54 protein-coding genes are annotated in these 54,626 nt (G+C 64.0%); 23 read left to right on the top strand and 31 right to left on the bottom strand.

The genetic code is table 11. The features are described from left to right. Positions 1–170 precede the first annotated feature (170 nt). The 3 genes from C451_RS06210 to C451_RS06200 all read left to right on the top strand — a co-directional run bounded on the left by C451_RS06210 (position 171) and on the right by C451_RS06200 (position 4,004). Positions 171–713, top strand: a complete 543-nt coding sequence (locus C451_RS06210; protein ID WP_007738884.1) for an HdeD family acid-resistance protein — start codon at positions 171–173, stop codon at positions 711–713. 130 nt (positions 714–843) lie between these two features. Next, on the top strand, positions 844–2,946 hold the full coding sequence (locus tag C451_RS06205; protein ID WP_007738883.1) for an acetate--CoA ligase family protein: 2,103 nt from the start codon (positions 844–846) through the stop codon (positions 2,944–2,946). Further along, complete coding sequence (locus C451_RS06200; RefSeq protein ID WP_007738881.1) at positions 2,943–4,004, top strand: phosphotransacetylase family protein; 1,062 nt, start codon at positions 2,943–2,945, stop codon at positions 4,002–4,004. The genes C451_RS06205 and C451_RS06200 overlap by 4 nt, the downstream gene beginning before the upstream one ends. Before the next feature lie 11 nt (positions 4,005–4,015). Here the strand turns inward: C451_RS06200 and C451_RS06195 are convergent, their stop codons facing one another. The 4 genes from C451_RS06195 to C451_RS06180 all read right to left on the bottom strand — a co-directional run bounded on the left by C451_RS06195 (position 4,016) and on the right by C451_RS06180 (position 8,104). After that, a complete protein-coding gene (locus C451_RS06195) occupies positions 4,016–5,269 on the bottom strand; it encodes a M20 family metallopeptidase (RefSeq protein ID WP_007738880.1) in 1,254 nt (417 codons plus the stop codon). After that, on the bottom strand, positions 5,262–6,680 hold the full coding sequence (locus C451_RS06190; RefSeq protein WP_007738878.1) for an APC family permease: 1,419 nt from the start codon (positions 6,678–6,680) through the stop codon (positions 5,262–5,264). Before C451_RS06190 ends, C451_RS06195 begins: the two co-directional genes overlap by 8 nt. An 86-nt stretch (positions 6,681–6,766) precedes the next feature. Further along, a complete protein-coding gene (locus tag C451_RS06185) occupies positions 6,767–7,465 on the bottom strand; it encodes a helix-turn-helix domain-containing protein (protein WP_049913009.1) in 699 nt (232 codons plus the stop codon). A 105-nt stretch (positions 7,466–7,570) separates the two neighbouring features. After that, entirely contained in the window at positions 7,571–8,104 is a 534-nt protein-coding gene (locus tag C451_RS06180; RefSeq protein WP_007738874.1) for an inorganic diphosphatase, read from the bottom strand. Positions 8,105–8,285: 181 nt separating this feature from the next. Here C451_RS06180 and C451_RS06175 point away from each other — a divergent pair, with 181 nt between their 5' ends. Further along, positions 8,286–8,636, top strand: coding sequence for a PadR family transcriptional regulator (locus C451_RS06175; protein WP_007738873.1), 351 nt, complete (start codon positions 8,286–8,288; stop codon positions 8,634–8,636). Between the two features lie 16 nt (positions 8,637–8,652). Here the strand turns inward: C451_RS06175 and C451_RS06170 are convergent, their stop codons facing one another. Then, positions 8,653–9,201, bottom strand: a complete 549-nt coding sequence (locus C451_RS06170) for a DUF7108 family protein (RefSeq protein ID WP_007738872.1) — start codon at positions 9,199–9,201, stop codon at positions 8,653–8,655. After that, positions 9,194–9,784 carry a ribonuclease HI gene (gene rnhA / locus C451_RS06165; RefSeq protein WP_007738871.1) on the bottom strand — a complete coding sequence of 197 codons (591 nt, stop codon included), beginning with the start codon at positions 9,782–9,784 and terminating at the stop codon, positions 9,194–9,196. Before rnhA ends, C451_RS06170 begins: the two co-directional genes overlap by 8 nt. A gap of 151 nt (positions 9,785–9,935) precedes the next feature. Here rnhA and C451_RS06160 point away from each other — a divergent pair, with 151 nt between their 5' ends. The 3 genes from C451_RS06160 (at position 9,936) to C451_RS06150 (ending at position 13,262) form a co-directional block, all read left to right on the top strand. After that, on the top strand, positions 9,936–10,901 hold the full coding sequence (locus tag C451_RS06160; protein WP_049913008.1) for a transcription initiation factor IIB: 966 nt from the start codon (positions 9,936–9,938) through the stop codon (positions 10,899–10,901). A 296-nt stretch (positions 10,902–11,197) separates the two neighbouring features. After that, positions 11,198–12,466, top strand: a complete 1,269-nt coding sequence (gene nreA / locus C451_RS06155) for a DNA repair protein NreA (RefSeq protein ID WP_007738869.1) — start codon at positions 11,198–11,200, stop codon at positions 12,464–12,466. A gap of 40 nt (positions 12,467–12,506) precedes the next feature. Then, positions 12,507–13,262: a CPBP family intramembrane glutamic endopeptidase gene (locus tag C451_RS06150; RefSeq protein ID WP_007738868.1), complete on the top strand. Its 756-nt coding sequence runs from the start codon at positions 12,507–12,509 to the stop codon at positions 13,260–13,262. 10 nt (positions 13,263–13,272) lie between these two features. Here C451_RS06150 and C451_RS06145 read toward each other — a convergent pair whose 3' ends face one another. Further along, positions 13,273–13,869, bottom strand: a complete 597-nt coding sequence (locus C451_RS06145) for a CPBP family glutamic-type intramembrane protease (RefSeq protein WP_394295065.1) — start codon at positions 13,867–13,869, stop codon at positions 13,273–13,275. A gap of 73 nt (positions 13,870–13,942) precedes the next feature. After that, entirely contained in the window at positions 13,943–14,236 is a 294-nt protein-coding gene (locus tag C451_RS06140; protein WP_007738865.1) for a DUF5789 family protein, read from the bottom strand. Between the two features lie 235 nt (positions 14,237–14,471). On the opposite strand from C451_RS06140, the gene C451_RS06135 reads away from it, so the two are divergent. Continuing rightward, on the top strand, positions 14,472–15,137 hold the full coding sequence (locus tag C451_RS06135; protein WP_007738863.1) for a type I 3-dehydroquinate dehydratase: 666 nt from the start codon (positions 14,472–14,474) through the stop codon (positions 15,135–15,137). Here the strand turns inward: C451_RS06135 and C451_RS06130 are convergent. Further along, the gene (locus tag C451_RS06130; RefSeq protein WP_007738861.1) at positions 15,134–16,276 is read right to left on the bottom strand and encodes a DUF373 family protein; all 1,143 of its coding nucleotides are present in this window, start codon (positions 16,274–16,276) and stop codon (positions 15,134–15,136) included. The two genes, C451_RS06135 and C451_RS06130, sit on opposite strands and share 4 nt — an antisense overlap. A gap of 87 nt (positions 16,277–16,363) precedes the next feature. Between C451_RS06130 and C451_RS06125 the strand changes: the two genes are divergently transcribed. The 4 genes from C451_RS06125 to C451_RS24010 all read left to right on the top strand — a co-directional run bounded on the left by C451_RS06125 (position 16,364) and on the right by C451_RS24010 (position 18,200). After that, positions 16,364–16,606 (top strand): nucleoside deaminase, encoded by a 243-nt coding sequence (locus C451_RS06125; RefSeq protein ID WP_004053777.1) that lies wholly within the window; start codon positions 16,364–16,366, stop codon positions 16,604–16,606. Between the two features lie 107 nt (positions 16,607–16,713). After that, positions 16,714–16,842: a hypothetical protein gene (locus C451_RS24015; RefSeq protein ID WP_256686301.1), complete on the top strand. Its 129-nt coding sequence runs from the start codon at positions 16,714–16,716 to the stop codon at positions 16,840–16,842. A 3-nt stretch (positions 16,843–16,845) separates the two neighbouring features. Continuing rightward, positions 16,846–18,072, top strand: coding sequence for an RNA-guided endonuclease InsQ/TnpB family protein (locus C451_RS06120; RefSeq protein WP_007738858.1), 1,227 nt, complete (start codon positions 16,846–16,848; stop codon positions 18,070–18,072). Beyond that, on the top strand, positions 18,069–18,200 hold the full coding sequence (locus C451_RS24010; protein WP_275039322.1) for a hypothetical protein: 132 nt from the start codon (positions 18,069–18,071) through the stop codon (positions 18,198–18,200). Before C451_RS06120 ends, C451_RS24010 begins: the two co-directional genes overlap by 4 nt. Before the next feature lie 4 nt (positions 18,201–18,204). On the opposite strand, the gene sppA is transcribed toward C451_RS24010, so the two are convergent. The 3 genes from sppA to C451_RS06105 form a co-directional block, all read right to left on the bottom strand. Next, positions 18,205–19,113 (bottom strand): signal peptide peptidase SppA, encoded by a 909-nt coding sequence (gene sppA, locus C451_RS06115; RefSeq protein WP_007738857.1) that lies wholly within the window; start codon positions 19,111–19,113, stop codon positions 18,205–18,207. Positions 19,114–19,188: 75 nt separating this feature from the next. Beyond that, entirely contained in the window at positions 19,189–20,079 is an 891-nt protein-coding gene (locus tag C451_RS06110) for a coiled-coil protein (RefSeq protein ID WP_007738856.1), read from the bottom strand. A 207-nt stretch (positions 20,080–20,286) separates the two neighbouring features. After that, positions 20,287–21,945 (bottom strand): glycosyl hydrolase 2 galactose-binding domain-containing protein, encoded by a 1,659-nt coding sequence (locus C451_RS06105; RefSeq protein WP_007738855.1) that lies wholly within the window; start codon positions 21,943–21,945, stop codon positions 20,287–20,289. A 93-nt stretch (positions 21,946–22,038) separates the two neighbouring features. On the opposite strand from C451_RS06105, the gene C451_RS06100 reads away from it, so the two are divergent. Continuing rightward, positions 22,039–22,452 carry a DUF371 domain-containing protein gene (locus C451_RS06100; protein ID WP_007738854.1) on the top strand — a complete coding sequence of 138 codons (414 nt, stop codon included), beginning with the start codon at positions 22,039–22,041 and terminating at the stop codon, positions 22,450–22,452. 30 nt (positions 22,453–22,482) lie between these two features. Then, positions 22,483–23,286, top strand: coding sequence for an endonuclease III domain-containing protein (locus C451_RS06095; protein ID WP_007738848.1), 804 nt, complete (start codon positions 22,483–22,485; stop codon positions 23,284–23,286). Between the two features lie 44 nt (positions 23,287–23,330). Here the strand turns inward: C451_RS06095 and C451_RS06090 are convergent, their stop codons facing one another. The 4 genes from C451_RS06090 to C451_RS06075 form a co-directional block, all read right to left on the bottom strand. After that, positions 23,331–24,401, bottom strand: coding sequence for a BMP family protein (locus C451_RS06090; protein WP_049913012.1), 1,071 nt, complete (start codon positions 24,399–24,401; stop codon positions 23,331–23,333). A gap of 51 nt (positions 24,402–24,452) precedes the next feature. Next, the gene (locus C451_RS06085; RefSeq protein WP_241431208.1) at positions 24,453–25,355 is read right to left on the bottom strand and encodes a DMT family transporter; all 903 of its coding nucleotides are present in this window, start codon (positions 25,353–25,355) and stop codon (positions 24,453–24,455) included. 176 nt (positions 25,356–25,531) lie between these two features. Beyond that, positions 25,532–25,816, bottom strand: coding sequence for a hypothetical protein (locus tag C451_RS06080; protein WP_049913011.1), 285 nt, complete (start codon positions 25,814–25,816; stop codon positions 25,532–25,534). 141 nt (positions 25,817–25,957) lie between these two features. After that, on the bottom strand, positions 25,958–27,868 hold the full coding sequence (locus C451_RS06075; RefSeq protein WP_007738840.1) for a beta-CASP ribonuclease aCPSF1: 1,911 nt from the start codon (positions 27,866–27,868) through the stop codon (positions 25,958–25,960). Positions 27,869–28,131: 263 nt separating this feature from the next. Here C451_RS06075 and C451_RS06070 point away from each other — a divergent pair, with 263 nt between their 5' ends. Then, positions 28,132–28,608: a hypothetical protein gene (locus C451_RS06070; protein WP_007738837.1), complete on the top strand. Its 477-nt coding sequence runs from the start codon at positions 28,132–28,134 to the stop codon at positions 28,606–28,608. On the opposite strand, the gene C451_RS06065 is transcribed toward C451_RS06070, so the two are convergent. The 4 genes from C451_RS06065 to C451_RS06050 all read right to left on the bottom strand — a co-directional run bounded on the left by C451_RS06065 (position 28,605) and on the right by C451_RS06050 (position 33,769). After that, positions 28,605–31,343, bottom strand: coding sequence for a TRAP transporter permease (locus C451_RS06065; RefSeq protein ID WP_007738835.1), 2,739 nt, complete (start codon positions 31,341–31,343; stop codon positions 28,605–28,607). The genes C451_RS06070 and C451_RS06065 overlap by 4 nt on opposite strands. Next, complete coding sequence (locus C451_RS06060; protein ID WP_007738833.1) at positions 31,340–31,846, bottom strand: DUF1850 domain-containing protein; 507 nt, start codon at positions 31,844–31,846, stop codon at positions 31,340–31,342. The genes C451_RS06065 and C451_RS06060 overlap by 4 nt, the downstream gene beginning before the upstream one ends. 63 nt (positions 31,847–31,909) lie before the next feature. Beyond that, a complete protein-coding gene (locus tag C451_RS06055) occupies positions 31,910–33,097 on the bottom strand; it encodes a TAXI family TRAP transporter solute-binding subunit (RefSeq protein WP_007738832.1) in 1,188 nt (395 codons plus the stop codon). A gap of 159 nt (positions 33,098–33,256) precedes the next feature. Next, the gene (locus C451_RS06050) at positions 33,257–33,769 is read right to left on the bottom strand and encodes a macro domain-containing protein (protein WP_007738830.1); all 513 of its coding nucleotides are present in this window, start codon (positions 33,767–33,769) and stop codon (positions 33,257–33,259) included. Between the two features lie 180 nt (positions 33,770–33,949). Between C451_RS06050 and C451_RS06045 the strand changes: the two genes are divergently transcribed. After that, positions 33,950–35,419 (top strand): MDR family MFS transporter, encoded by a 1,470-nt coding sequence (locus C451_RS06045; RefSeq protein ID WP_007738829.1) that lies wholly within the window; start codon positions 33,950–33,952, stop codon positions 35,417–35,419. A gap of 96 nt (positions 35,420–35,515) precedes the next feature. Here C451_RS06045 and C451_RS06040 read toward each other — a convergent pair whose 3' ends face one another. The 4 genes from C451_RS06040 to C451_RS06025 all read right to left on the bottom strand — a co-directional run bounded on the left by C451_RS06040 (position 35,516) and on the right by C451_RS06025 (position 39,364). Further along, on the bottom strand, positions 35,516–36,448 hold the full coding sequence (locus tag C451_RS06040; RefSeq protein WP_241431207.1) for a pre-peptidase: 933 nt from the start codon (positions 36,446–36,448) through the stop codon (positions 35,516–35,518). A 204-nt stretch (positions 36,449–36,652) separates the two neighbouring features. After that, the gene (locus tag C451_RS06035) at positions 36,653–37,267 is read right to left on the bottom strand and encodes a zinc ribbon domain-containing protein (RefSeq protein WP_007738825.1); all 615 of its coding nucleotides are present in this window, start codon (positions 37,265–37,267) and stop codon (positions 36,653–36,655) included. Between the two features lie 189 nt (positions 37,268–37,456). Continuing rightward, entirely contained in the window at positions 37,457–38,134 is a 678-nt protein-coding gene (locus C451_RS22755; RefSeq protein WP_007738824.1) for a hypothetical protein, read from the bottom strand. Positions 38,135–38,182: 48 nt separating this feature from the next. Further along, entirely contained in the window at positions 38,183–39,364 is a 1,182-nt protein-coding gene (locus C451_RS06025) for a helix-turn-helix transcriptional regulator (RefSeq protein ID WP_007738821.1), read from the bottom strand. A gap of 255 nt (positions 39,365–39,619) precedes the next feature. Here C451_RS06025 and C451_RS21970 point away from each other — a divergent pair, with 255 nt between their 5' ends. Both C451_RS21970 and C451_RS06015 read left to right on the top strand, forming a co-directional pair. After that, positions 39,620–40,150 (top strand): hypothetical protein, encoded by a 531-nt coding sequence (locus C451_RS21970; protein ID WP_152420435.1) that lies wholly within the window; start codon positions 39,620–39,622, stop codon positions 40,148–40,150. 227 nt (positions 40,151–40,377) lie between these two features. Next, positions 40,378–41,334: a hypothetical protein gene (locus C451_RS06015; RefSeq protein ID WP_007738817.1), complete on the top strand. Its 957-nt coding sequence runs from the start codon at positions 40,378–40,380 to the stop codon at positions 41,332–41,334. 122 nt (positions 41,335–41,456) lie between these two features. On the opposite strand, the gene C451_RS06010 is transcribed toward C451_RS06015, so the two are convergent. Genes C451_RS06010 through C451_RS06000 form a run of 3 tightly spaced genes read right to left on the bottom strand, consistent with a single transcriptional unit; the run spans position 41,457 to position 44,958 of the window. Continuing rightward, complete coding sequence (locus C451_RS06010; protein WP_049913006.1) at positions 41,457–43,001, bottom strand: alkaline phosphatase family protein; 1,545 nt, start codon at positions 42,999–43,001, stop codon at positions 41,457–41,459. A gap of 39 nt (positions 43,002–43,040) precedes the next feature. Further along, positions 43,041–44,078, bottom strand: coding sequence for a lysylphosphatidylglycerol synthase transmembrane domain-containing protein (locus C451_RS06005; protein WP_007738813.1), 1,038 nt, complete (start codon positions 44,076–44,078; stop codon positions 43,041–43,043). A gap of 1 nt (position 44,079) precedes the next feature. Continuing rightward, the gene (locus C451_RS06000) at positions 44,080–44,958 is read right to left on the bottom strand and encodes a polysaccharide deacetylase family protein (protein WP_007738812.1); all 879 of its coding nucleotides are present in this window, start codon (positions 44,956–44,958) and stop codon (positions 44,080–44,082) included. 152 nt (positions 44,959–45,110) lie between these two features. On the opposite strand from C451_RS06000, the gene C451_RS05995 reads away from it, so the two are divergent. Together C451_RS05995 and C451_RS05990 are read left to right on the top strand one after the other, a co-directional pair. Then, on the top strand, positions 45,111–46,208 hold the full coding sequence (locus tag C451_RS05995) for a DUF2304 family protein (protein WP_007738809.1): 1,098 nt from the start codon (positions 45,111–45,113) through the stop codon (positions 46,206–46,208). 108 nt (positions 46,209–46,316) lie between these two features. After that, entirely contained in the window at positions 46,317–47,177 is an 861-nt protein-coding gene (locus tag C451_RS05990) for a glycosyltransferase family 2 protein (RefSeq protein WP_007738807.1), read from the top strand. Between the two features lie 27 nt (positions 47,178–47,204). On the opposite strand, the gene C451_RS05985 is transcribed toward C451_RS05990, so the two are convergent. Both C451_RS05985 and C451_RS05980 read right to left on the bottom strand, forming a co-directional pair. Further along, a complete protein-coding gene (locus C451_RS05985) occupies positions 47,205–48,008 on the bottom strand; it encodes a class I SAM-dependent methyltransferase (RefSeq protein WP_007738805.1) in 804 nt (267 codons plus the stop codon). Between the two features lie 92 nt (positions 48,009–48,100). Then, positions 48,101–48,862 carry a class I SAM-dependent methyltransferase gene (locus C451_RS05980; RefSeq protein WP_007738802.1) on the bottom strand — a complete coding sequence of 254 codons (762 nt, stop codon included), beginning with the start codon at positions 48,860–48,862 and terminating at the stop codon, positions 48,101–48,103. Positions 48,863–48,973: 111 nt separating this feature from the next. Between C451_RS05980 and C451_RS05975 the strand changes: the two genes are divergently transcribed. Then, the gene (locus C451_RS05975; protein ID WP_049913005.1) at positions 48,974–49,438 is read left to right on the top strand and encodes a dTDP-4-dehydrorhamnose 3,5-epimerase family protein; all 465 of its coding nucleotides are present in this window, start codon (positions 48,974–48,976) and stop codon (positions 49,436–49,438) included. A 109-nt stretch (positions 49,439–49,547) separates the two neighbouring features. Here the strand turns inward: C451_RS05975 and rfbB are convergent, their stop codons facing one another. Continuing rightward, positions 49,548–50,477: a dTDP-glucose 4,6-dehydratase gene (rfbB, locus tag C451_RS05970; RefSeq protein ID WP_007738798.1), complete on the bottom strand. Its 930-nt coding sequence runs from the start codon at positions 50,475–50,477 to the stop codon at positions 49,548–49,550. A gap of 52 nt (positions 50,478–50,529) precedes the next feature. Here rfbB and C451_RS05965 point away from each other — a divergent pair, with 52 nt between their 5' ends. Further along, on the top strand, positions 50,530–51,435 hold the full coding sequence (locus C451_RS05965) for an SDR family oxidoreductase (RefSeq protein WP_007738796.1): 906 nt from the start codon (positions 50,530–50,532) through the stop codon (positions 51,433–51,435). A gap of 63 nt (positions 51,436–51,498) precedes the next feature. On the opposite strand, the gene C451_RS05960 is transcribed toward C451_RS05965, so the two are convergent. Then, entirely contained in the window at positions 51,499–52,575 is a 1,077-nt protein-coding gene (locus C451_RS05960) for a glucose-1-phosphate thymidylyltransferase (protein ID WP_007738794.1), read from the bottom strand. A 174-nt stretch (positions 52,576–52,749) separates the two neighbouring features. On the opposite strand from C451_RS05960, the gene C451_RS05955 reads away from it, so the two are divergent. Beyond that, positions 52,750–54,626, top strand: a 1,877-nt coding sequence (locus C451_RS05955) for an ArnT family glycosyltransferase (RefSeq protein WP_007738792.1), incomplete at its 3' end; no start/stop codon positions are given.

Raw genomic sequence — 54,626 nt, 5'->3', positions numbered from 1 at the left:
GGTTGCACAGTACCGAGACACAGCTTACGCGATTCACGCCCGCCCCTCGGCCTGCGGCCTCGGGACGGGATTCTCTCGCTGTTGAAAGATAGTTTATATTTCCACTCGTGATATTACGGTTTAGATATATCATGAGCACTCGAACAGGAACGAGCTCCGGGACGACACCGTTGGCAACGACGTGGCGGTATCTCGCGGCCGCCGGACTCCTCATCTCGCTGTTGGGCGTGGTCGCGATCGTCGTCCCGTTGGTGACGGGTCTCGCGCTGTCCGCACTCCTGGGAGCGTTGCTCGTCGTGAGTGGTCTCAGTCATGGGGTCCACGTGTTCTCCGCACGCGGCTGGACAGGTGCACTCAGTCAGGGGCTGCTGGCGCTGCTGTACGTCGTCGGCGGGATCGTCACGCTGGTCAATCCCGTGCTCGGACTGACGACGCTCACGCTTGTCCTGGCCGTCGTGTTCGTGTTCAACGGCGTGCTCGAAATTCTCATGGGAATCAGACTGCGTTCGCGGCCGAACTGGTGGTGGCCGATCGCGAGCGGGATCCTCGCGCTGGCCGTTGGCGTGTTGCTGTGGATTGGCTGGCCGAGTACCGCCGAATGGGCGATCGGCCTGCTCTTCGGCGTGAACCTCCTCAGCTCCGGCCTTTCGATGGTGTTCCTCGCGCTGAACGGGCGACGTGCAGCACGCGATGGCTCCGCCATCGGCACCTGAACCGGATCTCTGCACCGCCATCGGTCCTCGGATCACGACGGTGTTCGGACGACTGTCGTTGGCGGCGCGTGCAGGGGGGGGGAGAGAAATGTACTAGTATCTTTACGCTGCGCCCCGATGGTCGCTAGTGATGAGTGAACTCCCGGGCCTGTTCGCCCCCGAGCGCGTCGCCGTCGTCGGTGCAACCGAGCGCGACGGGTCGGTCGGGCGAGCGGTCACGGCCAACCTCCTCGAATTCGACGGTGACGTGGTTCCCGTCAACCCGGGCACGGAGACGGTGTTCGACCGCGCGTGCTATCCCGATCTCGGTTCGGTGCCCGATCCCGTCGATCTCGCCGTCGTGGTCGTGCCGGCCGAGATCGCCGTCGACGTCGTCCGCGACGCCGGGGAGGCCGGCATCGAAAACGTCGTCGTGCTCACCGCCGGTTTCGGTGAGACCGGCAGCAAAGGAGCCACACGCGAGCGCGAACTCCAGGAGACGGCCAGCGAATACGGGCTGAATCTCGTCGGGCCGAACAGCGTCGGCGTGATGAGCACCGCGGTGAACATGAACGCGACGTTCGGTCCCGAGAGCGCTCGAGACGGCTCGATATCGTTCATGAGCCAGTCGGGTGCGTTCATCACCGCCGTGCTCGACTGGGCCAACGACCGCGATATCGGCTTTCGCGACGTGGTATCGCTCGGCAACAAAGCCGTCCTCGACGAGCGCGATTTCGTCGCGGCGTGGGGCGAGAGCGACGACACGAGCGCCGTCATCGGCTATCTGGAGGACATCGCCGACGGGAGCGGGTTCATCGAGACCGCCCGGGAGGTCACACAGGAGACGCCGATCGTGGTGGTGAAATCCGGTCGCACGGAGGCGGGCGCGCAGGCAGCCTCCTCGCACACGGGGGCGATCGCCGGCAGCGAGCGCGCGTACGAGGCGGGTCTCGAACAGGCGGGCGTCATCCGTGCGGAGACGGTCGAGGAGCTGTTCGACGCCGCGACCATGCTCGACGGCCAGCCGCTCCCCGAGAGCGATGGGGTTGCCGTGATCACGAACGCCGGCGGACCGGGCGTGCTGGCGACCGATGCGATCGGCGACTCACAGCTGGAACTTACCTCGTTCACCGACGATACGCTCGACTCGTTCGCGGAGGTCCTCCCCGACGAAGCGGACATCTACAACCCGGTCGACGTCATCGGCGATGCAGCGGCCGAGCGGTTCAGCGACGCGCTCGACGTCGCGCTTGCCGATCCGAACGTCGGTGCGGCGCTCGTGCTCGCCTGCCCGACGGCCGTGCTCTCCTTCGAGGAGCTCGCCGAGATCACGACCGCAACACAGGCCGAGCACGGCCTCCCGGTGGCCGCCTGTCTGATGGGCGGCGAATCGACACAGGCGGCCCAGTCGATCCTCGACGACGCGGGCATACCGACGTATTTCGACCCGGCACGAGCGGTCACGGGTCTCGACTCGCTCGCCCGCTATCGAGAGATCTCGACCCGCGAGTACGCAGCCCCGACGTCGTTCGACGTCGACGAGGCGGCTGCCCGGGAAATCATCGAGCGGGCGGCCGACCGTCCCTCGAACGCGCTCGGGATCGAGGCGATGGAGCTGCTCGATGCCTACGGTATTCCGACGCCCGAAGGGGCCGTCGTCGACACGCCGAGCGACGCCGAACGCCGTGCGGCCGAGATCGACGGCGACGTCGTCATGAAAGTCGCCAGCCCGGACATTCAGCACAAATCCGATATCGGCGGCGTCCGTGTCGGCGTTCCCGACGACGCGGTGGCGGACACCTACGAGGATCTCGTCGCTCGCGCGAAGAACTACCAGCCGAACGCGACCGTGCTCGGCGTCCAGCTCCAAGAACAGGTCGACCTCGATGCCGGTACCGAGACCATCGTCGGCGTGAACCGCGATCCGCAGTTCGGCCCTCTACTCCTGTTCGGTCTCGGCGGCATCTTCGTCGAAACGCTCGAAGACGTCGCCGTCAGGGTCGCCCCCGTGAGCGAACCGATGGCCGCGGCCATGATCGACGAGATCGATGCTGCACCGTTGCTTCGCGGCGCTCGGGGCCGTACTCCCGTCGACGAGGAAGCGCTCGTCGAGACCATCCAGCGCATCTCGCAGCTGGTGACCGATTTTCCGTCCCTTCTCGAACTCGATATCAACCCACTCGTCGCCACGCCGGACGGCGTCGTGGCGGTGGATCTCGCGGCGACGATCGACCCGGAGGAACTCGACCGATGAACCCGATACTATTCACCACGACCGACGAGAGCACCGGCAAGACGGCCATCGCACTCGCGATCGCACGAATCGCCGCCGAGCGCGACGTGGACGCCGGCTACATGAAACCGAAGGGGACGCGCCTCCAGAGCAACGTCGGCAAGACGCTCGACAAGGATCCGCTACTCGCGGGCGAACTGCTCGATCTCGATGCCGAGGTGCACGACCTGGAGCCGGTGGTCTACTCACAGACGCTCGTCGAGACGGCACTGCGTGGCCAGGCCGATCCGGCTGAACTGCGCGAGCGCGTCACCGAGAGCTACCGCGAACTCGCCACCGGCCGTGAGCTGATCGTAATCGAGGGCGGCACCCGACTCTCGACGGGCGGGATCATCGATCTCACCGACCGGGACGTCGCGGAGCTGCTCGACACTCGGGTGGTTCTCATCGCCCACTACGACGAGCCCGGCGACATCGACGACGTACTCGCGGCGACCCGACAGCTCGACGAGGTAGACGGCGTGCTGTTCAACGGCGTGTCCGACGACAACTACGACGAGCTGACGACCGACGCCATCCCGTTCCTCGAAGACCGTGGGATACCGGTTCTCGGGGTGGTGCCCCACCAGCGCGAGCTCGCGGGCATCACCGTGGCGGATCTCGCCGACGAGCTCGGCGCACGAGTGCTCACCGACGAAACCCCGCTCGACGGTCTCGTCGAACGGGTTTCCGTCGGCGCCATGGGATCCGAAGCCGCACTCGGGCAGTTCCGACGCACGCGCTCGGCCGCGATGATCACCGGTGGTGATCGATCCGAGATTCAGACCGCGGCGCTGCAGGCGTCGGGCATCGCCTGTCTGCTTCTCACCGGCGGTCACAGCCCCCCACAGGCGGTTCTGGGTCGTGCTGAGAAGGCCGACGTACCGGTGCTCCGCGTCCCCTCCGACACCATCACGGCCGTCGACCGCGCCGAGGACGCCATCGCTGCTGGCCCTGCACGGAGCGCCGACACCATCGAGCGGATGCAGTCGCTACTCGTCGATCGACTCGATATCGACAGGCTCCTCGATCAGGATTGACACAGTAGCATTCAGCCAAGCAGGGAGACACAGCCAGCGGCGACGATACGAGCCACGTCGACCACGTCGTCGGTGTGAACGAATTCGCCGGCGCCATGGATGTTCTCGCCGTCGGGACCGACGATAACGGTCGGCAGACCGGCACGGTGGCCGAAGTAATTGAAGTCACCGACGCTCGAAAAGTAGCCGATGGCTGGTTCGTCGTCGGTGATCGTTTCGACACCACTCGACAGTGCGTCCACGAGCGAGTCGTCGACGTCGGTGACGTAGGGACCGTAGTGAACGTCCGGAGCGGGTGCTTCCCGAAAGTCGATCTGTACGTCGGAGTCGAGGTCGAGATCCGCGACGACGCGTTCTGCGTCCGCTCGGACGACGTCTTCCGTCTCGCCGACGACGACGTGGCGATCGACAAGCAGACGGCACGATTCCGGTACAGAAAGTGTCTCACCGCCACCCTCGATTTCGATCGGACAGACGGAGCCGTCGCCGAGTTTTTCGTGTGTGCCGACGTCCATTGCCGCGAACGCATCGGCCAACCGTCCCGCATCGACCACGGCGTTCGTACCCTTCTGTGGCTGTGAGCCGTGTGCAGCCTCGCCAGTCACGGTGATGTCGTAGAGAAATCGCCCGCGAGCGCCGAGCAGCAGGGCGGGGTTCTCGATCGTCGTCTGGGCGAGAATCGGGCCGGGTTCGGTGACGATCGCGGCGTCACACTCGTCGGTGATTCCGTCACGAATGAGTTGATTTGCACCCAGTCCGTAGGGACCCTCCTCGTCGACGACCGCGCTGAAGAGAAGATCACCCGCGAGATCCACGTCTGCCGCAGCGAGCCCGTCGAACGCGACCATGATGCCCGCGAGACCGCCCTTCATGTCACAGGCCCCCTGACCGTAGAGTTTGCCGTCCTCGATCCGTCCCGAGAGCGGATCCTCGTCCCACGCCTCGACGATCTCGACGGTGTCCATGTGGGCGTTCAACAGCAGCGTTGGAGCCTCCGGGTCGGAGCCTTCCAGTCGGGCGAGGACGTTGTTGCCCTCGAACTCCGTGATATCGGGTTCGCTCACTGGATGGTACTCTGGATCGTGCCCTCGTGAATCGAGCCAATCGTAGACGAACTCGGCGATCGCTTCCTCCTCGAAGTACGGACTGCGGATACGGACGAGCTCCTGGAGGAGGTCGATGGTTTCGTCGTGATCGATTCGCTCTGCGAGCCTGCCTGGGTCGACCGTTGCAGTGTCGAGCATATCGGCGGGATCGTCAGTCATCGGCGGTGGTCTCCTGAATATCGGGATCATATTCGGCAGAGGGGACACCCGGCAGCGTGTCGAGGATCGATTCGACGTCGGTGCCGGACTGCTGGCCACGATACCAGTAGATGCCGAACACGATGAAACCGATAATTACCCACGGAACGTAGACCGTGAGGGTGCCCTGGTAGGCCTGGGTGAGCAACACGAACGCGCCGATCGCGCCGACGAGGCCCGAAACGAGGAGACCGGCGCGGGAGTTGAAGTCGGCCTGTGCGACGATATCGGGCCTAGCGTACTGGGCGTAGAGCAACGACACCGAGACCGCGAAGTACGCGATGAGGTAGCTGAAAGTGGCGATCACGATCACCTGATTCAATCCCGTGGCGTAGAACGTCAGTGCCGAGGAGACCACGTACAGCGTGAGCAACGACCAGTGGGGTGAGCCGAACCGCTCGCTCACCACCGAGAATCGCTGTGGGAAGATCTCGTCCCACGACCACGAATAGGGCATCTTGATGGCCGCCGCCATCACCGCGTTCACGCTCGATGCAGTGGCGAGTAGGCCGCCAAATGCAACGATGGCGGTCGCGTCCGTCCCGAGGAACGTCTCGGCGGCGGTGGCGAGCGGGCGCGCCGAGTTGGCGAGGACGGTGTAGTCGCCGACCACGCCGTAGATCACCGCTGCGGTCCACATGTACAGCAGGGTGAGGATGATCGTCCCGCCGATCATCGCCAGCGGGAGGTTCCGACCGGGGTTTTTCACCTCAGCACCCATCTGGCCCGCGACGGCAATACCGATGTAGGCATAGAACAGCGGCGCGGCAGCGGCGAGGAAACCGCTCGATCCCCCAGTGAAAAACGGCCGATAGTTCGCGGTGTCGATGGAGAGTGATCCGGGGAGAACGAGCACGAGGATCGCAAGGACGAGCACCCCGAGAATGGCGCTTTGAGCGATGCTATACCCGCGCGTTCCGACGAGATTGATCAAAAAGAGGACGGTGAGAACCCCGAAACCGGCGAGGGCGATCCCAGTCCGACCCGCGACGAGGTCGGGAAAGAACACCTGAAGGTAGCTCCCGAAGCCGATGGCGAGACTCGCGTCGGCGGCCATATAGCCGAGCCATTTCGACCATGTGACGATAAATCCGGGTAGACGGCTGTTGAACGTGCGCGAGACGTACGAGTACGACCCCGCTGCGGCGGGAAAGATCGTCGACATCCAGCTGTAGTTGATGGCGACAGCTGTTGCAACCGCGCCCGCGAGCAACACCACGAGGATCACGCTTGGGCCGGTCGTAGAACTCGCGGTTCCGAGCGTGACGAACAGCCCCGCCCCGAGCGTTCCGCCGATGACGGTGCTCATTGCTCCATACGGGCCGATATCGCGTGCGAGACTACGGTCGTCTTTCTCGCTCGATTGTGTCATATGCTATCATGCTATAGCGAACCAATAAGCCACCTCCCTAGCATGAACGGGGTTACCCGCCAGCGAGCCCATCACTCCGATCGGGCTCACTCGTGGCCGAGGAGTTTGGCCTCGGCTTTCCGGAGGTGTTCGAGGAGAGTAGCCTTCGCAACGTCGAGTTCTTCGGCCAGCTCGGTAGCACTCACTTCTCGGGGCCACGCGTAGTAGTTCCGGCGACGAGCGAGATCGAAGACCTCTCGCTGGCGTCCTGAGAGGTCTGCTGTCGGGAGAACGCCGGATCCACCGTGTGGGATCGCGATGTCTTCGATACGGATTTCGGCATCTTTCTCCGCGCGGACAGCATCGAGGCGCTCGCCAAGTGTCTCACGGTCTGTCTCAGCGATGACAGTCCAATACTCCCGTCCCCCACACATTCTGACCGGTTCGTCCGGAATGAAGCCGCGTGAGACGAGCGCATCGTTGATCGAGTTCTCGATCGCATAGCGGACGACGATCGCACGGGACGCGCTTCCGGGAACCGTCTCACCCGTGGTGTGGAGAGGGTCGGTTTCCCAAACCGAGTCGGTGAGCGGCGAGTCCTGGATGGCGGCGATGAGCCGTTCGACCGCATCGGTCGTCTCGCCGTAAACCGTAAACCGACCGGTGGCAGCCCCGTCGATAGAATAGACGCCATGACCGAGCAGGCCGCCATCCCTGTCTTCGGTCACCGCGAGTGTCCAGCAGTCGGGGTGCCAGATATCGAGAGTCACACGCAAGCCCACTGCGGACTGCGATGGCGGGACCATCAGGAATAGTGGGGCCAGTGGAGTCAAAAACCGTTCGCTCGGACAATCATGTCATTGATATCCTACTATGTGCCGAGACGAGCGCAGCTAGTTGGCCGAAACGACTCAGGCGAACTGCTCGTCGTAGAGATCCTGAGCGTGTTCGATGGCGTCGTAGGCGGTCTGTCGGTCCTCCCAACCCTGCGTCTCGACTTCCTTGCCGGCTTCGAGGTTCTTGTAGGTCTCGAAGAACTCGTCGATCTCGTCGAGTTCCTGCTGGGGGATGTCGTCGAGGTCTTCGATATGGTCGAATCGAGGGTCCTCGGCCGGGACGGCGATCACCTTGTCGTCCTGTTCGCCGTCGTCGTCCATGCGCATTAGCGCGACGGGACGGGCCTCGATGATGCAGCCGGGGAAGGTCGCGTCCTCGACGAGCACCATCACGTCGAAGGGGTCCTCGTCGTCGTAGTACGACTGCGGGATGAAGCCGTAGTCGTTGGGATAGTGGACGTTCGAGTGGAGCACACGATCGAGAACGACACCGGGGACGTCCTTGTCGTACTCGTACTTGTTGCGCTCGCCCTTGAGACACTCGACGACGGCGTGGATCGTTTCGGGCGCGTTCGGGCCGGTTTCGAGGTCTTCCCAGAGATTCGTCATCACCCCCTCGTCCGACGAGGCGACGAAAAAGCGTTTTCTATCGCATCGCCCGCGCCGACCGACGGTTAGACGGTAGTATTAATGAATGGTACCACCCATTTATTCCAGTCATGTCCCTTATTTCGGACAACGTCCGTTATGGTTGCGAAGGATTAAATATGTGGATGACATCTTCCTGCTGATGCCAGAGGCACAAGCGGTCCAGGACAGTGGTATCGCCCGCGATCTCACGGCGTTCCAACAGAACATCCTCGCCATCCTGTCGGACGAGCCGATGTACGGGCTCGCGATCAAACGCCAGCTCGAATCGTACTACGACTCGGAGGTCAACCACGGCCGACTCTACCCGAACCTCGACGATCTCGTGGAGATGGATCTGGTCGAGAAATCCGAGCGGGACAAGCGCACGAACGACTACGCCCTCACCGACGATGGCTACGAGGCGGTCATCGATCAGCTCGACTGGACACTCGACAAGTTCGTCACCGACGAGGAACGCGCCGAGACCGTCCGCGACCTCATCGACAACTAACACCGCTCGCGCGGTTTTATTCGTTCATACTGTCGATAGCGTCGGCTTCAGCGAAGACGAGCGATAGCGATTCCTCGATGGCTGCGCGTTGCTCGTCGGTCGGCCACGCGTTACGGACGAAATAGTCGGTCCGGAACTCCCGACGCTCGGCTTCGGTCGCCGATTCGACCGGGCGCGCGTAGTGGTTGCTCATGAAATCGGCGAAGGCCCGTGCGTTCGCGCCGTGGACCGTCCCGTGTGCGGCGACCGCCTCGACGACCGCATCGTTGTGCGCCGCAACCTGCTCCCAGTCGTCGGGGTCGCCGGCTCCCGACAGCGAGCGCTCGACGGCCCGATCGGTGTCGTCGATGCGCTCCGGGCGAACCTCGCCGTCGACGAGCCACTCGTCGGGGTGACAGACGAGCGTGTCGTCGGTCTCGCGGACGCGCACCCGAAAGTCGTGCTCGGCGAGCAGCTCGTGGCGACGCTCGCGGTAGGCCTCGCGCTCGTCCTCGTCGGTGACGGTACGTGCCAGCCGTGTGAGTCGTTCGGCCTCGTCGACGACTCCTTCCGGAAGCTCACTCATCGAAGGCCTCGTTCGCGCGGGCGTCGGCCCGTTCGTTCGCCTCGCGCGGGACGTGCTCGATCGACCAGTCGTCGAACCGTTCGAGCAACTCGCGCACCCGCACCCGGCGCTCGCGCAGTTCGGGGTCGTTGGTCTGCCACGCGCCCCGGACCTGCTCGACGACGAGCTGTGAGTCGCCACGGAGTTCGACAGTGTCGAACCCGTAGTCGGCGGCGCGTTCGAGCACCCGAGTGAGCGCGTCGTACTCGGCACGGTTGTTGGTCGTCTCGCCGACGCGCTCGCCGCCCTCGGCGACGATGCCACTGCTGTCGACGATCACCCAGCCGATGGCCGCCGGACCGGGGTTGCCACGCGATGCGCCGTCGAAATAGCAGTGTGCGCGCCCGCCTTCCTCTCGGAGTAGTCCTTCGAGACGGGCCGGTGTTGCGCCCTGAATCACGACCTTACCGTCGTAGGCGACGGCAGTCGCCTCCGCATCGACCGCTCGCCAGCGCTCGTGATCGGTGTTGCCCGGTTCGATCGTGACCCCGGCTGATTCGAGGCGCTCGCGGGCCTGATCGACGTCACACTCGATGACCGGCATTGCCGACACTCGCCGTAGCGGTCGCATAGCGGTTGCGATACGATACTGTCGAGAACGCACACTCGACGAGCGGCGGCAACCCGATGGGTCGAATATCGGCCATTCGCCCCCAAGAGTTTATACGCTCTGAGGATACTACTATAAAAGTGCAATGACACGGTCCACTCGTCAGCGGGAGCGTCAGGCCGAACCGGAGCAGGTGGACGACGAAAACGAGGGGTTACGTCGCTGTCCGGAGTGTGATTCGGACAATCTCGCCAAGAGCACCGACCGTGGCGAGCTGGTCTGTGAGGACTGCGGGCTGGTCGTCGAGGAGGAGAACATCGATCCCGGCCCGGAGTGGCGGGCGTTCAACCACGCCGAACGCCAGCAGAAATCCCGTGTGGGTGCGCCGACCACCCAGACGATGCACGACAAGGGGCTCACGACCACGATCGACTGGAAGGACAAGGACGCCTACGGGCGGTCGATCTCCTCGAAGAAGCGCTCGCAGATGCATCGCCTGCGCAAGTGGCAAGAGCGCATCCGAACGAAGGACGCCGGCGAGCGCAACCTTCAGTTCGCGCTCTCGGAGATCGACCGGATGGCGAGCGCGCTCGGCGTTCCGCGATCGGTACGGGAGGTCGCCTCGGTCATCTATCGACGCTCGCTCGCCGACGATCTCATCCGCGGGCGCTCGATCGAGGGCGTCGCCACATCGGCGCTGTATGCGGCCTGTCGGAAGGAAGGCATCCCCCGAAGCCTGGAGGAGATCTCGGAGGTATCGCGCGTCGAACGCAAGGAGATCGGTCGGACGTATCGGTACGTGTCCCAGGAACTTGCCCTCGAAATGCGCCCGGTCGACCCCAAAAAATACGTCCCCCGCTTCTGTTCGGAGCTCACCCTCTCGGAGGAGGTTCAGGCGAAGGCCAACGACATCATCGAGACGACCGCCGACGAGGGTCTTCTCTCGGGCAAATCGCCGACCGGCTACGCCGCCGCGGCGATCTACGCCGCCTCCCTCCTCTGCAACGAGAAGAAAACCCAGCGCGAGGTCGCCGACGTCGCCCAGGTCACCGAAGTAACGATCCGCAATCGGTATCAAGAGCAGATCGAGGCAATGGGCATTCATAGCTAGGACCGAACCAGATACTCACACGGGCCCGCATCGTGAACGCATGGACGAAGCGACGCTACGAGCACTGCTGACGGGCTTCGGTGGCGGTTTAGTCGGCGCGCTTATCGGTGGACTCGTCCTTTTTGGCTCGTGTTCTACGACAACCAACCCATCTGGGTGACCGTCATCACGCTCGTCGGTGCTGCGGTCGGGAACGCTATCGGATTCGGGCTGAACGAGGACTCGAAGACGGCGTGAGGAACGATCGTCTTCGCCCATCCGAGGGTTGAAGCGTCCGAGAGCCCTCGATTTACGTAATGCGGCTCGACGAATATTTCGAGGAGATCGAACGCGACGAGCGCGCCGAGCGCCGGCAGTTGGCGGCCGAGAAGTCCTACGCCATCACCGACTACCTCGACGACGTCGAGACGAACTTCGAGCAGCGGGTCTCCGACGACGCGCTGCTCGGCAGCACCTCACCCACGATCTTCGTCGGTCGCTCCTCGTACCCGAACGTCTCGACGGGCGTACTCTCGCCCGTGGGCCACGAGGAACGCGCCGCCGACTTCGAGACGGGTGGTCACTGGTACGATCGCGACTTCTCGATCGAGGACGTCTTCCAACACCGCACGGGACTGGTGAACACCGCGAAGACGACCAGCGTGACGAACGTCGCCGACGCCTGGACCGGCTTTCTGGGAACGCAGCGCGAGGTCGCCATCGCCGATAGACCCGTCGACGTGGAGATCGGGCTCGACAGTTCGCTCGATGTCGATTTCTCCGTGTCGGCCGAGGACGTCACCTCGCCGACCGGGCCGCGCGCACGGGCCGAGAGCGCGACGCTGACCGAGAATCCACACGTCCCGCGGCCGGTGAAGAAGACCCTCGAAGACGACGACTGGCGCGCCGAGGGGGCGATGAACTACCTCTACAACCGCGGCTTCGACGTCTACGACATCAACACGATCCTCTCGGCCGGCGCGCTCGGCGAGGGCGACAACCGCCGGCTCGTCCCCACGCGCTGGTCGATCACCGCCGTCGACGACACTGTGGGGCAGTTCCTCCGCGGGCAGCTCCGCAACGCGACTGCGGTGGACAAACCCGAACTGTTCTACAACGAATATCTCGGCAATCGCTTCTGGATCCTGCTCGCACCCGGCCAGTGGGAGTTCGAACTCGTCGAGTGCAAGGCTCCCGGCAGTGTCTGGAACCCCGCCCCCGAGCGAGGGATGGTGCTCGCCGCCGATCGCGAGGGCCACGAGGGTCGGACGTCCTACGTCGACGAGACCGCCGGCGCGTACTACGCTGCCCGACTGGGCGTGCTCGAACAGCTCGTCGAGCGCGGCCGGCAGGCATCGGTGCTCGTCGTGCGCCACGTGACGCCCGACTACTGGGGACCCACAGGCGTCTGGCAGGTCCGCGAATCGGTACGAAACGCCTTCGACGGCGAGTCGGGCACGGCCGAATCGTTCGGGGACGCCCTCCGCCAGCTCGAACCCAAGCTGCCGATCTCGCTTGCGCGCCTCCGCCGGAAGTCATCGCTCGCGGCGGGCGTCCAGTCCAGTCTGTCGGCGTTCGGGAACTGAAAGGCGGAATCCTTTCGCCCCCGGCCACTCGACACGAGGTATGAGCGTCACAGGCGGGCAGACCAGTCGCGTGCGCGCCCTCGTCGTCGCGCTCGCCGTCGGGGGTCTCGGTATCGGGGTCGCGTCCGTTCTCGGCAGGGTGGTCGTGCGCTCGCTCGCGTTCCTCGATATCGAACTCAGTGCACTGGGGTTGCTGGTCATCTCCTTGATAACGGGGCAGGGGGTCGCCTTCGGCAGTGCCGCCCTGCTGTATCTCCGATTCAGAGGTCTCGGACGGACGTATCTCGGCATCGATGTTCCCTCGCTTCGGGACGTCGTTACGGCGCTGAGCGGCTACGCGCTGGCGCTCATCGCGCAGTTCGTCGGATCGATACTGCTCACGGTCGTTGGGGTCCAGCCGGCGGAAAACCAGGTCGGGCAGATCGCTGCCCAGAACCCCGAGCTGCTGCTTCTGTTGATTCCAGCCTCGTTTATCATCATCGGCCCCGGCGAGGAACTGCTCTTCCGTGGCATCGTCCAGGGCCGGCTCCGGGAGTCGTTCGGCCCCGTCCTCGGTGTGGTGCTCGCGAGCGCCGTCTTCGCCGCGATCCACTTTCAGTCCCTGACCGGCGGCGTCGGCGGGCGGCTGGCGACCATCACGGTGCTCTTCCTGCCGAGCCTGGTCTTCGGTGCGGCCTACGAGTTCTCCGACAACCTCGTCGTACCGGCGTTCATCCACGGCGCGTACAACGCGACGCTGTTCACGCTGCTCTATTTCGTCCTCCAGGCGGACCTGCCGGTCAGCGTGGTTTTCTGATCGACCAATCTCATACCGGCACCGGGAGCCACCGCAGCCAGCCAGCCACTTGCTCGGGCGCGAGCAGCGGCGGATGAAGCACGAGCCAATCGAGCAGCGTCAGCCCGAATCCGTGAGCGACGACCGAGGGGAGGATCGACCGGCTCCGGTAGTCGACCGCGCCGAAGAGCACGTCCGTGGGGCCCGACAGCAGCAGTTCGATCGGCGGCTTGCTCGCGTGCTGGAGCGCATACACGACGGGACTGATGAACACGCTCTTGAACCCGATCTCGCGCACGCCGACACAGAGCAACCCGCGAAAGTACGTCTCGGCGGCGAGCACGACGATGAACTGTCCGACTGCGTGGGGAACGAACGACGATACGGTCGGCTCGACGCTCCACATCGGGTAGTACGCCCGCACCGTCGGCAACGACGATCCGACCAGATAGAACGGCAATACGAATAGCGCGAGCAAGAGGGTGTTCCACAACGCGCGCCGATCGACACGCCAGCCGAGCCGCCGGCCGTACAGCCGCGCGAGCGCCGCCGGCCCAACGAGGTAGAGTAGTCCGTCACGGACGACACGCGCCCACAACGCCGTGCTCGTGCTGCGTTCGAGCGCCATCCACGCGATCGCGAGCACCGCACCCCACAGGAGCGCGAGCGCGACCCACCGCCGCCCCGAGGAGCGATCCACCCTACTCCTCGGTCTGGACGGGCCCCGCCCCGACGACCTCGCGTACGCTCTCCTCGAACTCCTGCCGGCGCTCGAAGTACGGCTCGTCGACCTCCGCAAGCACGGCACTCAGGCTGGTCGGCCCATCTGGCGTCCGGATCTCGATATCGCCCACGCGCTGTTCGACCGTCGAATGCTCCATCCCCCACGTCAGCCGTGAGGTGACGCGCGCCAGCGGCACACCCTCGACGGACGGCCCCTCGCCCAGTTCGACGACTGGTTCCTCTGTTTCCTCGTCGGCTTCGTCATCGGCCATACGAACACCGCGTGACGGCCCGCTTTGTGTTTTACGAACCACTTTTTAGGCGGGGGTGTCGCGCGCTCAAGCCTCAACCAAAAACCTGGACTAAAAAGGACCGCTCGCCCTTCATCCACCAAGACCGCACCCAACTGCTCCGTAACCGCCACCGCCGCGACCGCGTCGCGGCCGCACCGCGACCACGGGTTTCACGAGCCGAACGAGTTTTCGCCCGCTCGGGCCGAGGGCAGGCATGAACTTCGACTCGCTCGTGCTCGCGGCGGCCACCGCCGACCTGAGCGACGAACCTGCTGCCCGCGCCCACGCCGACGCCGTCGAATTCCGCATGGACCTCGCCGACGACCCGCTCGACGTACTCGCGGCCTACGACGGGGAACTCCCGCTGATCGCGACCAACCGAACGGTCGAGGAGGGGGGCGAGGCTCCCGCGGACTCCGACCGGCTCGACGCGCTCGCGCGCGCTGCCGAGTTTCTGACCGTCGCGGCGATCGACATCGAACTGGCGACGATCACGGACGAGGAATGGCTTGCTGACGAGGCCCGCGGTCACGACGCGGACTGTATCGTCTCGACACACGACTTCGACGCGACGCCCTCGCGCTCGGCGATGGAGGACACGCTGGCACGCGCGAGCGAGTACGGCACGGTCGCGAAACTCGCCGTCACGGCCACCGACCCGGACGACGTACTCGATCTGCTTGCGGCCACACACGCCTGCACGGAGCGCGGCGACCGCGTGGCGACGATGGCGATGGGCGCTGTCGGCGGCCACTCGCGAGCCATCGCCCCCCTCTACGGCTCGCGGATCGCCTACGCACCGGTCGATCCAGAACGGGCGACCGCACCCGGCCAGTACGATCTCGCGACGCTCGCCGGACTGCTCGATACCCTCGATTAGTCGATTTCTTCGGAGCGGTCGTCGACGCTGCTCTCACCCATCCGCATCGCAACGACGACGCCGAGCAGACTCACGAACACCCCGGCGACGACGAACGCCACGAGCCGGGCATCGCCACCGATCGTGAACCCGCGGATCGAAACGACGCCGAGACTCGTCGCCGGCATCCGCAACGGGTCGATGACGCCGGCGCGTTCAAGGAAATAAGCTCCGAACCCCCGAACGACGAGTCCGATCGCCGCCAGCACGAACGGGAGGTTGAACGTGGCGTTGCCGACGCGACTGCTGTGCAGCCACTCGTCGACCGCCCGACCGGTGCTCGCGGTCAGTCCCGCCGTCGTCAGCCACGGCACGCTGTCGAACAGGAACGCCATCACCGTCACGAGCGCGCTCGCCGCGCCCGCGAGCGGCGAGGCGCTGATCACTCCGACGACCAGGCCCACGAGTGCGAACCCGCCGGCGATCACCCCCGTGACGACCGAGAGCCGGCCGGTATAGAGCCCATCGCGCACCCCGCCGGTGAGCGCCGCGAGCGCGTCGTCGACACCCAACCCCTTGTAGAGCACGAACAAACCGGTAAGGGCGGCGACGGCGGCGATAGCGGCCCGCAGGCTCTGTGCGAACACCACCAGTACGGGCACCGCAAGCAGCGCGACGCCGATCGGTACCAACACCGTTTGTCGGAGCTCCTCGTTGGCGAGGAACTGCTTCAGGAGATAGTAGGCCGATTCGAGATCGCGGGCCTGCCGAACGACGACCCGCGAGACGGCATCGACGCGCACCCGGCTCTCGACGACGTGGACGACGCGCTCTTCGGCCGTGCTGTCGGTGACGACGACCGCCGACTCGATCGACCGATCGGCGAGCAGGTGCTCGATCTGCCGGGCGAGATCGCGGTCGGCATCGACCGAGTCGTCGGCGCCCGAAACGACCGCGACCACCGGATCCGTGCCCGACTCGCGAAGCTCGCCGGCGAGGCGGAGCCCTTCGAGCAGGCAGTTCACGCGGCTGCTCTCGGGGTCGGCGAGCCCCACGTCGGTGACGAGCGAGCGGATCGTCCGCTCGCCGACCACCGGCAGCTCACCAGCGATGTCGGCGACGGTCTCGCCGCGGTCGATACAGACGACGAGCGTACTCACGGCTCACTGTTCACGACCACGCCATGAAAACACCCGCGATAGTGCCGGTTTGCGAACATCCATATCTCCGGCCAGCCTCGTTCGTCCGTGTCCACCACCGCAGATCCCGAATTCGTCGATCGAACCTTGGAGATCGCTCGCGAGAACGTCGAGGACGGCGGCCGACCCTTCTCCTGTCTCATCGTCCGCGATGGCGAGATCCTCGCCGAAAGTCCGAATCTCGTCGCTCAGACCAACAACCCCGTCGCCCACGCCGAAACCGTGGCCATCGAACAGGCCTGCAAACGCGTCGGCAGCGAGGACCTCTCGGGCTGTGACGCCTACAGGTAGTGCAGCGAGAGTGCCGCGGGGCTTGACCCCGCGGGTGAATCGCGTAAGCTCAACGGATGTCCGACGCATTTATGTGTGCGAAATTGCTAACAGAATCTGTAACAGATATGGAACAGCGACACCTTCGCGTCGACCTCACCGACGAAGACATCGAGCGAGCGACCGAGTACGCCGAGGAACACGGGCTTCGGATGCCACGTGCCTACGGCGACCTCATCCGCGAAGGCTTGGACTAGTCGATGGACCTCACGCTTCGTTTCCGTGCGTATCCCGACGATCCCACGGCGAGCGAGGCGTGGCGGCACATCGACATCCACCGCCAGATACGGAATCATGCGGTGCGTGACTACTATCACGCCGAGTGGAACGACCGACCGAGTGCCTACGACCAGCACTCGAAACTCACCGATTGGAAGCGCGAGTGGCCGACCTTCGCGGAAGTTTCGGCGCACGCCGCCCAACAGACCGTTTCACAGATCCACCGCAACCTGACCGTCCTCAAGGAACATCGGCAGAACGGGCGGAAGGTCGGACGGCTCAAATGGCAGGGTGCGGGTGACTTTCGTTCGGTTGCGTATCAGTCCGAGGGCTACGACGTGGATCACAACACGGGCCGGGACAGATATGCAACCCTTCACCTCTCGAAGATCGGCGATATTCCCATTCGCACCCACCGGAACCTGCCGGAAACGGATGCGATTAAACGGGTCGCTCTCAAGAAGGAGACCACCGGCGAGTGGTTCGCCACGTTCGTCATCGAGGCCGACGAACCCGAGAAGCCCGACCCGAAGGAGATCGACCGTAGCGACTGCGTGGGCGTGGATCTCGGCATCCTCTCGTACATCCATACGTCCGATGACTGCTCGGTCGAACCGCTCGCCCTCTCCGACGAATACGATCGCTATGCGCGCGAACAGCGGTCGCTCGACCGAAAGGAACACGGGTCGGCCAACTGGGAGAAACAGCGGCGGGCGGTGGCGACGGCGAGACGCCACATCAAACGGAAAGTCCTCGACTTTCAGCACAAGCTGAGCTCGTGGCTCGTGACCGAGTACGAGGTGGTGTGCGTGGAAGACCTCGATGTGAAGCCGATGCTCGAAACTTCACAGTCGGCGAAGAACAAACAGGATGCGGCATGGTCGCAGTTCCTCTCGCTCCTTGAATACAAGGCCGATCTGCACGGAACACACATCGTGTCGGTCGATCCTCGGAATACGACGAAGGAGTGCAACCGATGCGGCGTGAAGACCGACAAGCCGCTGTGGGTGCGCGAACACTCGTGTCCGGCCTGCGGCCACGAGGAAGACCGTGGCCTGAACGCGGCGAAGAATATTCTCGACAGAGGTCTCGAACAGATAGGGGCGGGATGCTCCGAATCAACGCCCGTGCAGACTGCGCTCCCTGCGTTCACTCGCGTTCGAGTGGATGCAAAGCGCGTCGTCGAAGCGGGAAGCCCCGCGGCTTGACCGCAGGGTCCGTTCACGACGAGTACGAGAAAGATTGGGAGGACCGGAACCTTCCATTGATCCACGCCGACGAAGCCGACGACGAGGCTCTCTCGGTCTACGAGCGCTGGCAGGAACTGAACGCGTAGCTCGCTATCGAAGTTCCAGACTGAACTCCTCGTCGACACCGATCGAGTCGGCGACGCCCGCACCGAACGCGTAGGCGACGCCCTGCGACTGGCTCCTGATGCGCTCCATCAGGCTCTGCTCGGGCGTGAACTCCTCGATCTCGACGTCGTGACCGAGACGCTCTTCGATGCGTTCCTCGACGTCCTCGCGGGTGCCGAGTTCGTCGACGAGCCCGTTCTCGATCGCGTCGGTTCCGAGATAGACCCGAGCTTCGGTCTCGCGGATCGTCTCCTCGTCGAGCCCGCGGCCCTCGGCGACGTGCTCGACGAACGTCTCGTAGTAGTCGTCGACGAGCCCCTGGAGATATTCGTCGTCCTGCTCTTCGGGCTCCTTGAGCGGGTAGCCAGCGTCCTTGTACTCGCCGGCGGTCTTCGGGCGGTAGTCGAGTCCGAGCTTGTCGGCCAGTCCCTTCGCGTTGACCGACGAACCGCGCACGCCGATGCTCCCGACGACGCTCGCCTCGCGCGCCCAGAGCTCGTCACAGCCGGCAGCGATCCAGTAACCGCCGCTCGCACAGGTGTCGGTCGCGTAGCCGATCGTCGGGCCGTCGAAGCGCTCGGCCGCCAGACGGATGTCCTCGCTCGGCAGCACCTCGCCGCCGGGCGTGTTGAGTTTGACGACCAGCGCCTCGACGTTCGGGTCCTCGTCGGCGCGTTCGATCTGCTCGACGATCTTGTCTGCCGGGATCGAGCGCTGACTGCTGCTCGGAAGACGACTTCCTTCTCGGGAGATGGGGCCCTCGACGGCGACTTCGACGGTGTTGTAGCCGTTTTTCGCCTGTGCACGAAGCCGCTTGACCGTCCCCCAGATGCCAGCGCCCGCGCTCGCGCCGATGGCTGCTCTCATGAATGTCGCTCGTGAATCGGTCGCCATACCTGCTCGTCGGGCGCGCGGCGGATGAATCTTCGCTCGTGGCGACGATCTGGGCGTCGCAGTCGGGACGCGAACTTAGAGCTTGCCTGCTTTCTGCAGTTTCATCAGGTCCTCGGTGTCGAGGGTTTCGCCCTGCTTGAACTGCTCGTAGATCTCCTCGGCCTCGGCCTCGGCCTCCTCGCGACGCTGGTCGCGCTCGGATTTGCGCTCCTCTTCTTCCTCTTTGTCCATCTCGCGCAGGCGCTTTTGCACCTCGACGAAGTCCTCGTGGTGGCGGTCGGCGGCTTCCTGGGCATCGACGAACTTCTCGTGCCACTCGTCGGCCTCGTCGCGGACGTCGTCGGCCTCGCGGTAGGCCTCGATCATCTGGTTGTGGTGCTCCTGGGCCTCGTCGGCGAGCTCCGTCACCTTCTCGTGGTGTTTGGAGGCTTCGGCGCGGATCTCCTCGGCCTCGGCTTTGACCTCTTCGAGCCCGTCGGTGTCGTCGAGCGCTTCCTTTCGCTCGCGATACTGCTCGCGTTTGTTCTCGATTTTCTCGATGAGTTCGCGCTCGTCCTCCGTCGAGAGTACCTCGGTCTGCTGGCGGAACTCGAGCTTCTCGATCTCGTCTTCGAGCTCATCGAGATCCTTGCCCTCATCGAGTTCGAGGTCGCCTTTCATCTCGTCGACCTCGTCGAACAGTTCGTTGGCCTCGGCGTTGAGCTCGTTGCGCTTCTGCTTGTGCTCCTGTACCTTCTCGTTGAGCTCGTCGCGTTTCTCGCGGTGTTCCTGTGCGAGGTCGACCTGCTCTCGTGTCTTCGCGTTGAGCTCGTCGCGCTTGTCGGCGCGCTCGGAGGCCGCCTGGTTCAGGTCGTTGCGCCGGTCGCGGAGCTTGCCGGCGAGTTTGATGAGCTGTCCTTTCGAGTCGTTTTCGAGGTCGTCGTCGGTCAGTTCGACGTTTTCGGATTGATCGATCGTGCTTGCCATGGTTCTGTTGCTATCCCAGCCGTGCCAGCGTACGGTTGCCACTCACGGGCGCTCGTCGTCTCTGAGGAGTGGTCCGTATCATTCTCTGTGCGATACCACTGTGACGCCGGCAGCGTTCTGGCATGTACCAATACTGCCAGAAACGGTTTAAGCGTTGTGATCGTGTGGGTCGTTCTCTCTCGGCCCACTCTCGCCCTCTCGACCCGTTCACCGCTCGTTCTCGTTTTCCACCTGCCGATCGTCGGTCACGAGCGTCAACGCGATCCGTTCGCGATCGGTCGACGCGTCGAGTTCGCCAGCCACCGCCTGCGAGAACGGACCGACGGTGACTGACAGATTCCCGCTCTCGGTGCCGGCCCGCCAGTCGACCTCGCCAGTGACCGTTTCGGGCGTGTCGTTGACGACGACGGCCCGTGGCTCCGCCGCCGTGTCGTCGAGTACCACCGTGACCGGTTCGAAGGCGGCTTCGACAGTGTCGATACCCTCTTCCGACGGATCGAAAACCGTCACGAACGGTTTCGCCGACAGCCGCAGCGTCTCGATCGCCCGTCGTGCCTGCGTCGCCTCGGCGGCTCCTGGCACCACGTAGCGCGTTCGGGTCTCGTCGCTCGCGTGGCCATCGAGCACCCAGGATTCCACGGCCTCGTCGTCGGCATCGGCCCCGGTATCGAGACCCGGCATCGAGAGCACGATCGCGTCGTCGGGCAGCGACGTTTTGGCCGCCGTCGCCGTCGCCGCGCCGCCGTCACCGTTCCCCGTCGATCGGAGCACGCGCCAGTCCGCTTCCTCGGTCGTGACATCGAACCCGTGGGCGTCGTCGCGAACGGCGAACGCGGCGAGGCTCGGCCGATGACCGACTGCGCCGGCGAGCGTGCGTGCGACAAGCCGCGCGCGCTCGACGTCGAGCGCACCTGCACTCATCGGCACGTCCTGACAGACGAGCATACCGGCGGCGTCGGCGGCTTCGTAGAACGATTCGGGCGGCACGTGGCCGTACGGGCGGACGAGCGTCGCGTTCGCCGCGATCGCGCGGTCGATGACGTCGGTCGCACTCTCGTCGGGCAGCGAGACGAGCCCGCGCACCGGCACGTGCGTCCCGTTGACCGACAGGCCGTCCGGGCCGTAGTCGACGGTTCGAAAGCCGGTCGTTGCCGTGCGTTCGTGCTCGCCGAGGCGTGCACGGACGGTGTAACGGTTCTGTGGACCGGTGCCGCGAGGCCACCACCGGTCGGGATCGCGCACCGACAGCTGTCCCTGGACGACGACGCGCTCGCCCGCACTCGCCTGGACGCCGACCTGCGTCAGTGCGCTCGCGCCGTCCGCCCCCTCGGGCTGCAGCGAGAGTCGCACGCGACCGTCGAGATCGCTGCCCGCATCGATCGTGACGATGGCGTTGACGCCCACTTCCTCGTCCGTTTCGGCGGTGCGAACCGTGAGATCGGTGATGACGGCCTCCGGTACGCTCTCGACGCTGGCACCCCGGCGTATGCCGGGCACGCGTTTGCGTTCGGAAACCAGTCCTGTCTCGAAGACGCCGCCGAAACGGTCCTCAGGCGCGCGACACTCGACGAGCAGTTCGTTTTCCGTGTCGGGATCAACCACCGTTCGGAACGGCGTGAAGTAGGTGTCGTGGCGGCCGACGAACGCGCCGTTCAGCCAGACGCGAGCGTGGGCGTAAAGTCCGCGAAGGGTGAGCAGCGCCCGTTCGTCACCCTCGCGCGGATCGGCGAACTCCGTTCGGTAGGCGACGGCGTGCTCGCCGACGAACTCGTCGGGAGCCGCCGGATCGACGGCATGCCAGTCGTCGGCTTCAGGTGGGCCGTCGCCGGGCTCGACCGCCGCAGCCGTCCACTCGTGCAGTTTCATAGCAGTTGAGGGTTCGCCGCAGCCATAGCCCTTGTGTCGTGGGTCAGCGCTCGAAACGCGAAGCTATAACCGTCGATTCCGGCGATGGCTGGTATGGACGAACGCGTCCGTGCGCGCGGCCACGAGAACGTCACCGCGCGCCACGCGAGCACGCTCGAACTGACCCGAGACGACTATCTGACGCCGGCGGGCGACTGCATTCTCGGCATCGAGGCCGACCGCGCACCCGCCGACTTCGACCCCGCGTTCGTCGAGGCCTGCCGCGACAGCGAGGCGACGATCACGCTGACGCTCGACGCCGGCGATCACACCGAGACCGTCACCGGTCGCGGCCATCCGGAGCTCGAATGCACGAACGATCGAAGCCTCGTCTGCCGGACGAGCGACTACGTCGACGATCGCACCGTGATGGTCGGAGCCGATAAAGCGGCCACCGATCTCGATCGAACCTTCGCCGACGCGCTCGCCGATGGGGTCGAGATCACGGCTGTGTTCCGCGTCGAATAGCGTTTTGTGGCCGGCCCACGAGGGGAAGACATGAGCGAGGACGAACCGACGGAGAACATCAGCGGTGGGTACGACGGTGGCGGTCTCGCCGCGGAATTCGACGAGCGCGACGCCGAAACGCGTGCCGAGGCGGTCGTCGATCGGCTCGGCGAGCTCTACTGGCAGAAGACCTACGGCGGCCAGGATGCCTTCGAGTGTCTCGTGCGCACGATTTTGAGTCAGAACACGAGCGACAAGGCGAGCCAGCCCGCCCACGACGCACTGATGGCTCGCTACGGCGAGGGAGCCGATCTCGCGAAAGCACTCGCCGACGCCGAGCAGTCGACGCTCGCCGAGACGATCGAGTCGGCGGGCCTCTACAACCAGAAATCCGAGACGATGATCGCCATCGCCGAGCGCGTCGTCGACGAGTACGGCAGCGCCGCAGCGTTCGACGAGTTCGTCACCGAGGAGGAGCCCGCGACGGTGCGTGAGACGCTGCTCGACTTCTCGGGTGTCGGACCGAAAACCGCCGACTGTGTACTCCTGTTTTCGGGCGGACGCGCGGGTGTCTTCCCGGTCGATACGCACGTTCACCGGATCTATCGACGACTCGGGATCGCCCCGGCCGACGCCGATCACGAGGACGTCCGAGAAGTGCTCGAAGCGCAGGTGCCCGCCGAGAAATGTGGGTTCGGCCACACGGCGACGATCCAGTTCGGTCGCGAATACTGCACCGCACGCAGCCCTGCCTGTCTCGACGATCCCGACGCCTGCCCGATGGGCGATCGCTGCGAGCAGGTGGGCGTCTATCCCGCAACCGACGAGGTCGTCGACCCGTCCGAGGCGGACTGATATCGACGGTACCGACCGCACTCATTGACTTTTGTCCTGTTCGATCACTCCGCGTCGAACGGAGCGAACTCCGGACCATCGTAGTCGGTCTCGACTGCGAGCTTACCCGCGACGATGCGCTCGGCCAGTGCATCGACGCGCTCGCGAACGTCGTCCGGCACGTCCGGCGCGAGCGACAGCCGGACGGCCTCCGGCTCCTCCAGCCCGATCTCGACGATCCGGTCGGCCTGCCAGTCGCCGTTTTCGAAATCCCTGGCGGCCGCGATCGCATCGGCACCGACGTCCGCGACCGCCGATCCGACGAAGGTCTCGGGGTGATCCGGATACCAGGTGCCGACGTTGCCGAACAGATCGATGCCGTGCTCGTCGGCGGCCGTGATCGCGCCCGAACGGCCCGTGTTGAGCATGGTGAAGATCGTGTCCGCACTCCGTTCGATCTGAGCTTCGGCGACGCGGCGGGCGAGATCCGCGTCGTCCTGATCGCCGGCGAAGGTGGTGAGTAGCGTCGCGTCCGGGTTGGTGTGTGCGACGCCGGCGGCGTAGGCGGCCCGTCCCTTGAGGCCGGGTGGGACGCGAATCCCGGAGATATGTCCCACGACGTCGCTCTCGGTGAGGAGACCGGCAGCGGCTCCGGCGAGAAAGGCCGACTGCTCCTGCAGAACCACGTAACTCGCGAGATTCGGGCCGGTGACCGATCCCTGTGTCACCACGAACGCAATGTCCGGATGATCCGGGGCCACATCGGCCGCGGCCGCAGAGCCCTGCCCGCCGTGGACGATGAGCAGGTCGGGACGCTCGGTTGCGAGATCCCTGATGGCTGTCGCCAGCGATTCCGTCTCCGACGCCACGCCCTCGATCGATCGGGTTGCGGCACCGAGTTCGTGCTCGATGGTGGAGAGTGCCTCGTCGCCCGCCTGAACGAATCCGTCGTCGTCCACGTCGCCCGGGAGGACCATCGCGACCGTCAGTTGTGTCGAGGTGGTGGTCATCGTCTCGCTGCTCCGACATCGAAGTCGGTGAGCCATCGCGACCGTGAGTCGGCAGCCTGCACCGGGCATCGCCCCGCGCGTGATCTGCTGTGGGCCATCGTCGGAGGACTCACGACCGCGTTGCATGAAGCTATCGTTCGTCGGCACCTCGATCGCTATGCCGTGTATTCGCTCGGATCACAGCGTCAGGAACTGTGGTCCGGTGATGAGTACGACACCGGAGATCACCAGAACGGCACCGACGAGCAGCCGTCGCGTGATCGATTCGACCTGGCGGAAGAACAGGACCGTCACGAGGATCGCGAACAGGGAGGTCGGACTCGAAAGCGGGTCGACGACGGTCACCTGGCCCCGTTCCAGGGCGGCGAACAGCCCGAACAGCGCGAGCGCGCTGAAGATCCCACAGCCGACGAAATACGCGTACGCCTCCCGCGGAATCCGGAAAAACGAGCGCAACTGCCCGCGTTGCGAGTAGAGGATGAAGGATAGTAGTCCGACGAGCCCAGCGAGTTCGTTGAGCGCGACCGCATCCAGCGGTGTCGCGCCCGTGTTGGTGAACAGATAGCGGCGGGCGACGTTCCCGAACGCGAACGTGAGTGCTGCCCCGAGCGGGAAGAGCAGATCACGTTTGTTCCAGCCGGTGATGTCGCCGCCACCCGAGAACGCGACGAGTCCCAGCCCGCTCACGACACAGAGAATGCCCACTACTCCCTGGGCCGTGATCGATTCGCCGAGAAAGACGATCGCGAGGATCGTCGCCCACAACGGACGCGTGTTGACCGTCGCGCTGTTGACGCTGGCCCCGGCGCGCTCGACGCCGACGTAGTTCAGCAGGCGAGCGAGTCCGGTCGAGACGAGTCCGATCCCGAAAAACGCACCTACTACCCAGAGCGGGAGCGCGAAGAGATCGAACCCTCTGATGACGAGCGAGAGCCAGTAGCCGATCACACTCACCGAGACGACGACGATCGAGGCCAACAGCGGCGTTCCGCCCCGCTCCATGCCTGCTTTCGAGAGTGGATCCGAGATGCCCCAACTCATTGCAGTCAGAAGAGCAAGCCCCACAACAACAGTATCCATGGCAGAGACTGTATCGGTCCCTGGATAGCTGTTGTGATCGATTTACGATCAACAACGATGTCAAATAGCGGTCGTGACGCAGCGAGCGGCGCATTCCACCGGAACACGTCCACCCGTGCGCAAGGCGATTCGCTTCTCCGTTCGTGGCACGCTGGGCCAACAGAATCGAGCAGTAGTTATGTGGAATCGCGCTCCGCCTGCCACTCCCAGAGCAGTTCGAGACCGATCCACGCAAGACACCAGACGAGAACGACCGCCGAAACGAGCGCCGTCGTGGCAAGCATCTCGAGTCCGAGTGCGAGCGAGACGAGAACCGGGTAGAACAGGACCGTGAGTACGATGGCCACCAGCAAGCCGCCAGCACCACAGAGATGATGTTCGAGCGATCCGATGCGTTTCGTCCCGTCACTCTCGGAGACCGTCGGCCGACCATTGCCAGTCGATCCATGTGGTGTGTACACGCTCGACACCCACGTAGAGATACGCGGCTGCTCCGTGTTAGTCGTTTCGCCGACAGGATCGATGCTGGAAGGATGCTGTGTCACGCCGAACAGCAGTCAGAACAGTCAGCACACCGTCTCGTGCGGGGACCGCGCTACTGATTACTTGAACCGGAACGTTTCGAGGTTCTTCGGTGCGAACGTCCGCATGTTGTAGTTGTGATAGAGCGCCGAGGAGAAGTCCTGGACGCTCTGTTCGTCGCCGTGGACGCAGAGCACCTTCTCCGGGCGCGGGTTCATCGTCTTCACGAAGTTTTCGAGCCCCTGCCGGTCGGCGTGGCCCGAGAACCCGTCGACGGTTTCGACTTCGAGTTCGAGATTGAGCGTGCCCGAGCGCCCGCGCCCGCCGTTCATCGGGATCTCGTCCCACCCGTTCTGAATGCGGCGGCCGAGCGTGCCCTGTGCCTGATAGCCGACGAAGGTCATCGTGCTGTCGGGATCGGTTCCCAGATGTTCGAGCCAGGACATGATCGGGCCACCGGTGACCATCCCCGACGTCGAGAGGACGATCGCGGGATCGCCGGCGGCGACCTCCTCGCGTTCGTCCTCGCCCTCGTCGATGTGGTTGAACTGCGGCGCGAGGAAGGGGTTCTCGTCGTCGTGGAAGATGCGATCCCGGAGGTCGTCGCGGAGATATTCGGGGTAGGTCGAGTGGATCGCCGTCGCCTCCCAGATCATCCCGTCGAGGTGGACGGGCATCTCCGGGATCTTCCCGTTGCGCATCGCCTCCTCGAGGACGAGCATGATCTCCTGTGAACGCCCGACCGCGAAGGAGGGAACCAGGACCTTGCCGCCGCGGTCGGCGGTCTCGTTGATGATCTCGACGAGACGCTCCTCGGAGTCTTCCTGATCGGTCTTGTAGTCGTTGCGGCCGCCGTAGGTCGACTCCATCACGAGCGTCTCGACGCGCGGGAAGTCGTTGACCGCGCCGTTGAACAGCCGGGTGTCGTCGTAGTGGATGTCGCCGGAGAAGGCGACGTTGTAGTGGCCCTCGCCGATGTGGAAATGTGAGACCGCGCTGCCGAGGATGTGGCCTGCGTTGTGCATCGTCAGCTTGACGTCGGGCGCGATGTCGGTCACGTCGCCGTACTCGATGGGGATCGTGTGTTTGACCGCCTCGCGCACCATCGCGCTGTCGTAGGGTGGGCTCCGGCCCTCCTTGGCCGCGACATCGAGATAGTCCAGCTGGAGCAGTCCCATCAGATCGCGCGTCGGCTCGGTCGTGTAGATCGGGCCGTCATAGCCGTATTTGAACAGCAGTGGGATCAACGCCGAGTGATCGAGGTGGGCGTGTGTCAGGACGACGGCGTCGATCGAGTTGAGCGGGTTCGCCTCCGGCACCTGGAGGTAGGGCGCGTCGTCGGAGCCGGGTTTGTCGCCACAGTCGATGAGAATGCGCGTTTCCGGCGTCGAGAGAATGAAGCTCGCTCGCCCCACCTCGCGACAGCAGCCGAGCGTCGTGATGCGCACCCACTGGTCGTCGGACATCTCCTCGCGGTGGATCTGTCGGCCGACCCGTTCGAGGATGTCGCGGCGCTCCTCGCGTTCCTGTTTGAGAAAGTTCCTGACGTTCGAAACCGTCGAGGATTCGATCGGCGGCGTTCTGACGACCTCGGGCGTCCAGCCGACTTCCTGGGTGATCTCCCGGAGGGTGGAGCCGTGGCGGCCGATCACCATCCCCGGTTTCGCGGCCTCAATGACGACTTCACCGGTGTCCTCGTGGAAGTCGACGTTCGAGACGTCGGCGTCGTCGGGGATCACCGAGCGCACCGTCTCGCGGGCGCTTTCGGGCGGCGTGAGCGCGTCGGGCTCGGGGCGCACCGTGATGCGCTTTCTGAGCTTGCCCGCGAGGGTCCGGATCAGATCGCCGTTGCGCGCGAACTTCTTCGGGTCACGCGTGTAGATGACCAGCTCCGGTCCTTCGTAGGTGACGTCCGAAACCGAGATGTCGTTTGGCAGTTCGTCCGTTATCGTCGACGTTATCTCGTCGAGTTGCTTGTCTACCGTGCTCATACTGGAACTCAGTCCATGAGATTTCACCCGTCCAGGTCACCTCCGATCGCCACCGGCGATCGGATCTCGTCGCTCGCCGTCGCGAACACGACGCGTAGCCTATGCGGTACGCTCTGGAGGTCTTCGACCCAGCGGGCGGGTTCGGGTTCGGACCCCGCGTCCGATACTGAGAGTCCGGAAAACCCGCGTGTATTCGGAGGTATAGGACGACGATTATAAAACCTTTCGCAAAACCGTAATCCCCTCGGCTCGTTCACCCGAACATGCAAGTCACCGCCGACACCGTAGCCGCCGCCCACGACCGTACCTTCGACCGTGCGCCGACCGTCGTTACGCTCATCAACGACGTCCGCGCCGATCTCGGCGACGCCTTCGACACCGACGTCGCGAGCGTCACCGTCGAGGCCTACCGCGACGAGGTCGACGTCGTCTTCGCTGACGGCGATCGCGCGGTCAACGTCGCCGCGCTGCTCGCGCTGCTCGAAGAGCTCGACGTCGAGGGCGACTACCCGGGGTTCGTCGTCGACGAACTGCTCGGCCGCGAACTCGCCGGCACGATCGCCGGTCAGCAGCCGCTCAGACTGCTCGGCGAGGCGACCTTCCACTACGCGGACATCCACACCCACATCGAGGGGCCGGCAGGTGCCGACGACGCGCTCGCGGCGCTTGCGGCGGGGTTTCAGACGCGACTCCCCGGCTGGGAGTGGAAACAGAGCGAAAGCCCGTTCGCGGTCGATTAGGCTTCTGCCGCCGTGTCGTCGCCTTGCTCCGCACGCTCGGCCTCTGGCTTCATCTGCCGGCGGTTGGTGAGCGCGAGCGCGGCGAACAGCACGCCGCCGATGGCGCGCAACGCGAGATCGAAGGTGAGCGCGTCGAACGAGACGGCCATGCCGAGCGCCGCGAGGATGCTCTCGGCGCTGTTGAACAGCAGTCCGGGGGCCATCAACAGGAGTGCCGTGAGCGCGAACGCGGCCCGCTCGGCCCACGACACCTCGCTGTAGAGGAAGCCGATGACCGTCGCCCCGAGCGCGACCACGCCGAGGAACACGCCCACGATCGGGATCAGTACTTCAGGAACGAAGTAGCCGACGTCGAGCACGTCACTGACCCCGATGACGCGGTAGACCTGATCGGCGTCGGCCGGCACGCCCGGGATCCGCCGCAGCAACACGACGCCCGGCACCAGCACGAACGCGAACGGCACGATCGCCTTGTTGAGCGACAGCGAGAACGCCTCGATACCCGTCTGGAACGGGTCGGACTTCGCCACGCCGGAGGCCGCATACGCCGCGACCGCCACCGGTGGCGTGATGTCGGCGATTACGCCGAAATAGAGGATGAACAGGTGGGCGGCCAGCAGCGGCACCTCGAAGTTGGAGATGGCCGGCCCGAGCAGCGAGACGAGGATGATGTAGGTGACGGTCGTCGGCATCCCCATCCCGAGGATGATCGAGGAGATCGCGGTGATCACCAGCAGGAGGACGAGCGAATCGCCCGCGACGCTGAGAATCAGCGTCGTCAGGTTCGGTCCCAGCCCCGTGGTACTGATGACGCCGGGGATGATACCGGCGGCGGCGACCGCGATCACCACGGGCGTGGCGGTGCGCGCACCGGATTCCATCGCCTTTTCGAGGAACGTGAGAAATCCGACCGCCCGGTTGGATCCGAACTGTGGGCGACCAACCGCGCTCGTCACGGTGTCGATGGCGTCGTCGACCTGGTCGTCGTAGTCGATCAGCGGCGCGTCGCCGTGTGAGCGCGCAAGCAGCGTGAGGAAGCTCACGGCGATGACGAGCCACCCCACCTTGCCCGCAACGGCCGCCGCGGCCGCGCCGGGAGCCATCCCCGCACCGCCCGCGCCGGTGAGCGCGGCGATGACGCCGACGCCGGCAACGAGATGGGCGAGGAACTCCGCGATCGCGAGCCCGCCGATGACGCCGACCAGCGGCCAGCGCGTACGCTTGTTGTAGGCTGCGACGAACGCGATGAGCGCGGTGATCGCCAGGATCGTATACCACGCCGAGCGCGCGACCGTCAGCCGTGCGACGAGGAGATAGTACAGCAGGAGCACGAGCGGCACGAGATAGAACCAGCCCTGTCGCAGATGCGAGCGAAGCCCGACGAGATCGGACGCATCGACGCCGCCGATCCCCGCCCGCGAGGCTTCGAGATGGACCATCACCCAGACGCCGAAGAAGAAGACGATCGCGGGGATCGCCGCCGCGACGATGACGTTCGCGAACGGTGTCTGGGTGTACTCGACGATGAGGAACGCCGCCGCACCCATCACGGGCGGGAGGATCTGTCCGCCCGACGAGGCCGAGGCTTCGACCGCACCGGAGAACTCGGCCCGATAGCCCGTCTTCTTCATCAGTGGGATCGTGAACGCACCGGTGGTGACGGTGTTCGCGATCGACGAGCCCGAGATCATCCCCATGAACCCCGAGGCGAGGATCGACGCCTTCGCCGGCCCACCCTTGCGTCGCCCCGTGGCCGAGTAGGCCAGATCGATGAACCACTTGCCCGCACCGCTCATCTCCAGAAAGGCCCCGAAGAGGATGAAGATGAAGATGAACTGGACGCTCACCCGAACCGGCACGCCGAAGACGCCGTTGGCGGTGTTGTACCAGAGGTTCTGGATGACGGTCGTCCACGGACTCTGTGGGATCTGTCCGAGCACGCCGACGATCGGTGCGTCGCCCGGGATCAGGTAGCCAAAGCGCGCGTAGACGATGAACAGGCCGACGATCGACATGAGATAGAACCCGAGCGTCCGCCGGGTCGCTTCGAGCACGAGCAACACGCCGAGCACCCCGAGGACGAACGCGGCCGAGCTCTCGTCGAGCGGGATCCCGATCGCGGCGAGCGCATCGATCGGGGCCGACAGTACCGGCAGTATCTCGGGGATCGTTCGCCCGGAATCGAGCCCGAGCGAGCGGAGCATCTGGACCTCGTCGAAATCGAGCAGGATGTAGAGCGTGCTGAGAATCGAGCCGAGCATCAGGAGAATATCGACGGGCGTGACGCGTTCGCGTTCGGGATCGAGCAGGAGCCAGCGGATCACGCCGCGAACGCCGCGCGCACCACGAGTAACCGGGTTCGTCTCGCCCAGCCGCGTTTCGAGTATCGGGACGAGCCGTGCCAGCCGCCGCGAGAGAAAGCCATCGCCCTGCGTCGCCGGAAAGAGCAGGAAGGTGAGCAACAGGCCGAACGTGACGTGGATGCTGTTGACCTGCAGCGACTGCAGCGAGCCGAGCGTGACCTCGCCATACAGCGGGAGCGAGAACGAGAACGTGAACCCGCGGGCGGCGAGCCAGAGCTGGTACGCCGAGAACGCGACGGCGACGACGATGACAGCTATCCCCGCTAGCCCGCGCAGCGAACGCCGGCGTTCGAGTTCGTCGATCAGTTCGTCGGCGTCTTCGGCAGCGTCACCTGTAACGCCTGTATCGTCGGTTGCTGTATCAGTGCTCATGAATCAAGAGTATCGAGTGTGTTCTGCAGGACCGATCGTTCGGTGAGGTGGAGGCGGACGCCCTCGGCGTCCGACCGTGCAACGAGATCATAGCTGGTGTTTCCCACCCGAAGCCGATGGCCGGCGGTCCGGCCCGGCTTCACGTACAGTTCCTCGTAGCGTCCCTGCGGATCGAAAGTGAACGAACCGTTCTCGCGGGTGACGTTCGCGCGCGCCGGTAACCCCCAGCCATAGGACTGGAACTCCATGCCCGTCATCACGAGCGAGTCGTTCCGAACGACGTAGATGTCGTGGACGGGCGTCTTCTCGACGCTGTGGGTGTAGCTGAGGACGACCGGCGTGCCGTCCGAAACGGGGGTTGTGAGTAGCTGCTCGCCGCTGTCCGCGTCCTCGACAACGAGCGTACGGCCGGCCGGCGTCGCCGCGGCGACGGCGGTGACCGCCAGCCCGATGGCTACTACCACGAGTAACAGACGAACGGTCCGTCGCTGTCGGTCGGTCATCGGTGATGCTGTTCGGTCGTCGGTGTTCGACGGACGGTTCGAAACGCGTGGTCGGCCACCGCGTTAGGACGAGGTGGTGTCGTTGCCCATCGCGGTGCCGGCCTCGGTTTCCATCCCGGCGTCGGTACCGCCATCCATCGTCGTCCCACCGCTCGCGTTGCCGGAGCCACCGCCTGCCGAATCGAAGTACGCCGCCGCGCCGGGGTGGAGATCGATCGACATCCCGTCCTGGGCGGAGTCGACGCTGATGGAGTCCGTCTTGATCGTGAGATCGGAGACGTTGTCGAAGATCGCGGTCGTCACGTTCTGGACCGTCTCCTCGGGCACCTGCGTCGTCGTGGCGATCATCGCCTGAACGGCGACGGTGGGTTTGGCGTCGCTGACACCCTGGTAGGTGCCGCCCGGGATCTCGTCGTTGGCGAAGAAGTCCGCAGCCTGTTTGACCTGCTTGCGCTCGTCGCCGTCGATGGCGACGATGCCGATCGAACTCGTCTCGGCGAGCTCCGAGATCGCGCCGACAGGCCAGCCGCCGACGACGAACGAGGCGTCGATATCACCGTTCTGGATCTGCTCGGCGGCCTGCGAGAAGTCGGTGTTCTGCTCGGTGTAGTCGGAGACACCCACAGCTTCGAGGATCGTCTTCGCGTCGACCTGCGTCCCGCTGCCGAGATCGCCGGTGTTGATCGTCTTGCCGCTCAGGTCGGCGATCTTCTCGACGTCGCTGCTGCCGGGCGTGACGACGGTGATCGTCTCGGGGTAGAGCGTGGCGACGCCACGCAGGTTCTTGATCGCGTTGTCCTGAAAGGCGTCGATACCCGTACCGTTTTTCGCGAACGAGGCGATGTCGTTCTGGATCAGCGCGAAGTCGGCCGATCCGTCGGCGAGGCTGCCGACGTTCTCGACGGAGGCGCCCGTCGAACGCACCTGCAGGCTGTAGTCGGTGTTCGACTGGACGATCTGTTTGATCTCGTTCGAGAGCGGGTAGTAGGTCCCGCCGGTGCCGCCGGCGTCCCAGACGAGGTTGTTGGAGCCGCCCCCACCGCCGGAGCCGTTCCCGCCGGAACCGTTGCCACCACCGCTCCCGCCGCTCGTCCCGTTGCCGCCGGAGCCGTTGTCACCGCCGCCACCGGAACAGCCCGCGAGACCGGTCGCGCCGACGACGCCGAGCGCGCCGGCCGTTCGCAGGAACGTCCGTCGGGAGGTGCCCCTCGTGTCTCCCTTCAGATTCCCACTAGAGTCATTTTTTGCCATGCACTATCGAGTCGGCTCCGCCGGCATTAATCTACCGGAGACGATCGTCCATGACAGTCCTGCCGTGACGCGATTTTTTCGCCAGCGGCGCTGTGAAGCGATGACGAAACTCGCCTCGGAAACGGACAGGTCCGTGTCGAACCTGTACAGCTCCGGTATTTAGTCGCTGTTTCGAACTTCGGTCGCCACTTCGCGGATGGTTTCGGCCTCGCCGTCGCTGTAGCTGATGAGTCGCACGTCGGTCACCGAAGCCGGATCGTACGCTGCGAGTTCCTCACAGATGAGTCGTGCACCCTCCTCGAGATCGAATCCGGCGACGCCACAGCCCAGTGCCGGCAGCACGAGTGACTCACAGCCCAGATCGTCGGCACGTGCGAGGCTGTTTCGCGTCGCCGCACGGATGCTCTCGGCGGTGGCTTGTCCATCCCCGTAATGGGGCATCGCGGCGGCGTGGAGCACCCACTCGGCGTCGAGGTCGTAGGCGTCGGTGACGGCCACGGTCCCGAGATCGATCGGCCCCTGTGAGACGGCCTCCTCGTTGATCTCCCCGCCCGCACCACGTCTGAGCGCCCCCGCGACGCCCGATCCCATCTCCAGACTCGTGCCGGCGGCGTTCACGAGCGCATCGGCCTCCTGGGCGGCGATATCGCCCTGAACCACGGTGAACTCCATACCGACTGTCTGACCGCCGACGGCTAAAATCCTCCACCCATCCACCCAGGAGCCGACGGCAGTGTCGACACGGAGATGGAAGCTTGGGCCCGAGTTTAAGGGCACAACTCGAGTACCATCCCCATGCACAGAACACGCAGCGTTCGATCGGATGGATCCCACTCCCGGGAGGCCTAGTCCGTGGAGGAGCGAGAACGGCAGTTCGTGACCATCGGCGTTCTGGTCGGGATCTTCCTCGCCGCGATCGACGGCACCGTCGTGACGACCGCGATGCCGACGGTCGTCGCCGCGCTCGGCGGGCTCGAACTCTACCCGTGGGTGTTCACCTCGTATATGCTGTTCACCGCGGTGACGATGCCGCTGTTCGGTCGGCTGGCCGACGCTTACGGCCGGAAGAAACTCTTCTACGTCGGCATCACCGCCTTCGTCGCCGGTAGCGTGCTCTCGGGGGCGGCCGGCAGCATGGCCGAACTCGTCGCCTTCCGTGCGATCCAGGGGATCGGCGGCGGGGCGATGCTCGCGCTACCCTACACCATTCTCGGCGTGATCTACCCGCCAGAACGCCGTGGCTGGGCCATCGGACTCGGCGGCTCGGTCTGGGGTGTGGCGAGCGTGCTCGGTCCGCCGCTCGGCTACGCGATCGTCTCGACGCTCGGCTGGCGCTGGGTCTTCTACGTGAACGTCCCCGTCGGGATCATCGCCGTCGCGTGCATCGCGACGACGCTCGAGGAATCGACGGGCGCGGCCACTGGCGATATCGACTACGCAGGGGCGCTCGCCATCGCGGTCGGCGTCGGCACGATCCTGATCGGCCTTGAACTGCTCACTACTCAGCCGCTCGCTGCTGGCGTCGCCGTCGTGATCGGTCTCGCCTCGCTCGGAGGGTTCTATTTCGCCGAGCGCCGGGCCAGCGAGCCGATCATTCCACTGGCGCTGTTCGGCGATCGGACCTTCCTCGCCACAATCACCGCCGGCTTCCTCACGAGCTTCGTCGTCTTCGCCGGGCTCACCTACATCCCGCTGTTCGTCCAGAGCGTTCACGGCGGCGCGAACAGCTCGGCGATCGCGGTCGTGCCGATCTCGATCGGCTGGTCGGGCATGAGCGTACTCGCGGGCCGTATGACCGAACGCATCGGCGAACGCCGGCTCTCGATCGTCGGTACGGCCTGTATCGCGGTGAGTTTCGCCGCGGGCGCGTTCTGGACGCCCGCAACGTCGCTCGTCGTGATCGTCGCCGTCGCGTTCGTCATGGGTGTTGGCATGGGAACGGTGACGCCACCGTTGCTCACCGTGATCCAGAACCATCTCGGCGCCGAGCAGATGGGGCTCGCGACCTCTTCCCAGCAGTTTTTCCGCCAGCTCGGCGGCGCGATGGGCGTGTCCGTGCTCGGCTTCGTGATCACGACGCTCGCACGCGGACAGCTCGCGGCCGTTCCCGGCGTGTCGACGCTCGGTGATCTCCAGCGCGTGCTCTTCGAGACGAACACGCCGCCGGCGGGGGCGGCCGCCGCGCTGGCGAGCGGGCTCTCGTCGGCGTTCGTCGTTTCGGCTGTCATCGGGCTCGTCGCACTCGTGGTCGTCTTCGGGCTCCCACGCGGGGAGAGCGGCGGTGATGCCAACACCGAACGAGCTGATCCCGCTACGGACTGACCGGCGGTCGCGGCCATCTGACGGACACACACGGAAACCACCAGGACGGAGCACGAATGTGGTGGTCGGATGGTCCAGGAATGGCTGGGATCGTCCTCAGTAGTCGGTACTGGTGACGATCTCGCCGTTGCTGTGTATCTCGGGCGAGCAGTCGTCGGGGTACGTGAGTTCGGTCAGGTCGCCGTCGTAGGTGTACGTGTCGCGCCCGTCGCCGCTCACGGCACCGGAGACGGTGGGGCTGTCGACGATAGCTTGTTCCTCGTCGACCTCGATTATCCCCCGGATCGAACCGCTGACAGTGAGATCGTAGGGGGTGTACTCGCCATCGCCGGCGATCGTCAGCGTTCGATCGGGACGCCGACCGACGTGGGCGGCCTCCCCGTCGATGGTGACGTTGATCTCGCCGGTCCGATCGAAATCGAACGACTGGAGGAAGCCGTCGTAGACGTACGCATCCGTTCCGGACCGGACCGCACCGCTAGTGCCGAAGTCGGTGGTGTGGTCGCTGTCGTTGACGCTTGCATCGCAAGCATCACTCTGGCTGGCAGTCCCCTTCCCGATGACGAACGAGTAGGGAGTGGTCGTGCCGAACCCCTCGATGACGAGCGTGTGATCGGGGCGGTTCCCAACGTGTGCTGGCTCGCCATCGAGCAGAACGTTGATCTCGCCGGAACCATCGAAATCGAACGATGAGAGCTCGCCAGTGAACGTGTAGGCATCTTTACCGTCACCGACCGCCCCGTGGGCGCTCCGATCGACGATCCGGTCGCTGCGATCGATCGTTGCGCCGTCGGCCGTGCTCTTTTCGAGGTCGCCGCCGACGGTGAACGAGTAGGTGGTCGACGGGCCGAAGCCGTCGATGGTGAGCGTGTGCGTATCGGGGGCCGCGCGTGCGCTGCCGAGCGTGCCGAGTCCGGCGATCCCCGCTGCCCCCGCTGCGAGGAATCGCCGCCGTGACGTCTCCACGGCGGGTGATGGATCGCAAGCCTGTGCCCTCCCCACCTCGTGACGGGATGCAGTGAATTGCATCACTAGTAAGCAGTCAGAAGGGTTTGCAATAAACCTTGTGTATGTGTACCACACTCATATGATGGTTTTTATGGTTTTCTTCCGAATAAGATCGGTTTTCGCACATTCTCGAAAGGATATGCAACGGTGATCGACGAACTGCCGTGGTTCGCAGGAACCCGGTCGGCAATCATCGGTGGACAGGTCGTGTGTACAGCGTGGTCGCTACGATCGAGTGCGCTCTTCCGGTACGTATCGGCCGGCGAGATATCCGACGCCAGCGACGACGGCGACGGGGATGGCCAGGATGACGAGCAAACCGACGAAGTCGGTCAGTCGAGTGCTCAGACTGTTCGCTTCCCACGTCGAACTAAACGGGATCAACGCATACAGCAGGAGGGCAAGTGCGATCCCATAGGCAGCCTTCGAGACGGCCTCCTGGACGGTCCGTCGCCTGGCGAAGTAGATCGTCGTGCCGAGCCACACGAGGAAGCCGGTAGCAATGCCGAGAGTAGCCGACAGCATTCCGGTGACGAAGACCAACAGCAGGACACCAATAACGAACCCACCGACGAGGCCCACTACGACGGTCAGGAACGTGCTCCCCGCTCCGTCGGGATCAAGTAGTGGTCGTTCGCCCGTGGTGGTGTTCTCGATCGGTGTCGATGCGTGCGGCGGTGACGATCGCTGCGTGTCGTCTCGCTGCTCGTCAGTACCGAGGATCGTGTCCTCGGAGTACTCGGTTAGATCGGCCGAACAGTACATACAGAACGCCGACGTCATACCGATGGGCTCGCCACATTCCGGACAGCGCGGGTCGGGAGCATCTACAGTATCCATTCGCGGACCTCCATCCATCGACGAGAGTCAGATGATCGATCAGTTGTTTGGATCAAGGGCGTTCAGAGCGTTCTCTAGTGCTGGGATCGAATAGGTATAAGACAGTACCGTCTCGACTGTATTGGCCGGTTTCGGACTCGGAGACCAGAAATCGACCTCGATCCAGTATCATCCGATGACTGCTCTCACTTATCCGTCGTCATCGCCGCCGTCATCGTCGTCCGTACGATCGTCGTCATCCGTGATGTCATCGTCGTCGGTGCGGTCGTCATCGTCCGTCTGATCGTCGTCATCACCGGTCCGATCGTCGTCACCGACGTTCTCGGTGTCGTTGCTTTCGGCGATGGAATGAGTACGAGTGGCCAGCCGATCGAGTTCACTGCTGAGGGAGCCGGTGCTATCGTTCGCTGCTGTCGGGAGCCCTCTCACAGTGTTCCGGAGGATCGCGATGCGCTGGCTGACCCCAGTGGTCGCGGTTTTGATGTTCGCCAATGCAGCTCGATAGTGATCGTGCTCGATCCGGCCAGTACGCTGGTCGGTCGCGAGCCGGGCGGAGCGAGCTTCGAGCGAGTCCAGTCGGCTGTCGAGCGCGATCATCTCCTGATCGACGACGTCGAGTGTGGCTGCGGGTGTTTGCGCGCGCCGTAACGATGCATTCAGCGCTCGCCGTTGGAGTTCGTTGTCGAGTGTCGTGCCTTCGATGCCGATCCCGCCGGCGAACTGCGCCCCGGAGCTCTGTGCCATCGGCGTGCTGGTATTCAGCTGTGAGAACTCCCCACCGGGAACAGCTCCGCCCGGTCCGGTCGCTGCGAGGACGAGAGCTCCGATCAGCCCGACCGTTCCGAGTAGCCGCCGACCTCGATCCATCTGATCAGCGCTTGCGTCGCCAGTAGCATATATCCGTGGCATCTCTTCTCATTCTGTAGATGGTTCGTCGTCGTTCGTATCCTCGTCCGAAAGCGACAGGACGTTTTCACGCCCAAGACGGAAACTGGTGATCGTCCCGCTTTCGCGAAGGTTTTTCACGACCTGACTGGTCTTTGCCTCGGTCCAGTCGAGTTCGTCGACGACGTGCTGTTGCTTTGCGCGCCCACCGGCGCGTTCGAGCACCTGGACGACGCGCTCTTCGTTGCTCAGTAATGCGGTTGGAGAGTCTCCGGATTCGTCCGTGTCCGTGGTCCCAACCGAACCGGAATCAGCGCCGTTCGGTTCGGTGGCTGCTGTCTCCCGGTTCTGGGTTCGGCGACGGTAGAGGATTGCGAGCAGAACGGCGAGTACGACGACGAATCCACCCACGGCAAGCGGGAGTTGCAGTCGATCTGTCGTCGATGACGTCTGGTTCCCGCTCGACACAGTCGTTCGGGACGGCGGTGATTCCGCCGATGAATTCACGGACGATGCGGATATCTCGGCCGATCCAGTCCGATTCGGTGTGCTTCGGTTCGTTCGAGCGAGTTCGACATACGGCTCGTTTTCGTCGAACGTCGTCGATGCGTTCCACTGGAGGGCAGTCGTCCGGTGAGAGTCCGGCGACGGACGAACGGTTGTGGGTTCGTACCCGTCCGGCCAGGTGATCGTGAGCTGCTGTCCGTCGTCGAGATAGAATCCGGTGAGTGCATCACCTACCCGCAGCCGGTCGTTCGAGCTCGCCGCGAAGTTCCGCCAGAGAAACGAATAGGTGACGACACCGGTGCTTCCCCGCCGCGTCGTACTGACCGTTGGCCGTGTCGCCGTCATCTGCCGGCCGGTCGCAGCCTGTGCGCTTGCCACAACTCGATCCATCCGCGCTCCAAATCGTGTGCGATACGACGATGGGTTCGCCGAGATGTTCTCCTGAAGTTCTCTGAAGCCAGTCGTTTCGTTGACGGTGCTCAGCGACAGATGATAGCTGACGGTCACGACGCCCGTGCCGTTCGGTCGAACGTCGACGGTGATCGCTTGCTGAGGAGACGTCCCGGCATACTGGGCAGGGTCGGTGGCGATCGCCGAATGGACTACTGTGAAATCGGATTGGTGATCGACCGCGCTCGCGGCCCCGCCGAAACAGAACACGACTCCGATCGCGAGGAGCAGCGTGATGAGCGTTCGTCGGGTCATGGGAGAGCGGGCCACTTCAGAGAGTGCAGACTGGAGAACCATCCCTTCTTCTATCGGTTGCTCGAAACGCCTATTTTTATCAGTTCGTTCCGAATCAATCCCAATCTATTCCGTTTAATTCGGCTTAATCGGGCGAAATCGGGCAAGAGAGAGTTCAGGGGTTATCATCGTCGCGATCCGAGAGAGGAGCGCAGCCAGCGTGGCTGCAACCGACCGGAACCGCTCCCACCGCAATCAGGGAGCAGACAACAGACCATGGAACGAGACACAACCCACACGGATGGCGAATCGGCGAATCGAACGACGAATACGGCCCACGCTGGGGGCGAGACATCGTCATCGAACCGCAGAACGGTGCTCAAAGGCATCGCCGGAGCGTCCGCAGCTGTCGTCGGTGTCGGAGCTGCCTCGGGCGTCGGTGCTGCAAAATCCCAGTCGGCGACGGGAACGAGTGCCGGACAGTCCTCGGCAACGGGGACCGGCGCTGGAAACTCCTCGGCATCGGGAACTGCTGAGGGCGATTCCTCGGCATCGGGGACGGCGTCGAACGGTTCTTCGACGGACGCGACCGGATCGAAGCAGTCCTCAGCCACGGGCACTGGCTCGGGACAGTCTTCGGCCACGGGCACCGGATCGGGACAGTCCTCGGCAACCGAAACGAGTGCTGGTAACTCCTCGGCGACGGGAACGACCAGTGGTCAGTCTTCGGCGACCGGGACCAGTGCCGGCCAGTCCTCCGCGACGGGGACGACTGCCGGTCGGTCCTCGGCGATGAGCGCACGATAGGACATCGAGTCCATCGATAGGACTTTCGCCCGGATCGTGCACTCAAGCGCCGAGCACGAAACTGCTGACGACGACAAGCGAATCGGCCGACACGATGTCGAAACGGGCCGGCACCCGCTTCGCACGGGAGATCGATCCCGTCCGAGCGAGCGATCCTGACACCGGTGCGGTCCGTTGCTGGACAGATCGCCGAACCGAATTTTGATACCGAAAACGACAGGCCAATGATGGACCGTGACACCAACCCAGAAATAGACGACAGCGTACCGGCAGTCGAACAACGACGCCTTCTCCTCGGTTTCCTGCACGAAAACGAGGCAATCGAGCGATTGCAGTCCTCTCGGATCGTCGCGACGCCGGGTGATGCACTCGACGGGACGGAAAACGAGGAACCCACGACGGATCCGGCAACGGCGTACGCGGATCTGTGGAAAAGTGCAAACGACAGTATCACTCCCTCACGGGCGTTCGAGGATGGCGCGGCCGAACTCGTTGATCTCCCCGACGAAGCGGCCGTTGCCGAACACGTCGACGCGTTCGTGAACGACCCGCATTTCCAGGCTTCGCGCGGGGGCCAACCCGCGGACAGTTGGGCGATCAAACTGGTCCCGATCGAGAGCCTCGTCGCGTTTCAGCCGGCCGTGACACAGACGGCCTACGAGACGGACCTCGCCTCGACCGAGAGCGTCCTCGATCTCCTCGAGTTCACGCTGCCGGTCGACGACAGCCCCCTCGTCGAGGACCAGCGGATCAACGATACGTTCTTTTCGGGCTGGCAGTTCGTCACCCGGAGCCCGAACGTCCACATGAGCGGCCCACAGTACGCGCGTTCGGACAACGACGACGATACGACGATCGCGACCGTCTCGTTCGATCTGAAATCGAACCCGAACTTCGTCTACGTGGCCCATTTCGAGGACCGGTATATCCTCAAAAACGGCTATCACCGGGTGTATCAGCTGTTGAAGGCGGGTGAAACGCACGTCCCGGCGGTAGTGATCGAAGCCGAAAGCTACGACGAAACCGGCGCTGAGCAAGCCGGGTTCTTCGATCGCGAGCTCGTGATGGGTGAGCGACCGCCCCTGCTCACGGATTACGAGACGCCCGCCGCGGTCACGATCTCTCGGCGCACGACGAATCGGATCGTCCGTGTCATCGCCGAGACGACCGACGTGTTTCGTTGACTGGCTCTCTTTGATCCGGTTCCGTCAATCCGCGGATAGCGGGAGAATGGCACATAGCCGCCTCGAAAATCGGCGATGATCGTCTCCCTGAATCCATACCTATCAACCGATCATCAGTGGGACTACTCCATATACCCCAACTGCTTGAGTCGGTCCGAGACCTGTTCGGAGTGTTGCTTCGTGTCGTTCCGATCGAGCTGTATCGGCTCACGGGAGTCCCACGAGGGGTCCTCAGTGAAGATCGGCAGCACGTCACCACGCATGTCCTCCGGAACGGCAGTTCCGTTCGTGACCAACAGCGTCGGTGCGATATCGAGGATACTGATCCGGTCGATCTCACCGCGAGTGTCGAAATCGGGGCCGTTGGCCATGAAGATGCCGTGTGGTGTGTTCTCCGCTGCCCAGCGGTCGGGATCGGTGTGGATCGAGCCACCGCCGACACCATCGTTGACGTGGACGCCTGGTCGCTGGTCGACGACGATTTCGGGTGCGAGATCGAGATATGGACCGGAGTAAACGTCCTCACCGCGATGGACTGCAGTGAACAGTGGTCCCTCCTCGTCCGAGACCGAGCGGAGTGTCTCGATGAGTTCGTCGCGGAGGGCGTCGGTCTCGAACTCGGGGTTGAGATAGATCGGACCCTGTGAACTCGCGACGGCGCTCGTCCGATCGAGATCGATCGCTTCGAGTTTCCGTCCGCGCTTGACGCCCGCTCGCTGTGGGACCAGCTGTTGAAGCCGTTCGGGAACGGCTCGTTTCAGGACATCGACAGCACCAGCGCGTTTTGCGACGCGCAGAACGTTCTCCCGATCGAGACCGACCGTTCGGAGGACGTCCTCGATGGTCCGTTCGCGGGACTGGTAGTCGTTCTCAGCAAGCCACTCGTTGATGTAGAACTCCGTCGTCGTCGGCGCACTCCCGTGATCCGAGAGAACGACGAGGTTGGTGTCGTCGAGATCGTCTAGTCGTCCGAGCCACTCGTCGACGAGTTTCCACGCCCGCAGCGTTGGCTCGTCGTCCCAGAAGAAGTGATGCAGGACGTTGAGGTAAAACAGCGTCACGTGCATGAAATCGAGCTCCTGCTCCTCGAACAGCCGCAGTGCGACTTCGAAGCGGCTTTCGAGCACCGAGAGAATAGCGTCGACTTCCGCACCGCGTTCCTCGTTCGAGGAGAGCAGCGGTTCGGGATGGACTCGGTAATCGAACTCCTCGGTGAGCCGCTGATCGAGTCCCTCGGGATAGGTGTAGCCCGAACTGATCGAGCGATACTCCCCCTCGACGGTGCTCGGACCGCCGGAGACGACGACGCCGTCGAGTTCACGCGGCGGATACATCGTCGGCATGTTGACGACGCCCGTCGAGTGCCCGGCGTCGTTGAGGTAGTCCCACAGCTCCGCAGTGTGGAAATCACGGCTGTCGGTCGTTTCGATGCGTTCGTTCGCGAGATCGACGTTTTCGAACCAGAACACGCCGAAGCCGCCGGGATCTTTGCCGGAAGAGTAACACTTCCAGTTCGGAAACGTCACGGGCGGGAGGCAGCTCCGACTCTCGGCCCACACGCCGCCGGACCGCAGCTCGGCGAGATTCGGCAGCTCACCGGCCTCGATCCACGGTTCGAGCAATCGCCAGCCCGCACCGTCGAGACCGACGACGAACGTCCGTGTCATGCCCGCCATGATACTGCAACGAGGAAATAGGTTCTCGTTTCACTCCTGACTCGGTGACTCGACGAGTTTCGAGAGATCCATCTTGAGGGAGGGATACCAGCCGACGAGCGCTGGGAGATAGGAGCCGAGCAGTCGATCGACGAAAATCGCCGTAACGATCGCCGTACTCGGCACGCCGAGGGCGATGAACACCGCCGTCGCCGTCGCCTCGGTGACGCCGACACCGCCCGGCGTGAGCGGTAACAGTGTGACGCTGTATGCCATGACGAGATAGAGCGGCAGGAAGAGTGCTGGCTCCAGACTGACGCCAAGACTCTCGAAGATCAGCCAGACTCGCAGGCCGGGGACGATCAGCTGTGCAACCACGAACCCGGCCGTGTAGGAGACGATCGCAACGGGATCGCGCAGCAGCGTACGGAAGGTAGCCGCCGATGCTGCCGAGAACTCGGGGAGTTTTTGCGCAAGTGCTGCGAGCCGATCGCCCACGACCGGAACCCGGCGAGCGATGCGCTCGATCCCACCCGCGATGCGCTCGACGGCGCTGAGATTGATCCCGGCGAGCAACACGGCCGTTCCGGCGGCGGCATACAGTGCGGTCGAGAGCACGAGAACGATCGCAAGTCCCAGCGGCAGTTGGCCCACACTGAGTACGAGACCGAGGAATGCAACGAGACCGTACAGAATCGCATACAGGCCGGTGTGAACGCCCGAAACGCCGACGGCACCCGGATACGCCATGCCGGTCCGGTGGTGGACGACGAACGGGGCGACGGCCCGCCCCGACAGCCGTGATGGCAGGAGATGGTTGACGAAGAGGACGATGAGACCGGTATCGATGGCGGCCCGAAAGCGCGTGTCCTCGATCCTGTCGAGCAGCACGTGCCACATGGCAAGCGCAACGAGAAGTCCAACTCCGCTTACGGCGACGAGCGCCACGGTCGTTTCGATGGAGATCGAAGCGAACAGCGATACCGTGCGCTCCCATTCGACCTGTCCAAGCACCCATGCGAGCGTGAGCGCTCCGAGGAGATACTGGGCAGCTCTGAACAGCCATGCCCGACGTTTCGATTCAACCACGCTACTGCCCTCCAACGGCAGTGTCGCTGGCGGTGCCGCTGGCCGGACCGTCGCTCTCGGTCGCGCTCTCGACGGCCGACTGTGCGGTGACGAACTCGAACGGTCCGTCGAGTATCCTGAGCAGTGAGCGGCGCATCCAGCTACCGGTATGCCAGTACACCCGCTTCGGAACGCCCGCCACGTCCGGAAGGTCGGCGAACTCCCACGGATGGACGTAGAGAATCGGACAGATCCCACGACGGGCGAGCAGTCGCATGCCAGTGGTCGTATATCGGGGACCGAAAAATCGGAGCCAGGTACCCGTGAGCGGGAGGCGGAGCCCAGGGAAAGCACTCACCGGCAGTTCGGTGATCGTGGCGGGAGCAGCCGACTGCACCTGCGTCGCCGGTACGGGGCTGTCGATATCGTGGTCGCCCCCGTACCAGCCCGGAATCGACCGACACGGAACGATGCTGGAGTCGTACTCGTAGCCGGCTGCCGCGAGCATCGAGAAGTGGTCCGCAGCAGTGTCGAACGACGGCGCGCGAAATCCCGTGACCGACGTTCCCGTCACGTCTTCGAGGAGCGCCCGAGAGCGATCGATCTCGTCGCGACGCTCGCGCTCGTCCAGCGTCGTGAGATGGCGATGGCGGTGGGTATGCGAGGCGATCTCGTGACCGGCAGCGGCGACCCGTTCGACACAGTCGGGATGGCGCTCGGCGATATCGCTAACCACGAAAAACGTCGTCGATACGTCGTAGTCGTCGAAGACGGCAAGGAGATCGTCGACGGCAGCGAGACCGATGTCGTCTCGGTCGGTCCGCCCGCGTGCGTTCCGATAGGCGGGAAGATGGGTGAAGAATTCGAGATCGACCGAGAGAACGGCCGGCGAATGAGTCATCGATCAGACGATACTGGTTTAGCAGTCGGGATAACTCATGTGCTTTGTCAATGTCGATACCGGCGGGTCCGGCCAGCAGCCACCAGCCGGGAGAGCGGGGCTGCAGCCACAAGCGCTAATAGTCGTGTCGTCGAGAGACCGAACAGGCAACAATGCCGGTGTGGGAAGCAGGTCCGCAGACTGCAAACGGACCCGTGTTGCAAGCCTTTGGGCTCGACAGTAGCACGCTCACCGCGTTCCTCATCGGCCTCGCCGTCGTGATTTTCCTCTGGGGATTCGAGCGCTACCGAACCACGTTCTCGCGGCAGGAGTTCCTGATCGCGATCACCCTCTCGCTCGGCGTGTTCGCCGCCGGGGCGTTTCCGGCCGTGTACAGTGCCCTCGCGTCGGCGTTTCACGTCGAACGCCGGTCGCTCATCGTGTCGTTGCTCGCGAACAGCGCGCTGGTGTTGCTCGTCCTGTATCTGTTGGCACAGGTGCGGAGCAACCAACTGTCGATCACCGAACTCACACGAGATCTCGCAGTGGAGCGAGCCACCGAGACGGCCAGCACCGACACCAGCACGGAACGAACGGTCTGTGTGGTGATTCCCGCCTACAACGAGGCCGAAAGCATCCGAAACGTCGTCAGTTCACTGCCGGAATCGGTCCACGGCTACGCGGTCGAAACGCTCGTCGTCTCCGATGGCTCGACCGATGGAACAGTCGACCGGGTTGCATCGACCGCAGCGACTGCCGTCGAGCATCCGCTCAATCAGGGACAGGGCGGCGCACTCAAGACGGGCTTCGAACTCGCCCAGCAGCGCGGTGCGAACATCGTCGTCACGATCGACGCCGATGGCCAACACCCGATCGACCAGCTCGACGCGCTCGTCGCACCGATCGCCGACGATGCGGCCGACTACGTGGTCGGCTCCCGGTATGCGGGCGTCGACGAATCGGGGAACGGTGTCGCCCGTCGAGCCGGAATCCGACTGTTCACGAAGGTGATCAACGTGATCACCAAATCGAACATCACCGACTGTACGAACGGGTTTCGCGCGATCCGCGGGGCAAAGCTCAACGACCTCACACTCACCGAAGAGCGGTTCAGTGCACCCGAACTCATCATCGAAGCCCGCAAAAACGGGCTGCGGATCCGAGAGATCCCGGTCTCCATCGCGCAGCGTGAAACCGGAACGACGAAAAAGCCGAAACTCGGCTACGCACTCGGCCTCGCTCGCACCATCTTCACCACGTGGATCCGATAAACGAGCGTGACCGAAACGACTGGGCCGTCAGTCTGATAGCAATCTCGATGGAACGAAGCCACGATCCATGACCGTTTCACCAATGCGCTGTCAACCAACAAACCAGTGATGGAGACGGACTCGCGGCCGCTGTTCTCGCTCGTATTTCTCACGTGGAACGCGGGAGAGGCGATCCTCCGGACGCTCGAATCGGTCGAGCAGCAGTCGTTCACCGACTACGAGGTCGTCGTCGTGGACAACAACAGCCAGGACGACACGCTACAGCTGCTTCGGAACGCCTACTCGGGGGACGATTCGGTACGGATAGTCGAAAACGAGCAAAATCGTGGCTTCAGCCGCGGTATCAACCGAGGCATCCGCGAAAGCGATGGGCAGTATATCTGCTGTTACAATCACGATACGCTGTTCCCCGACGGATACTTGCGGACGCTTTCCGAGCGGGTCACGCCGGACGCGGTATGGACGACGGCCCGGCGCAACTACCGTGTGTCCTCCGAACGAACGTGCGTACGCCTCCTCTCCCGGTATCGATTTACGCTCCCGTATCGCGTCGATTCGCTGTCCGGGGATGCTGCGGTGAACTACGTTCCCGGTGATGGCGTGATCGTTCCCCGAGAGATATATCGGAACGTGCTTTCGGGGCAGGTGTTCGATCCGGCGATGCCGCTGCGCGTCGAGGACGTCGATCTGTCGTTGCGGCTCGCCGATGCCGGCGTACCGATGCGAGCGATACTGGATACACACTCGATCCACCCGGACAACGACGATATGTACGTCCCAAGCATTCAAAATTTCGTCACCTTGGCGAAGATGATCCGGGCTCGGGTCGTCGTACATCGGAAAAACACCGATTCACTGCTGCCGGTCGTCGTTGCAGCCGCCAGTATCGTTCTCAATCCGCTGGTGATCTACTGCACTGCCTACCCTCGTTCGGCCGACGCGTTCCGCGATGCGACGTCCGTATCGTGACCAGTATTGGCGACAGCGATGGACTCGTCACCAGTGAACGAGACCGACGCCGCCGCGATCCTGCTGTGGATCGGCAACGATCTCGGTCGTCTCGTACTCCTCACGGAGTTCGCGCCAGAATCGGTCGACCTCGCAGTCGGGGTCGTGGTCGATAGTGACGATATCGTGGAACGCGATGAGCCCGCCGTCGGCGACGAACGGTGAATACCGCTCGAAGTCGTCTTTGACACCAGCGTAGGTATGATCGCCGTCGATAAACAGGAAGTCGATGGTATCACCGTCGAGGAGCTCCTCGACGTGGCGGACAGTCGCCGGCGAGTGGGAATCGCCGCGGAGAAACGCCTGGTCGATATCCGGGCGATCACAGACGTCACGAAGGAACTCGGCACGTCTGAGCGAGTGTCCGCCGCCGAAACGGCCGCCAGGAAGGTCGATGCTGAGGTAGTTCGTGGCAGCGAGATACTGCGCCCACACGTAGTAGCTCCCGCCACGGGCGGTGCCGATCTCACACACCGTCTCGGGATCGCTGGCAGCGACCGCTTCGACGAAGTTCCGGAACTCCGAACGGATCTGCATCGGCTCGATGGATCGATACGCACCGTAGCCGCGATAGTCGTACGCCGTGTCGATGACGTCGGTGAGGTCGTCCTCGGACGCCTGGTAGCCACGCAGCTCTCGGACGGACAGCGCTCGACAGAGGGTATCGCCGATGGCGGGGAGTGCGTTGCCCACGTCCCGTTCGACCTTTTCGAGACCGCGGCGAAAGACCGAATCGAACCCGTCGCGACGGTAGAGTCGGCCTGCACCGGTTACATACGATCTGAGAGCCATACGAACATCACTACCGCCGCCCGTGATGGTTCTTTCTAGATGGAAACAATCCGACCATCGATTTCGGTCTCGAAGATCGGACGGAAGACGATCTACGGAGCCGCCGTCGAATCGAACTTTCGGAGGACGGCGAGGCCACTACAATACGGATACTGTTCGAAGACGAAGTCATCCAGGACAGTGACGAACGACTCGGTTTCGTCGAGATCACAGTCGAAGTGGTCCTCGATCGCTCGGATGACGCCCCGGTCCGCGATCGGACTCAACCCTCTCGTCCGGTCTTTCCGTCGATAGAACCGCTGCATGTTGGTGTCGTGAAAGAAGACGACTGCGTTCTCGCTGAGATGGGGAAACCACGCCTCGATCTCGGCGAGCGTGTGCTCGTAGCGATGACTCGTGTCCACGAACAGGACGTCGATGCTGGAATCGACGTCGTTCTCGTCACACCAGCCCTCGAACGCCGCGGCGAAATCGACATCATCGGCGTTGACGAACTGCCAGCCGTCGTAGTCGGTGGTGTAGGACGTCGCCTCGATATCGACGCTCACCACGTCGGCGTCAGTGAGACGTGCAACGCGCTCGAAGACGAACGTCGACTCGCCACTACGGACGCCGCATTCGACGATGGTGTCGGGAGAAGCCTGCATCGCCTCGACGAACAGCCGTTCGAGATGATCACTGATATCGGTTGGTTCCTGCGAGTGGCGTCGCACCGCACGAAACTCGCGGTGGTCGGTCGGAGGGTCGTACGGTGGAGATCGGTAGATTCGGTTGTACCGGTCGATCGCCGTTCGAACCCAATCGAGAACCCCGCTCCGGCGAAGCGAGCGGCGAAGCAGGCTGTCGTCCGGCATAGGCCTATCGCGAACGAGTAGGGAGAAGAAACTACCTGTTCGACGACCGCCGACGCTCATCGACGTCGCTCCGGAGTATTTATACGCACAGCATTAGACGTGTGGACAGCCATGATAGAGGGAGTGACAGCGCGCGATCTGCAGGTCAACGCGGACGAGCGCGGCCATCTCGTCGAGATCTTCCGCGAGGACTGGGAGCTGTACGACCCCGATCCGGCGATGAGCTACTACTCGATGAGCTATCCAGGCGTCGTCCGCGCGTGGCACCGCCACGATCGGGGCCAGATAGACCACTTCGTCTGTCCGACAGGACGCATCAAGGTCGCCATCTACGACGATCGCGAATCGTCACCGACGCGCGGCGAGCTCGATACGTTCGTCATCGGTGAGCACAACCAGCGAGTCGTCCGTATCCCCGGCGATTGCTGGCACGGGTTCAAGACGATCGGGGACGACTCCGCATTGCTGATCAACTTCCCGACGAACCTCTACGACTATGACGACCCCGACGAGGAGCGGCTACCGCCCGACACCGACGAGATCCCGTACGATTGGGACGAGACGCTTCAGGGATAACGGATCGTCTCGATGCACGACTCGTAGTATACTGTCGGACGGGAGTATGTGAGGAGCGGATTCGGAAACACCGCTGCAACGAGCGACATGTCACTTCGCGGGGTTCCGATCAGTTCCATCCGACAGTATGTTCGACCGTTTGTTCGAGACCCTCCTCGAACGACCACGCCGGTTCCCAGCCGAGCGCCGCCATCTTGCTCGCATTGAGTGCGTACCGCTCGTCGTGGCCGGGGCGATCCTCGACGAACTCGATGAGGGTTTCGGGTGCTCCCACGGCATCGAGCACCGTCCGAGCGACGTCGAGGTTCGTCCGCTCGTCACCGCTGCCGACGTTGTATATCTCACCGGTCGTTCCCTCGTCGAGAACCATCCGGATCGCGCGACAGTTGTCCTGTACGTAGGTCCACTCGCGAACGTTCGACCCATCGCCATAGATCGGGAGCGACTCCCCGCGTGCCGCGCGGTCGATGAGTTTGGGGATGAGTTTCTCCGAGTGCTGGTGTGGCCCGAAATTGTTCGACGAACGGGTGACGAGCACCGGCAGATCGTAGGTGGAGTGGTAGCTCAACGCAAGCAGATCCGCACTCGCTTTCGTGGCGGCGTAGGGGTTTCTGGGATCGAGTGGATCCGTCTCGGTGAACGTCCCGTCGCTGATCTCGCCGTAGACTTCGTCGGTCGAGATTTGGACGAATCGATCGATATCGGCATCCCGTGCGGCGTCGAGAAGCGTCCGCGTTCCCTGAACGTTCGTCGCAACGAACGGTTCGGCCGAATCGATCGAGCGGTCGACGTGTGACTCGGCGGCGAAGTTCACGACGCTATCGACCTCCTCGAAGAGCTCCGCAATCAGCGACCGATCCCGAACGTCGCCCTCGACGAAATCGTGGCGCGGATGGTCGAGGACATCGTCGAGATGACGCATCGAACCGGCATACGTGAGCGCATCGAGAGTGATGACCGATCGGTTCGTCGCGTCGAGAAGGTGGCGAACGAAGTTCGAGCCGATGAACCCTGCACCACCGGTGACGAGCACGCTCATGGAGGGACGTCGGTGACAGTATGTATTTAGGTTTTCATCGGCTGTACCGCGTATGCAGCTGCTCGTCGTTGGGGCGAACGGACTGCTCGGCAGCAATGTGATCGCGAAAGCGCTTGCGCGCGACTGGGAGTGTGCCGGAACGTATCACGCGACCGAGCCCGCGTTCGACGTCCCGCTACACGAGTTGGATATCCGGGACACTGATCGGTTCACCACGATACTCGATGCACACGAGTTCGATGCCGTTCTCAACTGTGCGGCCATGACCGATGTGGACGGCTGTGAACGGAATCCGGAGCACGCCCACGCCGTTAACGGGGCGGCACCCGGTGAGCTGGCGCGTGTCTGTGCCGACCGAGAACTCGCGTTCTGTCACGTTTCGACCGATTACGTGTTCGACGGGAACGCCGAACGGAGATACACCGAGTCCGCACCGACGAGCCCACAACAGGTGTATGGCGAGTCGAAACTCACTGGCGAGCGAACTGTCGAAAAGGCCCACGATGGAGCTCTCCTCGCCCGGCTTTCGTTTATCTACGGAACCCACGGTGCCACGGGTACACTCACCGGCTTTCCGGCGTGGGTCAGCGATCAGCTCCGAAAAGGAGAGTCGATCCCGCTGTTTGCGGACCAGACCGTGACGCCGAGCAGGGCCGGGCAGGCGGCCACAACGCTGATCGATCTCCTTGCAGCCGACGTCACGGGGACGGTGCATATCGCCAGTCGATCGTGTATCACGCCGTACGAATTCGGCGAGCGAATCAGGGAGCGACTCGCTGCGTCACGCTCTCTGGACGTGCCGGTGGAACTGTTGGCCGAAGGCTCACAGTCGGCCGTCGACCGTGCCGCAACGCGACCGCTGCACACCTGTCTCGACGTCGAGAAGGTCGAACACGTGCTCGACCGTGACCAGCCACCGCTCGCCGACGACCTCGACGCGATCGCCGATGCGCTATGATTCCCAGCGCCCCGTGTGATATCGGTGGTTCAGTGCGAGACGGATCGGACACGGAACGCGATCTCAGAGATCGAGATTCGAGTTCTCGCCGACGACCAGCCGGCGACCCTCGGGAAGCAGTCCGTCGGCACTGCCGATCGACGTGCCACGGCCGATGAGACTGTCGACGATCTTGCCATCGGTCGCGATGGACGAGTCACCCACGATCACGCTGTTTTCGATATGGACGTTCCGCAGGGTCGAGTTCGGGCCGATCGAGGTGTACGGCCCGACGTAGGCACCGGCCTCGATCGACGTGTCCGCGCCGATGGATACCGGACCACGAACGACCGCCCCCGCTTCGATTGTCGCCGTGTCGTGAACATCGAGATAGCCGGTGGTCTCCGCGTCGCTCTCGCCATCGATCGTCGGCGTCTCGTCCCGCCGGTCGTCGAGCACCAACCGATTCGCTTCGAGCACGTCGGCCGGCTTACCGGTATCCTTCCACCAGCCTTCGATGACGAGCGAGTCGATCGCACAGCCGTCGTCGAGCAGCGTTCCGATGGCCTCGGTGATCTCGTACTCGCCACGCCACGACGGTTCGAGTCGTTCGATGGCGTCGAAGACGACCGGTGAAAACACGTAGACGCCGATGAGCGCGAGATCGCTCGGGGGGTCGTCGGGCTTTTCGACGAGTCGCGTGACGTCGCCGTTCGCATCGACGTCGGCAACGCCGAACTGTTCCGGCTCCGCGACCGACTGGAGGGCGATACCCGCATCGTACTGGCCGCGCTCGAAGCTCTCGACGAGACCGGAGATGCCCTGTTTGAGCATGTTGTCGCCGAGATAGACGACGAAATCGTCGCCGTCGACGAACTCGCGCGCACAGCCGACCGCGTGGGCGAGCCCGAGCGGATCGCCCTGTACGATATACGTGATATCGACCCCGAAGTCGGCACCGTCACCGAGGTAGTCCTGGATCGCCTCGCGTCCCTTGTTCCCGAGGATGACGCCGATATCGGTGATGCCAGCGTCTTTGAGGTCTTCGATGGCGTACTGGATGACGGGCTTGTTCGCCACCGGTACCAGCTGTTTCGGGCCGGTATGTGTGATCGGTCGGAGGCGGGTACCCTTGCCTCCGGCGAGAAGTACGCCTTTCATTGCCGGCGACACGACGAGCGAGGTAATAGGAGCGGCGGTTCCTTGCAGCCACGATCGCGCACAACGACAACCATCCATCCGATTTGGGGTGCCGAGTGCAGAACGGTCGAGTAGCCGACCGTCGTCGTGACCGGATGGCCTTCTTTTAATACGGATTGCGCGTAAGCCGAGTCAATGCGAGGAATCGGCGGTGGACTGCTGGGTCGCGCGAAAAAGCGAGTCGGCGACGATCTCACGACCGACCCTTATCTTCGATACATTCTCCTCCTGGCGACGGTACTCGCTGGATTCTGGTTCTGGCACGGGATTCCCGAGTTCGCGACGATCGACGAGCGCTGGCGGCTCATCGACGCGCTCGCGGCGGTCGGCACCGTCGTCGACGACCCCGGATTCAGTGCGATTCGACCGGCGATCCTGGCACAGCAGCCAGCTGGGGCGACGCTCTACGTGAATCTGCTCGCCGTGCTTCCGGTCGCGATCGTCGCGCTCGTGACGGGACAGCTCGACGCGTTCGTCGAGTTCAATCCGCAGCTTCGAACAGTCGGTCTCTGGCAGTTTCGCACCGGTACCCCCGAATGGATCTGGACAGGGAGTCTGTTTTTCGCGCGGCTGCTCACCGTCGTGCTCGCGATCGGCTGTGTCTACCTTACCTACCGTCTCGGAAGGGCGATGCGCGATCGGACGACCGGACGGCTGGCAGCCGTGTTGCTCTCGCTGACGTGGGGATTTCTCATCATGGCCCACGAGGTCAGCGAGGACATCCCGGCGTTGTTTTTCCTCCTGCTCGTGTTCTACCTCGCGCTCCGATACATCGAGACGGGCGACAAGGCGGTCTATCTTGCCGGCTGTATAGCGGGCGGGATCGCCATCGCGTTCAAACTCACTGCCGGAACGAGCGTCATACTCCTCGGTCTCGCGTACATCCTGCGAGCGCGGAGACCGGGCGTGAACCCGCGCGACGCACTCTTGCAACCACGACTGTTGGTCATGGCGATCGCATGCGGCGCAGGAGCGATCGTCGTCGGATTTCCCGAGGTGCTCGCTGCCGGTCCCGAGGTGCTCATCGAGCGGGTTGCCGGCGGCGGTTCGCGATCGGTCGGTGTGGCTGCACCGGTCGCGCCGAGCTGGTGGTGGCTGGTGCGCGGCTATCTCAACGGTCTCGGACTTCCGTTGTTCGTCGGCGCGATCGGTGGCATAGCGGCGGCGATCGGTCGCCTGCGCGAGCGGTCGATCGAGGCGGATGCGACGATACTGTTGCTCGTCGGGCTCGGGATGTATCTCCTCGTGTACTCTCGGTGGGGCTACGTACGTCTGCATCACCTCCTCCTCACGTTTCCGCTGCTTGCACTCTTGCTCGCAGCCGCACTCTCGCGCCTTCGCGGTCACAGCCAGCGCATCATGTGGGCGCTCGTCGCAGTGCTGTTCGTCACGAGCAGCGCGTATGCCGGTGTCGGCGACCTTCACTACGCCACCACACCGCGTGACGAAGCGGCGGAGTGGCTGAATACGAACGCGCCCGACAACGCGACGATGGAGGTGTATCGGTCGCGGTTCAGGGATGCGACGTTCCCCCGCGACATGCAGATCAACAGCTATCGCAAAGCGCGGATGACGGCGGGTTCCGACCCACCGACGCGCATCCAGTGGATGAACAACCTCTCGACCCGGTGTCCGGAGTTCATCCAGCTCACCTACTGGGATCTCGTCCATCTCGGTACCGCGAGTCCGATCCGAGCGGACTCTGGGAATCAGAAACAGGTCGCCGACGGGTACAGACGTGGACTGCCGCCCAGATCGCCGAGACCGAAACGGGCCGAACACGTGCGGAGCCTGCTCACCGGACAGTACAACTACACTGTGGCAGCCGAGTTCGGCCCGCAACCCCCGATGTGGCCACAGCCACGGACTCAGACGTCGCTGTTGGATCTCCTGAAGACTGGCGTCGATCCGTGGACGATCACCTACGGCGACGATCAGGATTTCCGGGCCGAACAGTACACGCTGATCCTGAACCGGACCGGACAGTGTGGATCGGCCGGGAACACGTCCCC

Origin of the sequence: Halococcus thailandensis JCM 13552 (assembly GCF_000336715.1) — an archaeon.
In the GTDB taxonomy this organism is placed as follows: domain Archaea; phylum Halobacteriota; class Halobacteria; order Halobacteriales; family Halococcaceae; genus Halococcus; species Halococcus thailandensis.
This window is presented reverse-complemented; position numbering and strand designations above follow the sequence as displayed.

What these genes read in the sequence shown, in the direction of transcription:
- C451_RS06160 (WP_049913008.1), top strand. Translation starts at nt 9,936, where the DNA reads ATGACACGGTCCACTCGTCAGCGGGAGCGTCAGGCCGAACCGGAGCAG.
- C451_RS06205 (WP_007738883.1), top strand. Translation starts at nt 844, where the DNA reads ATGAGTGAACTCCCGGGCCTGTTCGCCCCCGAGCGCGTCGCCGTCGTC.
- C451_RS06060 (WP_007738833.1), bottom strand. Translation starts at nt 31,846, where the DNA reads ATGACCGACCGACAGCGACGGACCGTTCGTCTGTTACTCGTGGTAGTA.
- C451_RS06200 (WP_007738881.1), top strand. Translation starts at nt 2,943, where the DNA reads ATGAACCCGATACTATTCACCACGACCGACGAGAGCACCGGCAAGACG.
- C451_RS24015 (WP_256686301.1), top strand. Translation starts at nt 16,714, where the DNA reads ATGGAACAGCGACACCTTCGCGTCGACCTCACCGACGAAGACATCGAG.
- C451_RS06185 (WP_049913009.1), bottom strand. Translation starts at nt 7,465, where the DNA reads ATGGTCCCGCCATCGCAGTCCGCAGTGGGCTTGCGTGTGACTCTCGAT.
- C451_RS06050 (WP_007738830.1), bottom strand. Translation starts at nt 33,769, where the DNA reads ATGGAGTTCACCGTGGTTCAGGGCGATATCGCCGCCCAGGAGGCCGAT.
- C451_RS06055 (WP_007738832.1), bottom strand. Translation starts at nt 33,097, where the DNA reads ATGGCAAAAAATGACTCTAGTGGGAATCTGAAGGGAGACACGAGGGGC.
- C451_RS06120 (WP_007738858.1), top strand. Translation starts at nt 16,846, where the DNA reads ATGGACCTCACGCTTCGTTTCCGTGCGTATCCCGACGATCCCACGGCG.
- C451_RS06190 (WP_007738878.1), bottom strand. Translation starts at nt 6,680, where the DNA reads ATGACACAATCGAGCGAGAAAGACGACCGTAGTCTCGCACGCGATATC.
- C451_RS06150 (WP_007738868.1), top strand. Translation starts at nt 12,507, where the DNA reads ATGAGCGTCACAGGCGGGCAGACCAGTCGCGTGCGCGCCCTCGTCGTC.
- C451_RS06090 (WP_049913012.1), bottom strand. Translation starts at nt 24,401, where the DNA reads ATGCAACGCGGTCGTGAGTCCTCCGACGATGGCCCACAGCAGATCACG.
- C451_RS05985 (WP_007738805.1), bottom strand. Translation starts at nt 48,008, where the DNA reads ATGGCTCTCAGATCGTATGTAACCGGTGCAGGCCGACTCTACCGTCGC.
- C451_RS05975 (WP_049913005.1), top strand. Translation starts at nt 48,974, where the DNA reads ATGATAGAGGGAGTGACAGCGCGCGATCTGCAGGTCAACGCGGACGAG.
- C451_RS22755 (WP_007738824.1), bottom strand. Translation starts at nt 38,134, where the DNA reads ATGGATCGAGGTCGGCGGCTACTCGGAACGGTCGGGCTGATCGGAGCT.
- C451_RS06110 (WP_007738856.1), bottom strand. Translation starts at nt 20,079, where the DNA reads ATGGCAAGCACGATCGATCAATCCGAAAACGTCGAACTGACCGACGAC.
- C451_RS06040 (WP_241431207.1), bottom strand. Translation starts at nt 36,448, where the DNA reads ATGCAATTCACTGCATCCCGTCACGAGGTGGGGAGGGCACAGGCTTGC.
- C451_RS06135 (WP_007738863.1), top strand. Translation starts at nt 14,472, where the DNA reads ATGAACTTCGACTCGCTCGTGCTCGCGGCGGCCACCGCCGACCTGAGC.
- C451_RS06035 (WP_007738825.1), bottom strand. Translation starts at nt 37,267, where the DNA reads ATGGATACTGTAGATGCTCCCGACCCGCGCTGTCCGGAATGTGGCGAG.
- C451_RS05965 (WP_007738796.1), top strand. Translation starts at nt 50,530, where the DNA reads ATGCAGCTGCTCGTCGTTGGGGCGAACGGACTGCTCGGCAGCAATGTG.
- nreA (WP_007738869.1), top strand. Translation starts at nt 11,198, where the DNA reads ATGCGGCTCGACGAATATTTCGAGGAGATCGAACGCGACGAGCGCGCC.
- C451_RS06025 (WP_007738821.1), bottom strand. Translation starts at nt 39,364, where the DNA reads ATGACCCGACGAACGCTCATCACGCTGCTCCTCGCGATCGGAGTCGTG.
- C451_RS06075 (WP_007738840.1), bottom strand. Translation starts at nt 27,868, where the DNA reads ATGAGCACGGTAGACAAGCAACTCGACGAGATAACGTCGACGATAACG.
- C451_RS06000 (WP_007738812.1), bottom strand. Translation starts at nt 44,958, where the DNA reads ATGACTCATTCGCCGGCCGTTCTCTCGGTCGATCTCGAATTCTTCACC.
- C451_RS06145 (WP_394295065.1), bottom strand. Translation starts at nt 13,869, where the DNA reads ATGGCGCTCGAACGCAGCACGAGCACGGCGTTGTGGGCGCGTGTCGTC.
- C451_RS06065 (WP_007738835.1), bottom strand. Translation starts at nt 31,343, where the DNA reads ATGAGCACTGATACAGCAACCGACGATACAGGCGTTACAGGTGACGCT.
- C451_RS05980 (WP_007738802.1), bottom strand. Translation starts at nt 48,862, where the DNA reads ATGCCGGACGACAGCCTGCTTCGCCGCTCGCTTCGCCGGAGCGGGGTT.
- C451_RS06195 (WP_007738880.1), bottom strand. Translation starts at nt 5,269, where the DNA reads ATGACTGACGATCCCGCCGATATGCTCGACACTGCAACGGTCGACCCA.
- C451_RS06085 (WP_241431208.1), bottom strand. Translation starts at nt 25,355, where the DNA reads ATGGATACTGTTGTTGTGGGGCTTGCTCTTCTGACTGCAATGAGTTGG.
- C451_RS05960 (WP_007738794.1), bottom strand. Translation starts at nt 52,575, where the DNA reads ATGAAAGGCGTACTTCTCGCCGGAGGCAAGGGTACCCGCCTCCGACCG.
- sppA (WP_007738857.1), bottom strand. Translation starts at nt 19,113, where the DNA reads ATGGCGACCGATTCACGAGCGACATTCATGAGAGCAGCCATCGGCGCG.
- C451_RS05995 (WP_007738809.1), top strand. Translation starts at nt 45,111, where the DNA reads ATGCCGGTGTGGGAAGCAGGTCCGCAGACTGCAAACGGACCCGTGTTG.
- C451_RS06095 (WP_007738848.1), top strand. Translation starts at nt 22,483, where the DNA reads ATGAGCGAGGACGAACCGACGGAGAACATCAGCGGTGGGTACGACGGT.
- C451_RS06010 (WP_049913006.1), bottom strand. Translation starts at nt 43,001, where the DNA reads ATGACACGGACGTTCGTCGTCGGTCTCGACGGTGCGGGCTGGCGATTG.
- C451_RS06175 (WP_007738873.1), top strand. Translation starts at nt 8,286, where the DNA reads ATGCCAGAGGCACAAGCGGTCCAGGACAGTGGTATCGCCCGCGATCTC.
- C451_RS06015 (WP_007738817.1), top strand. Translation starts at nt 40,378, where the DNA reads ATGGACCGTGACACCAACCCAGAAATAGACGACAGCGTACCGGCAGTC.
- C451_RS05990 (WP_007738807.1), top strand. Translation starts at nt 46,317, where the DNA reads ATGGAGACGGACTCGCGGCCGCTGTTCTCGCTCGTATTTCTCACGTGG.
- C451_RS06070 (WP_007738837.1), top strand. Translation starts at nt 28,132, where the DNA reads ATGCAAGTCACCGCCGACACCGTAGCCGCCGCCCACGACCGTACCTTC.
- rnhA (WP_007738871.1), bottom strand. Translation starts at nt 9,784, where the DNA reads ATGCCGGTCATCGAGTGTGACGTCGATCAGGCCCGCGAGCGCCTCGAA.
- C451_RS06140 (WP_007738865.1), bottom strand. Translation starts at nt 14,236, where the DNA reads ATGGCCGATGACGAAGCCGACGAGGAAACAGAGGAACCAGTCGTCGAA.
- C451_RS06100 (WP_007738854.1), top strand. Translation starts at nt 22,039, where the DNA reads ATGGACGAACGCGTCCGTGCGCGCGGCCACGAGAACGTCACCGCGCGC.
- C451_RS21970 (WP_152420435.1), top strand. Translation starts at nt 39,620, where the DNA reads ATGGAACGAGACACAACCCACACGGATGGCGAATCGGCGAATCGAACG.
- C451_RS06170 (WP_007738872.1), bottom strand. Translation starts at nt 9,201, where the DNA reads ATGAGTGAGCTTCCGGAAGGAGTCGTCGACGAGGCCGAACGACTCACA.
- C451_RS06180 (WP_007738874.1), bottom strand. Translation starts at nt 8,104, where the DNA reads ATGACGAATCTCTGGGAAGACCTCGAAACCGGCCCGAACGCGCCCGAA.
- rfbB (WP_007738798.1), bottom strand. Translation starts at nt 50,477, where the DNA reads ATGAGCGTGCTCGTCACCGGTGGTGCAGGGTTCATCGGCTCGAACTTC.
- C451_RS06105 (WP_007738855.1), bottom strand. Translation starts at nt 21,945, where the DNA reads ATGAAACTGCACGAGTGGACGGCTGCGGCGGTCGAGCCCGGCGACGGC.